This window comes from Paenarthrobacter sp. NPDC091669, assembly GCF_044756725.1.
In the GTDB taxonomy this organism is placed as follows: domain Bacteria; phylum Actinomycetota; class Actinomycetes; order Actinomycetales; family Micrococcaceae; genus Arthrobacter; species Arthrobacter bambusae_C.
In genome coordinates this window covers 55224-110532 of sequence record NZ_JBIVTK010000011.1, presented here as the reverse complement: position 1 = coordinate 110532, position 55309 = coordinate 55224, and the positions used below count along the sequence as shown (strand labels likewise).

The window sequence follows — 55309 nt, the reverse complement described above, 5'->3', positions numbered from 1 at the left end:
CGTCGCGGATGAGGTACTCAACCCGGGCGGCGTCATCCACCTTGCGGCGTTTCCCGCGTTCCTCGGCGTCGGCGGCCTCGAGCTCCGCGTCTTCCTCCGCGTTGCCGCCCCACGACCGGACGGCCCGCAGTTCGGCGCCGCGCTCAAGTCGCCGCCTGAAGGCGTTATTCTCGGCGTTCACGTCCTGCCACCTCCTCGCCCTGCAGCCCTCGCCTGCCGGACATCGTGATTCCAGTATTCCGCACGTCGGCCTGGTTATTGGAGGTACCCCCACCACCTGCTTTGAAACCGAGACGACCCCCGACGCGCCGCCAACAGGGCGTGTCGGGGGCCGTTCGGAGCCCAAAGTGGGTGGTTGCGGTCCGGCTGGAAGCTAGGAGCGGACAGCCATGCTCGGATCCAGCTGTTCAATACCCTCGGGCGTCACCAGCACCACCCGGGCAGTGCAGATGTCGTAGAACAACCCCGTGGCCTGCACGCGACCCGAGCCAAGGGCTGGTCCAGTGACGGGGTGGTCCTCCAGCTTCCGGAGCTGCAGGGCAATGTTCACCATGCTCAGCTGGTCCAGCCGGCTGTAGCCCTCGGCCTCGGCGGCGCGGGCAACAGGGTGGCCGGCGAGCAACGCCGAGTAGCTGGGACGCGCGTGCTCCAGCCAGGAATCGAATCCCGCGCCCAGGGCAGGTGCAGAACCCTCAGCATCAGCAATGACGGCCTTCATGGCACCGCAATTGGAGTGGCCGCAAATGACAATCGAATCCACGGACAATGCTTTGACTGCGAAGGAGAGCGTTGAATCGATGGAGGCGTCCCTGCCATCGCTGCACACCACGTTGCCAATATTGCGGAGCGTGAGGAGGTCACCCGGTCCGCTGCTGGTGATCAGGTTCGGGTTGACCCGGGAGTCGACGCACGCCACGAAGAGGGTGTCCGGGTTCTGGCTTTCGGTGAGGTCCTGAACCAGGGGGCGGACTTTGTCTGCGTGCCGGCGATGGTATTTGTCGATGCCCAGGAGGATGGACCGCAGCGGTGGCTGCCCGCCGTCGTCGTCCGCTGTTGGGCCGTCACCGGACGGCAGCCAGGACGTGCGCGGCGGCAGCGGGAATTCACGCGGGTCCTGCCGCTGGGGAGTGTTGTCCTCTGCATCGGTGAAGGCGGTGGTTCCGTGTTCCTCCAGCACCACGGAGGCGCCGGTGTTGCGGTGCTGCTTCTGCCAGGCCACCAGCGCTTCGCGGAAGGCGTGGTCCAGGTAGTCGGCGTTGAGTTCCACCACGGCGTCCTGGCCTTCGGGCACGGAGTGGAGGACGCGGTTGAGCCGGGGCAGCGCGAAAAAGCTGCACGATCCGGCGATGACAACGCGCCACGGCAGGTCCGGGCCGGCGGGGGCATGGGCGTTGATCTGCGCCCGGAGGACCCTCCACAGCACGCAGAGGGCGGCGAGGGCCAGGCCGATCATCACGCCTTCGAGCAGGTTCAGGACCACGACGCACACCAAGGTGACGCTGTACACCAGGAGCTCGCCGGTGCGGAGGCTGGTCCGGATGTCCGCGACCTTGATGAGCTTCGCGCCGATGACCAACAGCAGGCCGGCCAGCACGGACAGCGGAATGAGCTGGATGAGCCCGGCGAACAGGGCTGAGAAGACGAGGACCCAAACGCCGTGCAGGATGGCGGAGGTGCGGCTCGCGGCGCCCGCTTCAACGTTGGTGGCGCTGCGGACAATCACACCGGTCACCGGGAGTCCTCCGAGCATTCCGGAGACGACGTTGGCAGAGCCTTGGCCCACCAGTTCGCGGTTGAGGTTGGTGCGGGAACCGCCGTGCATTTTGTCGACGGCCACGGCTGAGAGGAGCGATTCGATGCTCGCGATCAGGGCCACCGTAATGACAGCCATGCCCGCTGCGCGCCAGTTGCCGTCGGGCAGGCTTGGGAGGGCGATGGCGTCGAAAATGGATCCGCTGAAACTGATGCGCTCAACGTTTGGAGCCACCGCTACGGACAGGGCGGTGACGGCGACGACGGCGGCCAGCGGGCCAGGCACTTTTCGCACCGCTGCCGGCAGGTACTTCCAGGCCATCAGGATGGCAACAACGGCAAGACCCAGCAACGCCGAGTGCAATTCCACGTTGGTGATGGCCGCCGGCAAAGCGGCCAGGTTTTCGACGGCGGATCCAGCAGCTTGACCGCCGAGCAGTACGTGGGCTTGCTGCAGGATGATGGTGATGCCGATGCCCGCGAGCATCGCCTTGACCACCACGGGCGACACTCCCAGCGCGGCCCGGCCGATGCGGCTGACACCCATCAGCAGCTGCACGACGCCGGCGCCGACCGTGATGGCGCACGTCACCGCCCAGCCGAATTCGTCCACAAGACCGGCGACGACGACGGTCAGGCCGGCGGCGGGGCCGCTCACCTGCAGTGGGGACCCGCCCAGGCTGCCGGCAACGATTCCACCGACGGCGGCGGCGATGAGCCCGGCCATGACGGGGGCTCCAGAGGCAGCGGCAATGCCCAGCGAAAGTGGGAGTGCGACGAGGAAGACTACGAGGGACGCGGGTAGGTCCGCGCCGAGGTTGCTGAGGAAGCTTGGCTTGGCCGTGCCTTTGCCCGGGTTCTTTCCCGGCGGGCTGTGGGAGTCAGTGGGGACGGTAGCGGAATCGTTGGGCTGCGGCATGGTGATCCTTGAGCTTGGGAATGCTGACCCTTCCAAGCTACGGAACCTGTCACCGTTAATGACAACAAGATGTGACAAGCGTGACAAAAGCTGTGAAGATGCGCTTCATGTTGGGACAAAGGGGAACTTTCGTGGGGGTGGAGCGCGTTGGGGCGTTCGCGGGTGAGAGACCTCGACTCGCAATAATGCGAGGCAGATCACAAACCAACCCGTGTGGACTGTAAGATTCGCTGGTTGAAGCGATAGTCGCGAATTGGATTTTGGGGGTTGGGCCGTTGGCTGCTCTGGGTTTTTCTACGTTGTTTTCACGCTCGGCAGGGAAGCGTCTTTCGGCAGGGCTACTGGCCACCGCCATGGCATCAGCCCTATTGGTGGGGGTGGGTACGCCGTCTGCCAACGCCGACATCCTGACGGATCACATCGTCAAAGCCAGCGCCCCCTACGACGTGGCTGTCAATGCCACGACCGGCAGAACCTACGTAGCGAACTGGCACGGGAAATCCGTTACGGTCATCGACGGCGCTACGGCAGAGACGAGGTCGATCGCGGTGACCGACTATCCCGAGAACATCGCCATCAATGAAAAGACCAACAACATCTATGTCACTCACGCGGCGAGCGACACGATGACCGTTATTGATGGGATGTCCGAAGCAACAACAAGAATCACCGTGGATTCCCGCTTGGGAAAAGTAGTTGTAAACCAAGCCACGAATGAGATTTATGTTGCCAGCGAGGGACCACGGGGCGGCGTCTATGTCATCAACGGCGCCAGCAGGTCGGTCACCCATGTTCCATTTTTTGGAGATGTCAGGGCGCTTGCAGTCAATGAATCCAGCAACAAGCTGTATGCCGCCGCTTGGGAGGGCAACAAAATAGCCGTCATCGACGGGGTCAGCAAAACTGTCACCCAGATTGACCTAGGCACGCCTGCACAGTCCGTGGTGCTGAACCCCACTACAAATATGGTCTATTTCAGCTGCCCGACTGCTCACGCATTTGCAGTCCTCAATGGGGGCACAAACCAAGTTTCCATGGTTCCCACAGGGTCGAACTCCCGCCCGGGTGTTTTAGCCATCAACCGCAAAGCCAACATGGTCTACGCCGCGGACGAAGGCAATCAGTATCTGACAGCACTCGACGCAACAACAATGAGTCTTGTCAACACGCCGACTGAGCGCACCCACTACATGGACATTGCTGTAAATGAAGCCACGAACAAGGTTTACGCTTCCGACTTTTACCAATCGCTGGTGACCGTGTTCGACGCCAAGGCGAAGGTCCTCGGGCACGTACGGGGTTTCAATAATCCCGAGTCTCTGGCGGTTAATCAGAAAACCAACACGATCTACGTCGCCAATCGCGGAGCAGGTCAGGTCCGGGCCATCGACGGAAAAAACGTCGCACCCATCATCACTTCCAGCCTTCCACCGAACACCGGCACCGTGGGAGCCCAATACCGACACACGATGACGGCGAGCGGCTCACTGACACCGCAGTTCAAAGTTGCCAGTGGTGCTCTGCCCCCAGGCCTGAGCCTGGTGTCACAGAATCCAAATGGACTCCTATCCGGCGTTCCCGGCATCCCTGGAACCTTCAGCTTCCGCATCTCTGCCAGCAACGGTTACGGCCCGGATGCACTGACCCCAACCATCACGATCACTATCAAGCCGGCTGATATCAGGCACGACTTCACCGGCGACAAAAAGCCGGACGTCCTGGCCCGGACCAACAGCGGAGACTTGTGGCTCTATCCGGGCAACGGCAGCGGCGGCTGGCAGTCGCCGTCCAAGGTCGGCCAAGGTTGGAACGTCATGACAGTTATCGTCTCTCCCGGGGATTTCACAGGTGACGGTAAAGCGGATGTACTGGCCCGTGACACCAACGGAGTCTTCTGGCTATATCCAGGTAACGGCCAAGGAGGCTGGCAAGCCAGGCTGCAAGTAGGCCAAGGCTGGAATGCCATGACGGCAATTACGGGAATTGGTGATCTTGACCTGGATGGTTATGCCGACGTCGTAGCCCGTGACAGCTCCGGACAGTTGTGGCAGTACCGCGGCAACGGCCGGGGCGGTTGGCTAACCCAAGAGATGGTTGGCAGAGACCTCAATGGCATGAACTTTATCTCCGGCCCCGGAGACATCACGAAGGACGGTACCCAGGATTTATTGACCCGTGACACCAACGGAACACTCTGGAGTTTCAATGGCTATGCCCAATCATCCTTCGGCTGGGGCGTCCAAGTCGGTTGGGGCTGGAACGCCATGACAGCCATAGCAACGCCCGGCGACTTCAACGGCGACGGCACCGTCGACCTCCTGGCCCGCGACTCAGCCGGCACCCTCTGGCTCTACCCCGGCAACGGGAAAAGTGGTTGGCTCCCCCGAGTCCAGGTCGGCTCCGGCTGGAACGTCATGAACGCCATCATCTAAAGGCCCAGGACTCCACAAACACACCCCCAAAGAACGACGGCGGGCACCTCCCGCCGTCGTTCTTTTGCCTTGCGCACGCATAACCTAAGGTCCCTTAGTTTAGGCTTGGGATTATGAGCGACTCCGAAGCCCAGCCAGTACGCATCAGTTCCGAACCCGTCCAGCTCCAAGCCCTCGAGCCCATGCTGGAAAAGGTGCGGGAAGCTGTGGGCGACGTCCCTGCCCTGCTTGCCATCGCCACGGAGATCGGCCACACGGCCCCTAAGCCCGGCGAAGGCAACACCGCCAAGCTCTGGGAACTCCTGGCATCCGTCACAGCCGTGGACGTGGCCGCCGGGCGGGCGCTTGAACCACACCTGGATGCCGTGGCCATCCTCGCCCAAGCCGCCGACCCCACCACGCCGGAGGGTGCTTGGGGAGTCTTCGCCGCGGAGGGCCCCGGCCTGAAGCTGGAGGCCAAGCGCGACGACGCCGGCAACTACGTCCTCAACGGGTCCAAACCCTGGTGCTCGCTCGCGGCGCAACTGGATGGCGCAGTGATCACGGCCCACAGCGAGGACAACAGCCGGGCCGCATTCGCCGTGAATCTGAAGCATCCCGGGGTTACCTGCGAAACACCCCAATGGACCAGCCGTGGGCTCCAGGAAATCCCGAGCGGCACCGTCCACTTCGACCAAGTCCCTGCAACCCCGGTCGGCGGCGAAGGCTGGTACTTCTCACGTGCCGGTTTCGCCTGGGGCGGCATGGGCGTTGCCGCGTGCTGGCTTGGCGGAGCAGTTGCCGTGGCGCGGGACTATGCAACGGCACTGGCCAAGGGCGCGGACAACGGCAGGAAACCGGACCAAATCGCCCTCGCCTCCTTGGGCGAGGTGGACAGGATCATCACGTCCGTCACCGGCTACCTTGCCCAGGCTGCAGAGAGAATCGACGCCGGCGAACTGGACAGCCGAGGCGCTGACGACACTGCAGACACCAACGGTCCCAGTGCCTGGAGCGAAGCCCTGCGCCTCCGCGGAACGGTAGCCGCCGCCGTCGAGCGTGTCCAAACAGTGGTGACGCAGAACCTCGGTCCCGCGCCGCTGGCGTTCAACGAAGCGTACGGCAAGCGCATGGCCGATCTCTCGCTCTACATCCGGCAGCACCACGCCATGCGGGACGACGCCCAACTTGGCGCGCTGACGCTGAAGGGAGAACGCCAGTGGTGACCTTTTCCCACACCGACACCGGAACGTCGGAACAGGATTGGGCGGCATCGGGAGTGGCCGCGCTCCCCGAACTGCCGCTGGACACAGCAGAACTTGCGGCCAGGAAGTTCGTGGTTTTGGCCGCACACCCGGACGATGAATCGCTTGGCGCCGGTGGCTTCCTGGCCAGACTGCACGGTGCCGGCGCAGAAGTTGACATGATCCTGTGCACCGCAGGCGAAGCATCACATCCCGACTCGCCAACCACGACGCCGGAACAGCTTGCCGCTGTCAGGCTCACAGAGTTCGACACGGCGTTGTCAGGGCTGGCGCCCAGCGCGACGTGGCGGTTCCTGGAACTCCCCGACGGACAGTTGGCTGCCAACGCTGATCATATTGCTGCGGCCATTCGCGAGAGTGTCGCTGGGCGAACGGCGGAGGAAATAGTGATCGTGGCTCCCTACCGTTCGGATGGCCATACGGATCACGACACCCTTGGCACCGTTGCCGCGGACGTCGCGACCAAAGGCGGCTATGGACTCCTGGAATATCCCATTTGGTACTGGTTGTGGGCAGGAACCAACGACGCCACCTGGAATGGTTGGGTGCGCGTGCCCCTGAGCCATGAGGAACAACAAGCCAAAGCCAAAGCAATGCATGCCCACGCCTCGCAAACAGAGCCGCTGTCCGGACAACCGGGCGACGAGACGCTGCTTTCCGGGACATTCCTGGAGCACTTCGAGCGGCCGTGGGAAACGTTCGCCTGGCACCCCTCCACAGCAGGGAACAACAGCGCAGCAGACGCAGAACGCATCTTCGACGAAGTCCATTCAAGGCAAGAGGACCCCTGGAGCTACACCACCAGCTGGTACGAACGGCGCAAGAGGGCGCTGACCCTGGCCGCCCTGCCCAAGGAAAGCTACGAGTCCGGACTGGAACTGGGCTGCTCCATCGGCACGCTCAGCGAGGAGCTGGCCCAACGTTGCCGGAGATTCCTGGGAGTGGACGCCAGCAGCGCAGCCTTGGCCCAGGCAGCGGAGCGCCTCGCGAATTACCCGTCAGCGGAGGTCAAGCACCTCACCATGCCGCATGAATGGCCTGACGGCAGGTTCGATCTGGTGGTGCTGTCCGAGACTGGCTACTACCTGTCGCCGGAAGAGCTCACCGAACTGCTAACAAGAATCCAGGCCTCAACTACGCCGGGCGGAACACTGCTTCTGTGCCACTGGCGGCACCCGATCTCCGGCTGGGAACTGGACGCGGAATCAGTTCACTCCATGGCACGCACCCACCTCGGCTGGCCAACACACGGGCTCTATCAGGAGAAGGACTTCACGCTCGAAGTCCTGGTGGCACCGGATGGTTCACCATGACCCATCCACAGCAGCCAAGCATCAGAAATGTGGCAGTAGTAATACCTGCCCACAACGAGGAACAGCGCCTTGGCGGGGCGCTGGCCGGACTGCGCACCGCACTGGATGCCCTTGGACGCGAACACCCCGGGGTGGGCGCCTCAGTCACCGTGGTCCTGGACAACTGCACGGACGGTTCGGCAGCGATCTCCGCTGCGTTTGGAGCCAACGATCCCCGCTTTCACAACGTCACGGTGAAGCTCCGCAGCACAGGAGCCAGCCGCGATTGTGGTGTCAAGGAAGCCCTGAACCGCCTGCAACTGCAGAACGGTGAACGCGCGGAGGCAACCGTATGGCTCGCCAACACCGACGCCGATTCCACCGTCCCAGGGCACTGGTTGGTGCGGCAGGTCGATCTGGCCAACGCCGGAGCCGACGCCGTCCTCGGTTCGGTGGAGCCGGACCCCACCGATGTGGATCCGGTAGTGCTGGGGCGCTGGCTGGAGCTGCACCCCTTCCGCGAGGACCACTCGCATATCTACGGTGCCAATTTAGGCATCAGGGCCTCGGCCTACCTCGCGGCGGGCGGCTTTCCCTTGCTGCGTTCCCACGAAGACCGGGGTTTGGTGGAGCGGCTTCGTCGGCAAGGTTTCATGGTGACATCTACGGACACCATCCGTGTGGTCACCTCGGGCAGGACACACTCCCGCGCCCCCGAAGGATTCGGTTCCTACCTCCGGGCTCTCGGCGCTGAGCTCCCTGCCCCCGCCAGCGGCTAACCCGCCAGAGCGCCCTCCACGGCAGCTATGGCAGATGCTGTGATCGCTTCCCGATCGCCGGATCCGTCCACGGACAACAGAATCCCGCGCTTCGAATATGCCGTCAGAACGGGCTCGGTCTCGTCCCGGTACAGCGCCAACCGACGCTGGATCACGGCTTCTGTGTCATCGCTGCGACCTTGCTCCTGAGCACGGCGGAGCATCCGGGCCAGCAACTCGCTGTCCGAGGCCGTGAGCGCCAGGACAACGTCCAAGGGCTGTCCCCGAACCGCGAGCATCTCGTCCAAGGCCCCGATCTGGATCACCGTTCGCGGGTAGCCGTCCAACAGAAACCCCTCTGCAGCATCCGCATCTTCCATGCGCTGCTTGAGCATGTCCGTGGTGACGTGGTCGGGCACAAACTCACCCCGATCCATGAACCCGCCGGCTTCAAGGCCGAGGTCCGTCTTGTTCCGGACATGGGCGCGGAAAAGATCACCCGTGGATATGGCGGGGATCCCGAAATGCCGCGCAAGGTGCTCCGCCTGCGTGCCTTTGCCGGAACCGGGAGGGCCCATGATGATCAATCGCGCCATGTCACTGGTCCGTTTCGAAAGGCGGCCGGGACTTAAACAATACGCCGACGACGGCGGGAGGCACCCGTCGTCGTCGGCTTCTTTTAGCGTCCGGTTCAGTTCTTAGGCGTTGGCAAGCACGCCATCGATCTGTTCGATCGCTTCCCGCATTCCTTCTTCCATGCCCATCTCGGCCATCTTCTGCATTTGCTCTTCGGATTCGAAGCTGGAAGTGATGGTCATTCGCGTGCGGTTGTCCACGGGTTCAAGCTTCACTGTGGCGTGGGTGATGCCCAAGTCGTCTACGGGCTCACCGTGCTCGTCGGCGAAACCGTCGTCGAATTCCAGATGGTCCGGGGCGTTGATGGCGGTGAACTTCCACCAACCGCGGGCTTTGGTACCGTCCGGGCCAGTCATGTAATAGGCGGCCTTGCCCCCGGCGGTGAACTCGTGGGTCTCGAAAGTGGCCGGCCAGGTGGGCGGACCCCACCAGCGTTCGAGCTGCCTGGGGTCTTCCCAGATCCTCCACACGCGCTTTACGTCGGCATCGAACTCGGCCACGATGGTGAAGCTCAGGGCCTCAACATCCTTGTTTACGCTGACAACAGTCATGGCAGTTCCCTTTCGTCATCTTCAGCGAGTATGTCCGCAATCCGGCTGGCACGTTGCCGCCAGATCATTTCGAAGTGGTCCAACAGGTGCCGGGCTTTTTGCAGTCCTTCATGGTTTCCCCGCACAATCTGCTCCCTCCCACGTTTCTCCTTGGTCACCAGGGAGGCCCGTTCCAAGACCGCAACATGCTTTTGCACGGCCGCGAAACTCATGGCGTAGAGGGCAGCCAACCCGGAGACCGAGTACTCCCCCGCCGTCACCCGGGCCACGATGTCCCGGCGGGTGGCGTCGGCCAGGGCCTGGAACAGGCGGTCGAGTTCTGCGTCGCCGGAGGGTTTTTTACTGAGCTGATCTACAACCATTTGGTTGTACGATACGCCCGGACACATCCGGTGTCAACGGGTTTGGCGACCAGAACCCGACCACCCCTTGCGACTCCCGTGTCGCGCGGGTAAATTGTTGAAACGTCTCAAAGAAAGCGTTTTCCCAGACTCTTAGGTGGAATTGACCATGACTCAGCACGCCCCGATCACGTGGATCGATGGCGAACCGCCCGCCGGACTCAGCGGTGGCACGACGTGGGGAATGCCGTTCCAACGCGGCACGGTACAGGACGCGGCCGCACTCAAGGTTCTCGACTCCAGCGGCAGCACCGTCCACGCCCAAACCTGGCCCTTGGCCACCTGGCCCGACGGCTCCCTGAAGTGGGCCGGCATTGCCCTCGGCGCAACGGATCAGCCAGCGGCCGCATATCAGGTTACCCACTCAACCGAAACGCTCGACGGCGGCGCGGCAGCCGCCGTCGAAAGCTCACCCGAGGTGACGGTCATCGAAGATGACAAGACCATCACCGTATCCACGGGCACACTGGGCATGGTCCTGCACAGGAGTGGCGACACCCTGTTCAGCGAGCTCCGCCGCGCCAATGAAGTGGTGGCCAGAGACGGCCGTCTCGTGAGCCTGCTGCAGTCAGGACAGGCAGAGGGAACGGGTACCACCACCCGCACAGGCTTCACCGGCCACACCACCAGCGTCACCGTGGAGCAAGCCGGTCCTGTCCGCGCCGTGGTCAAGGTGGAGGGCGCGCACCGTGCCGATGACGGCTCCAAGGAATGGCTCCCGTTCACCGTCCGCTTCTACTTCTACGCGGGCGCCCGCAGCGTCAGAATGATGCACTCGTTCATCTGGGACGGCGACGCTGAGCAGGATTTCCTCGCCGGCCTGGGCGTCGAGTTCACCGTGCCACTGGAAAGCGAACTGCATGATCGCCATGTCCGGATGGCCGGGGCCGACGGCGGATTCCTGGTGGAGGCCATCCGTGGGCTGACTGGACTACGGCGGGATCCGGGCGAGCAAGTCCGCGCCGCGCAGATCGCCGGCCGGCCCACCCCGCCCCTGAATGAGTGGAGCCCGCTGGTTTCCGAACGACTCCACCTCATCCCGGACTGGAACGACTACACCCTGACACAACTGACCGCCGATGGCTTTGAGCTGCGCAAACGGACCGCTCCCGGCCACGGCTGGGTGGGGATTTCGGGCGGCACCAGGGCGGCAGGCTTCTGCTCGTTGAGCGATGTCCGTGGCGGCTTCGGTGTTGGCATCCGGGACTTCTGGCAGTCGCATCCGGGACAGCTGGACATCCGCGGGGCAGCCACCGATCAGGCGAAAGTCGCTGCCTGGCTCTACTCCCCCGAAGCCCAGCCGATGGACCTCCGTTTCTACCACGACGGCCTGGGCCAGGAGACGTTCGAGGACCAGCTTGAGGGCCTCGAAATCACCTACGAGGACTATGAGCCGGGCTTCGGCAATCCCACGGGCATTGCCCGCACGCACGAGCTGACACTGTTCGCCTACGACTCGACCCCCAGCACGGAAAACCTCGCCGCCGACGCCAAGACCGCGTCCACTCCCCCGCTGCTGCAACCCTCCCCCGGCTACCTGCACGCGGCAGGCGTCTTTGGTGACTGGGCTCCGGTGAATCGCAGCACCCCGGCCCGGGCGGAGCTGGAAGACAAGCTGGATTTCCTGTTCGACTTCTACCAGGGCCAGACCGAACAGCGCCGCTGGTACGGATTCTGGAACTACGGCGACGTCATGCACACCTACGACACCGATCGGCACGTGTGGCGCTACGACGTGGGCGGCTACGCGTGGGACAACTCCGAGCTTTCGCCCGACCTCTGGCTTTGGTACATGTACCTCCGGACTGGCCGCGCGGACGTCTTCCGTTACGCCGAGGCCATGACCCGCCATACCGGCGAGGTGGATGTCTACCACCTCGGTCCGTGGCGCGGACTGGGTTCACGGCACAACGTCCAGCACTGGGGCTGCAGCGCCAAACAGCTGCGCATCAGCACGCCGGCCTACCGGCGCTTCTACTACTACCTGACCGCCGACGAACGCACCGGCGATCTCCTCACCGAACTGGTGGACAGCGACCAGAACTTCCTCGGCTTGGACCCCGTCCGCAAAGTGAGGCCCGACGCCGATACGTACCGCCCGGACCGAGGCGCCTTGGGCGTCGGGCTGGGCACGGACTGGGGCTCCCTCGCCGCCACCTGGCTCACCGATTGGGAGCGTACCGGCAACCCGCGCTCACGGGATCGACTCCTGGGAACCATGGCTGACATCGGCGCCCTGAAGTACGGTTTCCTCACCGGCGAAGCGCTGTACGACCTGGATGCGGGAAGGTTCGACGCCGGCAGGGAAGTCATCAGTGTCTCGCACCTGAGTGCCGTGTTCGGTTTGGTGGAAATCTGCAGCGAACTGATCAGCCTGGTGCCGGACAAGGACTTCGAGGAAGCCTGGATGCAGTATTGCCGGCTGTTCCTGGCCACCCCGGAGGAGCAGATCGCAGAGGTAGGGCAACCCTTGGCCGGCATCTACCTCACCCAGGCACACAGCCGGCTCACGGCCTATGCGGCGGCCCGGTTGGGATCCCCGGAACTGGCTGCACTGGCATGGGAGAGCTTCGCCGAGGGCGGGGAGAACCTCAACCATGCCGAGGCCTTCACGTTGAAGAAGATCCTGCCGCCTTATGTACTCCACCCCGTCGACGAAGCTCCTACCGTCTCCACCAACGACACCGCCCAGTTCGGCTTGGCCGTCATCCAGAACCTGGCCCTGGTCGGTCAGCACCTGCCGGCGGCGGCCGATGCACCGCAGGAGGTCCCGGCGTCGTAATTTCCGTTGCTGCCTCGGGAAGCCGGCCTAGGAACTAGTGCGCGGATGCATGATCCGCATTTGGTCCCAGGTCCGCTCCGAGGCGGCGATGTTCTGGTTGGAACGCTCGCGGTCCAGGGAGGCAAGCTCGACGGCGATCGCCTGGACCGCGGCCACGGCACCTGTCAGGGACGGGAAGAAACCGGCGCCTTCAGTGGGCACCACAATCCTGTGGTCGGCGTGCACTGCTACAGGCGATCCTGCGCTGTCGGTGATGGAAACGATGGGCGTGCCCAGGTTGTGCGCGATGTCCACCGCGCGCATGGTGCTGTCGTAGACCCGCCACAGACTGATGGCGATGACCAGGTCCTCTGCACCGAGCCGTGCAATGGCGTTGGTGAGGGCTGCGACATCGGCATCGAGGAGCCGGACGTTATATCCGGCAATGATCGCGTTGTGCTCCAGCGCCTTGCCGGGGATGGCGTAACTGCCCGCGGCGACGATGAAAGTCTGCCGTGCACCGGCAATGGCCTTGGCTATTTCATGAATTGCGTCGGCGTCCAGGGTGCGCTCAAAATGGGCCAGATTGGCACGATCCGTGGAGACCGCAGCCTGTGCAGGACTGCTGATGTGGCCGTTGTGTTCGGCAGCAACTTCTACCGCACTCAGTGATGCAAGGAAGCGCGAACGCAGCTCAAATTGGAAGTCCGCCCACCCCTTGAATCCCAGTGTTTGTGCGGTTCTGGTCACGGTCGAGGCATTGGAGGCGGCCACCGCGGCGATGTCGCTGACAGAGCCGTAGGACGCGAGCCGGGGCTGGGAGCGGAGGATGCCGATGACCTGCATTTGGCGTGCCGCGAGCTTCCGCCCCTGGACACGACTGTCCAGCCACTCGGTCAACGTTGACGAGTCGAAATCTTCTTCCACCTATTGACCTACCTCACACTTTGGCCGTAACTTCGATACATCACTTCTGCACAGACTTGTGCATATTCCTAAAAATGTACAACTTGGCCCACTTTGGCAGGAATCACCATGTCACTCACAGCACGCCTGGATCGCCTGGCTCTCAGTCGACCACACTACAAGCTTCTCCTCATCGGAGGCCTCGGCTACTCCTTCGACGGCATGGACGGTGCCGTGGTGGCTTTCCTCCTCCCACGCATCCAGGAACTATGGGGCCTCAGCACGGCCAGCCTCGGCCTGGTGGGCTCAGCAGCCCCGTTCGGCTTCTTCTTCGGCGCGATCCTGGCTGGCTGGATGGGGGATCGCTTCGGTCGCAAGAAGGTCATGCTCTGGGCGCTGGCCTTCTACTGCGTCATGTCAGTAGTTGCAGCCATGGCCCCCAACTTTGAAATCTTCCTGATTGCACGGATCTTTGCAGGACTGGGCGCCGGCGCTGAAAGTGTGATCATTGCGCCGTTCCTATCCGAGTTCATTCCTCCGAAGCGCCGTGGCTGGTTCATTGGAACCCTGGCCGGCTTCTTCTCCTTTGGCTTCGTGGCTGCAGCACTGATCGGCCGCTTCGTTGTTCCCCTGGGCGAGGACGGCTGGCGCTGGGCGCAGGTCATCACCGCTGTTCCCATCCTGCTCCTGCTCTGGTGGCGTCGCAGCCTGCCCGAATCGCCGCGCTACCTCATCAGCCGAGGCCGGATTGCCGAGGCAACGGAAGTAGTGGACCGCTTCGAGCGGAGCGTCATCAAGGCCACCCGAAAACCCTTGGACCCGCTGCCCGCAGCCGAGGAAGAAATCGCCAAGCACGAACAGAAGATCAACATCTGGAACGCCCTGAAGTTCATGTGGTCCAAGGCCATGCGTCGCCGGACTGCCGTGATCTGGCTGATCTGGTTCGTGATCACCTTCTCCTACTACGGCTTCTTCTCCTGGATTCCCACCCTGCTGGTTGGACGCGGAATCACCATTACCAAGAGCTTTGAGTTCTCCATCCTCATCTACCTGGCACAGATCCCCGGCTACTTCTCCGCCGCCTGGTTGTGTGACCGGATTGACCGCAAGAACACCATCGCCCTTTACTTGTCGGGATCGGCCATCAGCGCATTCTGGCTCAGCCAGTCCAACGATTCCGGGATGATCCTGCTGGCTGCCGCAACGTTGTCCTTCTTCCTCAACGGCACCTACGCCGGCGTCTACGCCTACACTCCGGAACTCTTCCCCACATGGATGCGTGCCACGGGTGTTGGCCTGGCCAGCGCAGTAGGCCGCATCGGAAGCATCCTGGCACCGTCCATCATCGGCATCTTCGCCGCGTCCCTCGGCTTCGGCGGCGTGTTCACCATGACCACCGTGGTGCTGACCATCGGCGTCCTGGGCGTGGTGATCTTCGGCGCCTCCACCGCGGGCAAGTCCTTGGAGAACATCAACGCCCGCGCCGAACAGGACCCGGCCGCGGCAGGAAGCAAGTGAACACTGTGAACCCTCTGAACACTGACGGAGTTTTCAAGCAGACTCTTGAAGCATTGCAGCAGGAACCGGGAGTCGTCCTGTTTACTGCACTCCAGTGGATTCCGCAGCGCTCCAGCCTCAAGCGGCTCTACACCAGCCACCCGGCAGAGTATCCCGTGGGCGGCGAGAAGACAGTGGAGATTTCTCCCGGATGGCTGGGCACGGTCATCGAGGACAAGCAGCCTTTCCTGGCCCCGGACCTGACAGCGCTCCGGAACGTCTTCTCCGACTCCGGACTCATCCAGCAGCTCGGCTGCGGCGCCGTGATCAACGTGCCGGTCCTCGACCAGCAGAACAACGTAGTGGGCGTCCTCGCGCTCCTCGACGCCGAAGGAAAGTACTCCCGGGACAGCGTGGAAACCGCCGTCGACGTGGTTAAATCCAACCTTGCCCACCTTGTCCAAGCCTTTGAAGCCCATCCCACAGAAATCCCAGAAGTCCCCGAAGCCCCCGCGAAGGACACCGCCTAAATGAGCACCGCCCCAGAAAGCACTCCCCTGATCATCCGCAACGCCAACGTCCTGGACGTTGCGGCCGGCACCTACTCAACTGCCGACGTCGTCAGCGTTGACGGGAAGTTCAGCAGCGTTGAACCGAACGCCCAGGTACCGTCCGGTGCGCGTGTCATCGATGGCACCGGGAAGTTCGTCATCCCTGGCCTGATCGACGCCCACGTCCACGTGGTCGCCTCCAGTGCCGACTTCCGATCACTGACGTACACGCCGCCGTCTTATGTCTACGCCCAGACCGCCCGCATCATGGGTGCGATGCTGCGCCGCGGCTTCACCACCGTCCGGGACCTGTCCGGCGCGGACTTCGGACTGGCCATGGCCCAGGAGGAAGGGCTGTTGGAGGGGCCGAAAATCCACTTCTGCGGCCACGCCCTGAGCCAGACCGGCGGCCACGGAGACATGCGGCTGCCCGGCGAAGACCACGATCCCAATGGCCGTGGATGCTGCGGCATTGGCAGGGTGGCAGATGGTGTTGATGCTGTCCGCGCCGCCGCCCGCGACGAGATCCGCAAGGGCGCCCACCACATCAAGATCATGGCGTCCGGCGGCGTCTCCTCCCCCACTGACCGCATCGACTCCACCCAATACTCCATGGAAGAAATGCGGGCCGCGGTGGAAGAAGCCCAGGCCGCCAACCGCTACGTCGCCGCGCACGCCTACACGGCCAAGGCCATCAACCGCGCCCTGGAAGCCGGCGTCCGCTCGATCGAACACGGCAACCTCCTGGACGACCAAAGCCTCAACCTGTTCCTGGAAATGGACGCCTTCCTGGTTCCCACCCTGGTCACGTATTGGGCCCTGAAGGAAGAGGGCAAGGAATTCGGGCTCACCGAGGAAATGTGGGCCAAGGTTGATTCCGTGCTCACCAGCGGGCTCGAAGCGATTGAACGCGCCCACGAGGCCGGCGTCAAAATGGCCTTCGGCTCAGACCTCCTGGGCGGGATGCACCGCCACCAGAACGAACAATTCAGGCTGTTGGGCAAGGTTCAGCCCGCGATTGACGCCATCCGCTCGGCAACCACGACGGCGGCAGAGCTGCTTGAGCGCGAAGGGGAGATCGGCGTGATTGCACCGGGAGCCGATGCCGACATGCTGGTCCTCGACGCCGATCCGGTGGCGGACATCGCTGTGCTGGCCGACATCTCCGAGCATCTGGAGTTCCTCGTCCAGAATGGCCGGGTCATCGACTGACCCTGCTTCAAGGTCTGTATTAACGCTTCAAAAGGCCCGATACTGTAAGCATGCTGATCAATATCGATCCGAGGAGGAGGCGTACAGCATGACCACGAAAGTAAACAAGACAATCATGGTCAACGTTCCGATCAGTACGGCTTACTGGCAGTGGACACAGTTCGAGGAGTTTCCGCATTTCATGGGCGGAGTGGAACGAGTGACGCGGCTCAGTGAGGACCGCCTGGAGTGGGTGGCCGAAATCGCCGGCGTCCATCGGCGCTGGGAAGCCAAAATCGTTCAACAGGACCAGAACCGGGCCGTTGCCTGGGCCGCCGTGGAGGGTGCCAAAAACGCCGGATGGGTTGAGTTCAAAGAAGCCGGCCCCAGCCAGACGTCACTGCATCTGTCCCTGGAATACGAACCGCATGGCGTCCTGGAATTCCTGGGGGACAAGCTGCATATCGTTGAAAGGCAGGCTGAGTCAGACTTGAAGAAGTTCAAGGAGTACATCGAAAAGCAGACCCCGGAGACGGGAACCCGCGCGGGGACAGCAGCCGCGGCACCTGCAGCGTCGACCATCCCGATCGTCGACCCCGTCACCCACCCGTTCGACCAAACGAACGGCTTGGCCAACGTTGACGGCGACTCCGATGGGACTGCTGACAGCGACACCCTCAGTGCAGCTGAACGGAAGAGACGGGACGATAACCCTCCGGGGTACATTCCCCCTCCGCCGAGCGCGTTGCCCTAGGGCGAATCAGTCTTAGGCCAACGTCTTAACTGAAGTGCCGCCCGGGTCGAGGTGACCCGGGCGGCACTGTTGTTTCTACGGCCAGCTACTTCCTGGCGCCGGTGTAGACGACGGCGGGAATCGCCGGAGCCTGCATGCCCTCGCCGATGAAGAAGCTGGGGTGCGGCGGCTGGTTGTACGCCACGTTCTCGCGGGCAACAGCTGTCCGGTACACGGTGTCGTGCATCAGGGTCCGCAGCCGGACCTCGGTAGGAGCCGTGGTGGTGTAGATCCGCAGCTCTGTGCTGTCCGTGGACGGCCAGGCGATCTCTTCACGCCAGTCACCCAGGATGTCCGCCTGGATGGACGGGTTTCCCTTGGTGGTGTTGATGCTGCGGGCGCCGTCGGCGGTCAGGAGCCGATCGCTGGTTTCCGTTTCCCAGTTCCACTTGGAGATGGTGGGTACGCCGCGGGACACCGTGGCGTCGTAGTCGTGGTCCACGATTTCGCGGAGCAGGTCACCGTCCCACCAGGCCAGGAAGTTGGCGGCCGGGATCTTCTCAGCGATCAACTCACCGTTGGCGGACATGAGCTGGCCAACGGGTGAATCCCACGCCGCAGAACCGCCGATGGCCCACCCTTCGGCGCCGGCATAGCGGGGATCGATGTCGCCCGCGGCCCCGCGTCCGGTGTCCTTGATGGCCGGAATGCTCCACAGCACCTCGCCGGTGGCGGCGTCACGGAACGTTGCGCCGCGATTGCCGCTCTGGCTCATGCTTTCGTGGACGGCGAAGGTTTCCAGTCCGGGCCGTGACGGGTCCAGGTCACCGGTGTGGATGGCATCACCGTGGCCCAGCTTGGTGTTGTACAGCGGCTGGCCGTCGTCATCGATGGTCATGGAGCCGAAGACGAACTCGTCCTTGCCATCCTGATCGACGTCGGCCACGGACAGGTTGTGGTTGCCCTGCCCCTTGTACTCATCGCCAGCCAGGTTGGAATCGAAGGTCCAGCGCTTCGCGAGCTTGCCGTTGACGAGGTCGTAGGTGACCAGGACCGTCCGGGTGTAGTAGCCGCGGCTGAACATCATGGAGGGGTGCTCGCCATCAAGGTAGGCCACACCTGCCAGGAAACGATCCACGCGGTTGCCGTAGTTGTCGCCCCAGCCGGTCACAGCACCGCGCTCGGGCTCGTAGGTCACGGTGTCCATGATGGTGCCGGTCTCGCCTTTGAATACGGTAAGGAATTCCGGACCGGACAGGACGTACCCGGCGGCATTTCGGAAGTCGGCGTCGGCGTTGCCGATCACGGTACCTGCCGCATCCTTGGTGCCATCGGCGGTCTTGAGGGAAACCTCAGCCTTGCCATCGCCGTCGAAGTCGTAGGCCAGGACCTGCGTGTAGTGCGCGCCGGCACGGATGTTGCGGCCAAGGTCGATGCGCCACAGCTTGGTGCCGTCCAGTTTATAGGCGTCCACGTAGACGTTGCCCGTGTAGCCGGACTGGGAGTTGTCCTTGGCGTTGGACGGAGACCACGTCTGGATGACCTCGTACTTGCCGTCGCCGTCGAGGTCCGCAACGGTGGCGTCGTTGGCAGAGTAGGTATAGGCCTTGCCGTCCGGCGTGACACCATCGGCAGGCTTGTCCAGGGCGATAGCCAGATAGTTCCGGGCCAACGGCTTCACGGCTTCAGCCAGCTTGTCCAGGCCCTGTCCGTTGCCAACGGTCTTGATGACGTAGCTCGACTCCGCTGTGCCGCCCGCGTCCACGAACATGGTGGCATTGCGGAGGGGCTCCGGGGTGATGTTGACGCCGTCGCGCAGGACCTGGAAGCCGACGCTGTCCTTGTCCAGGCCCAGCATGCGCCAGCTCACCGTGACGCCTTGGTCGGTCAGAACGGCGACCGGTGCACGGTCCAGATTTTCCACTTGTCGCTTCAGCGAGGATTGGTCTTTCGCGGCAGGCACGACGCCGGGAAGGTTGGCTTGCGCTGCCTGCGGGACCTGGGCCGGGGCTGCTTGCGCGAGCGGGACACCAGTCAGCGCGATGGCGGCGGCTGCAAGGGAAGCGGTGGCGGCGATGGGGACTGCTTTCCATGCACGGCCACGGGAGGAGCTGTAGGAACATTTCGAGGGGTAAGCCAAAGAACATCTCCTTTGATGCTGGGCAGCAGGCGGTCTGCGAGCCGACATTGGAACGTTTCACTCGCGGAGACAGGGCACCCTGCCTGGTGAGCAAGAGGTTGAAGGCCGCGAGAAAACGCTTTCCGCCAACAAGGTTTACCAGCGCTTCAACCCCCCGGTCAAGGGTTTGACAGGAAATGACTGTGAGACTTCGGTGCTATTTGTTCGGAAATGTCCCTGCCCTTGCCTGTCCGCGGCACCCTCCTGGTACGTCTTTCGCGGCTCGCTTGTGACGGTCCGTTTCGCAGGATTTCGTAGGATTTAGCCCGGTTGAGCGGGGTGACTGATGGGCTTTGGCCTGTGCGGGTGCGTCCGTAGTGTCGTCCCATGCCGAAGCATTCCGTCACTCCCCTGTCCGTTCTTGACCTGACTCCGGTTTCCGCCGGGCAGACCCCCGGCGACGCCCTGCGCAGCACACTCGCCCTCGCCGGCGTTGCTGAGGCTGCAGGGTACTCGCGGTACTGGCTGGCCGAGCACCACCTCAACATCGGCGTTGCTGGTTCTGCCCCGCACATCCTCGCCGGGTTGGTTGCGTCGGCCACCAAAACCATCCGTGTCGGCACGGCAGCCACCTTGTTGGGAAATTACAGGCCGCTCCAGATTGCGGAGAGCATCGGCACTCTTGCTGCGGTGTTCCCGAACCGTGTGGACCTTGGCTTTGGGCGTTCCGGGCCGCCGAAGTCGCCCAGCGAACCGGCTCCCGGAGTAGTGCCCCCGACGGACACACCAGACGATCGCGTGGTTGACGGTCTGCTGATCCCAGCGCCGCGGCCCATCTTCGGTGCCGTCCTCCCCAGGAAGTTCCGTTTGCAAGGTGAACTGCTGGGCCGCTTCCCGGGAGATACCGACAACTTCGAGAACGACGTCCAGGACATCATCGGGTTCTTCACCGGCGGGTACCGCACCAGGCATGGCGAGGAAGTCACCGCGACGCCGGCCCTCGGGCAGTCGCCACAGTTCTGGATCCACGGTTCAACAGCGGGTCCCAGCGCCCGCCTCGCCGGCAAGTTGGGCCTTCCCTTCGGCGCGAATTATCACGTAGCCCCGGCCGGCGTACTGGACTCCATTGCCGAATATCGGGCCCACTTTGAACCGTCTGCTTCCCTGCAGGAACCACAGGTGATCGTCTCGGCGGACGTGCTGGTGGCCCCGGACGAACACCAAGCACAGCGCCTCGCCCGCGGCTATGCCCAGTGGGTTCACGGTATTCGCAGCGGACAGGGTGCCATCCCCTACCCCTCCCCGGAGGATGCCTTGGATCTGCCCTTGGACGCTGACGCCAAAGACCTTGTCAAAGACCGTGTGGACACCCGGCTGGTGGGCGACCCGCACCAGGTCAGGGACAAGCTGCGCACGCTGCAGCGGGCCACAGGCGCCCAGGAACTGCTCATCACCACCATTGCCCATGACCCCGCCGATCGGCAGAGCTCGTACCAGTTGCTCGCCGAGGCCTGGGGTCTCTAGCTATCCGATTTTCCACCCACCACCAACAAAGGGAGCACCATGTCCATCGAAACCGCCGTACCGGAAAACGACGTGCAGGATACCCAGCTGATCACCGCCCAGGAAGCGGCCAACCTCATCGAAGAAGGCGCGCTGCTGATCGATGTCCGCAGCGAAGGCGGCCGCGCCAGCACCGGAGCCGTCCCCGGTGCCGTGGTGGTCAACCGCGAGCATGTGGAGGAGGACTTCAGCCCGGAGTCCGCCCACCGTCTGGCCCAGCTCAGCGGTACGGACCAGAAGATCGTGGTGTTCTGCGGCTCCGTCAACGGTTCACGTCCCGTCGCGCAGAAGCTTCAGGTCCTCGGCTACGCCAACGCCGTCCACGTGGACGGCGGCTTCCCGGCCCTGCGCGACGCCGGCGTCCCCAGCACCGGGCCGCTCGCCCCGCCCGTCGGATCGGCGCCGCCCGTCGGATCGGCTCAGGCATCCACCGAATCGGTGGCCTCCGAACGCTGAGTACCTCCCGCCGTCGGACGTTCCGGCGGTTGCACTCCCGCCGTCGTCGCGGCTTCCTTTCCGGAGGTCACGACGACGGCACGTGCGTTTCGGCGGTTCCTTGCCTCGCGCTGCCAGTCGAGTCCGCCGGCGAGCAGTGCGACCCCCAGCAAAACGCAGCACATCACGATGCCTTGGTGGAAGGCGTCCTTGGAGGCTTGGCCGGTGGCCGCTCCGTGCGCCTGAAGGAACATGCCTGCGGCCGCAGCTGAGCACAGGGCCGCCGCGAAACGTTGGCTGAGCTGGTAGAAGCCTGCAGCCACCCCTGCGGCACCTGCGGGCGCATGGGCAAGCGTGAGTGTCTGGTTTGGCGCCACCACAAGGCCTGTTGCCACACCTTGTATAAGTCCGACCGCGGCCACCGCCAGAGCCGCCGTACCGCCGTCGAGCCCTTGCACGAAGAGGTCCTTGGCAATCAGGCAGGCCAGGCTGCCCACCAGCGCGTAGACGATCCCGGGGCGACCGTATCGGGCCAGGAAGCGCCAACTGAAGCTGGACGCCAACAGCATTCCTGCTGCTTGCGGCGCGAGGACCGCTGCGGCCGCCAACGGCGCCATCCCCGCCCCGGAGAGGAAGAAGAAGGCAGTCACGGCGGCCATTCCGGCACCGACGCCGAACTGGCAGAGCGCCACCACCGTACCCAAGGCGTAGCCCCTGGATTTCACCAAGGAGGCACTGAGCAATGGGGTTCGGCCGCGCCGGTGATAGAGGAGTTCCCAGAAGGCGAAGGCCAGAAGCGTCCCCGCACCGACCGCCAGCGATGTCACTGCAATGATGCCCGCACCGTAGATCGTGGGAATGAGCGAGGCGATCACGACTCCGCCGAGCAGCAAGGCGCCCAGAACGTCGATGGAGGGTTTCGCGGTTCCGTCGTCGGGGTGTTTGATGGCAGGCCTCGGGAGGAGCCGGAAGGCAAGGGGAACCAGGATCAGCACCAAGGGAACGTTGGCGAGGAACAGGATCCGCCAGCCGATGGATGGGTCGCCCAAGGAAAGAACTACTCCGCCGAGCAGCGGTCCGCAGACCGCAGCCGAACCCCCGGCGGCAGCGTACGCGCCGAGCGCTTTCGCGCGGTCGTGTCCGGAATAGATGTCCTGCAGGAGGCCCAGCACCTGCGGGTTCAGGGTGCCGGCGCCGAGTCCTTGGAGGAGCCTGGCGATGATGACCAGCGATGGGTCCGTGGCCAGACCACCCACCAGGCTGGAGGCCCCGAAAACAGCGATACCCGCAATGAAGAGCGTGCGCCGTCCCACGATGTCGCCCAGCCTGCCCGCGGGAACCAGCGCGACGCCGAACGCCAGGGAGTAGCTAGCCAGGATCCACTGCACGGACCCGGAATCGGCGTGCAGGGACGCAGACATAGCCGGTACCGCCAGCACGAACATTGCCTGGTCCAACAGCGTGATGAATCCTGCGCCCAGGCAAAGCCACAGGGCGGAACGTTTAGCGTGATTTCCGTGGCTTCTCATAGCGTTCCTTCCTGACCTGCTTTGCCGCCTTGGATGCTGAGAAACAACCAAAAAGATTTGATATTTCTGGTTGTGGCGCTGAAAGTGGGTCAGGAAGGTACGCCCACGACGCGCGCCCGGGCAGCGGCATGGCCGGCCCGCAGCTCCTCTGCACTTCTCCCCCGCTCCCGATGCGCCACTTCCTGCTTCAGCTGTGGAATGACGTGCCGCCCGAACTCAAGGGCATCAGGAACGAAGTCGTAGCCACGGAGACCGAAGATCTCGAATCCGAGGTCGTGGTAGTCCAGGATCGCCTGGGTGACAGTGTCGTAGGAGCCAACCAACGCCGTCGCGCTTCCTCCCCCGCCACCTGCCGCTTTGGCGAGGGCCGTCCATAGCGCGCGGTCGTGGAGGTCCCCGCGCTCGGCCGCGGCGAGGAGTCGCTGGGTGCCGGCGGCCTCGGGCTTCTGGTTGTAGTGCCGGACAGGATCAATCACCTCGCCGGCCGACCGTCGCGCCTCGAAGGTACTCAGAATGGCGTGCGCTTTCTCCCAAGCCAACTTGTCCGTTGCCGCCACGATGGGTCGGAAGGCAATTTGCCAGCGCAATGGTTCAACCCGTCCCAAGGCAGCGGCCCGCGCAAGGATCTGCTCCTGTTGCGATGCGGCATCGGCAAGGGGTTCGCCGAACAGTGCGTAGATGTCAGCCTCTGCAGCGCCCACCTCCCACGCCGCCTCGGAGGACCCGCCGAAGGAAATGCCTGGCCTTTTCCCGGCAAAAGGCCCCACACCAGAGGCAAAGTCGTCGAACCGGTAATGCTCGCTGTCCCAGCTGAACGAATCTCCCGACCACGCCCGGCGCACGATCTGCATGTACTCCTGCGTCCGGCCATAGCGCGCATCCTTGGCAAGGAAGTCGCCTTCGCGGGCCTGATCCGCCTGGCTGCCGCCGGTGATGAAGTGCACGGTCAACCGGCCTTGCGCAATGTGGTCCAACGTCAGGAAGGATCGCGCTGCGAACGTCGGGTGGGAAACGTTGGGGCGGTGCGCCAACCTCAACTGGATCCGTTCAGTATTTGCTGCAACCCATGCCGCGTGGACTGAGGGATCCTGTGTGGTGGAGTTGTAGGCGAACAGGACGTGGTCCCAATTGTTGTCCTCGTGGATCCTGGCGATACGGGCCGCGTATTGGGGGTCGAAGAAGGACGTCGTGGCTGGAGACGTCTCGGTGGAGTCGTTGCCGGCACCCATGCCGAGGAATTCGATAGGCATTGTTGTTCTCCTGGGGGAAGAGTCAGCGGCGGAGGATGCGCTGGGCGAGGAAGTTGCCCAGTAACTGCGCGGCCTGGACCATGACGATGATGATCAGGACGGTCACGAGCGTGACCTCCCAGTTGAACTGCTGGTAGCCGTACATGATGGCGAAGTTGCCCAAGCCACCGCCGCCGATGTACCCGGCCATGGCGGACATATCCACGATGGCGATGATCATGAACGTGTAGCCCAGGATCAGCGGCGCCAGCGACTCGGGAATCACCACGGACCACAGGATGTGCAAGCGGCTGTCACCCATGGCCCGGGCGGCTTCCACAACACCGGGATCGGATGCGACCAGATTTTGTTCCACCACACGCCCAATCACGACGCCGGCCATGAGCGCCATGGGCAGGATTGCCGCCGTTGTGCCGATGGTCGTTCCCATGACGATCAGCGTCAGCGGGGCGATGGCCGTGATGAAGATGATGAACGGGATGGGCCGGATGATGTTGACTAGGAAGTTCAGGACCGAGAACACCGCCTTGTTGGCGAACAGGTTTCCCGGCCTGGTGGCGTAGAGCGTGACACCCAGAGCGAGCCCGGCGGCGCCGCTCAGCAGCACGGTGATGACCACCATGTAGATGGTCTGTTGGAATGATTCGCCCAGGACGGGCAGGAGGGTTGTCCAGTCGGTCATGGCTATTCTCCGGCGTTCACGGGGACAGGGGCCGGAAGGTTCGGTACGGCACTGTCTGCGGAGGCCGTCTGTTCCTCGACGGCGGCCGTTTGGCGTTCGACGGCGGTGATCTCGCCTAAGTCGGCGAGCGCGGCGTCAATCGATGCGTCGCTGCCGGTGAGTTCGTACGTCAGTGTCCCGAGGATCTTGTTCTGGATCTCGGTGACTCCGCCGAAGACGACGCTGGACGCAACTCCGTGCCGTTCGAAGGTGGCCGCCACCAAAGGTGTGGGTGCGGCTTCGGAGATGCCGATGGACACAAGCTGGCCGGGATGCGCCGCAGAGAGGCGGGTGACGGTATCCGGTTCCGGTGTGCCGTGCACAGCCGTGGAGACGAAGCGCTGGGTGGAGTCGCTCTGGGGATCGGCGAACACGGAGTACGTCGGCCCGGCTTCCACCACGCGGCCAGATTCCATCATCACCACCGTGTCGCAGATTTCGCGCACGACGTGCATTTCGTGGGTGATCACCACAACGGTGGTTCCGAGTTCTTTGTTGATGCGCCGGAGCAGGCGCAGGACGTCGCGGGTGGTCTCCGGGTCCAGGGCGCTGGTGGCTTCATCGGCGAGCAAAATGTCCGGGGCGTTCGCCAGCGCACGGGCGATGCCCACGCGTTGCTGCTGCCCGCCGGAGAGCCGCCGCGGGTAGGAACCGGCTTTGTCTGCGATGCCCACGAACTCCAAGAGTTCGTCCACGCGCGGCTTGATCTTCTCTTTGGGCCAACCAGCCACTTTGAGCGGGTAGGCCACGTTTCCGGAGACAGTGCGGGACTTCAGGAGGTTGAACTGCTGGAAGATCATGCCGATGCCGGCGCGGACCTTGCGCAGCTGGCCTTCGGGAAGCGAGGAAATGTCCTGTTCCTTGACGAACACCTGGCCTTCAGTGGGTCGCTCCAGGCCGTTGAGCAGGCGCACCAGCGTGGATTTCCCGGCACCGGAGTAGCCAACAATTCCAACCACGGTTCCTTCTTCGATGTCCAGGCTGACGTTGTCGACGGCGCGCACTGGCTCCGTGCGCTGGCCGCGGTTGCTTCCTTGGACCGGGAACAGTTTGCTGACGCTGCGCAGCGAAACGATCGCGCTCACCGGAGCCTCCTTTTGGGGTTGATTGGATGCCCATTCCAACAGCGCCACAGCGCTCGCATCGAACCCAATGACCCCCTGTGACCTGCGGTTTCTTTCCTTGACGATGCGCGTCGGAGTGTTGCGAAGGCGTTCGATTCCCACGGGGCCAACTGCCTAGCGTGAGGCAGGGGGAACACCCCGTACCTTCCATTCGCATCAAGACCCTTTGTACGGAGAAGCATCATGAAGAACCGCTTGTTAATTGCCGCCGTCGGCCTGGTTGCCGCCCTATCGCTCTCGGCTTGCGGGGGTGCGTCAAGTGGTTCGTCAACCAGCGCCAACACCAAGGTGGTCATCGGCGTGGACGACGGTGCCGAGGAGCACTGGACCCTCCTGAAGAACAAGCTGAAGGATCAGGGCATCGACCTTGAGGTCAAGAACTTCACCGATGGTGCCCAGATCAACACCGCCACCCAGCAGGGCCAGGTGGACATCAACCTGTTCCAGCACCTGAAGTACCTGTCCCAGTTCAACGTCAACAGCAACGGCACCCTGGTTCCTGTTGGCGCGACGGCCGTGTACCCGCTGGCGTTGTACTCGGAGAAGTTCAAATCCGTGGAGGAACTGCCGGCCGACGCCGAGGTTGCCATCCCCAACAACCCCACCAACCAGGCGCGCGCCCTGCTGAACCTGCAGACCGCAGGACTTCTCCAGCTCAAGGATGGCGGCAACTCGCTGTCCACACCCGCTGAGATCACCTCAAGCAAGATCAAGGTTGTCCCGGTGGACAGCAACCAGACGGTGAACGCGCTCAAGGGAACCACGGATGCCGCAGTCGTGAACAACACGCAGGCCCAGAAAGGCGGACTGGGCGACGAGAAGATCATCTTCAAGGAAGACCTGAATTCGGAATCCCTGGCCCCGTATATCAACGGCTTCGTGGTGAAGGCGGACCGCAAGGACGATCCCACGTGGAAGAAGATCGTGGACGTCTATCACACGCCCGAAGTTGAGGCTTCGGTGACCAAGCTCAACGACGGCAACCTTCAGTTCAAGGCTGACTGGACAGCGGCCAAGCTGCAGGAAGTCCTGACCGCTGAAGAAGAGGCCATCAAGAAGACCAAGTAGCACGCGAGGGGCGGCGGCCCTGCGCCACAGAGCCCCGCCGTCCCTCAACCTTTTCCTGACTCCGAACAGCACTGAACAGGCCCATGAACCAGATACTCACCCGTGAACGCCAGCAGATCCACTTCTTCGCCTACCTGGTGGGCACCGGCATCCATTTGGCTTCATGGCGCCACGAAACAGCGTTCCCGAAGGCCAGCATTGACTTTGAACACCAGGTGCGGCTGGCAAGGATCGCTGAGGACGCCAAGTTCGATGCGATCTTCCTGGGCGACTCCCTGGCGATCGACGAGACGTCCAACCCGGGTATCCTCAACAGGTTCGACCCCATCGGCCTGGTCACGGCCCTTGGCGCGGTCACCAACAGGATCGGCCTCATCGCCACGTCCTCCACCTCTTATGACGAGCCCTACAACTTTGCCCGAGCAGCTCTCACCGCGGACCACATCAGTGGTGGCCGCGTCGGTTGGAACATCGTCACCACCCGGGACCTGACCAACAGCACGGCAGGTAATTTCAGCGCCGACCAGCACTTCGACCACAGCCTGCGGTACCGCCGCGCCGAAGAGTTCGTTGAGGTGACCCAGGGCCTGTGGAATTCGTGGGACCAGGACGCTTTCCTTTACGACAAGGATTCCGGACGTTTCTTCGACCGCCACAAACTCAGCCGGCTGGACTACAAGGGCGAGTTCTTCACAGTCGCCGGTCCGCTCAACATCGGGCCCTCCCCACAGCACTCCCCCTTGTTGGCGCAGGCGGGCACCTCGGTTCCGGGGCAGCAGCTGGGGGCACGATTCGCCAACGCCTTGTTTGCCAGCCACGCGGACATTCCCCAGGCGAGAAAATACAGGGACTCGGTCCGTGCCCAGGCAGAGGCATTCGGACGGAATCCAGACGAACTCTACGTCTACCAAGCCATCTCGCCCGTTGTTGCGGACACCCGCGAGGAAGCCGTGGAACGCATCCGCGAGCTGGACAGCCTCATCACCGATCAGCAGGTCCTGGACTTCCTGCAGGAATACTTCGCGGGCCAACTCGACTTCACCGGGCTGGGAGCGGACGCCACGGTAGCCCAGTCCGGCATTCCCACCATCGCGCGGCCGCGGACCGATTTCCGCTCCGCCGGGGAACAGATCCATGGACGTGAGGACGAGGTCACGCTCAAGGACCTCTACTCAATACTCACCGGCGACAAACGAAACCACGACTTCATCGGCACCCCGCAGCACGTGGCCGATTCCTTGGAGCGCTGGCACGCCGAAGGCGCCGCCGACGGGTTCAACCTGATGTTCTCCCTCCTCCCCCAGGACTTGGAGCGCTTCACCTCCGGCGTCATCCCGTTGCTGCAGGAGCGCGGACTGGCCCGCACTGAGTACACGGGGACCACGCTGAAATCGCACCTCGGACTCGATCCACAGCCGAAAGGACAATCATGACCACCACGCAGACCGTCGCCGCCGACACGTATGTGATCCGCGAGGCGCTTCCGGAAGAGTACGACGCCGTGGGGCGGCTGACGTACGAAGGGTTCGGTCATCATCTCCCAGGCGCGCATCAGCCCGACGAAGAGCGCCTCGGCCTTTTGCTGGATGCTGCGGCAAGGGCCCGCGAAGGTGTGCTGCTGGTTGCGGCAGACGACGAAACCGGGCGCCTGGTGGGTACTGCCAGCCTCCTGCCCTTTGGCTCATACCTCAGCCGGCAGGCAGAAGAAGGTGAGGTGGAACTCAGGTTGCTGGCTGTGCTCCCTGAGGCCCGCCGTACGGGTCTTGGCCAAAGACTCCTCGACGAATCCGCCCGCCTCGCCGCATCACGTGGTGCCGGGCGCGTAGTGCTGGACACCGCCGTCGACAATGAGACGTCTCAGCGCCTCTACCGGCGCCTGGGCTACGTCCGCCGGCCGGAACGTGAGAAGGAGCGGCCTGCGCCGAAGGTGCAGCTGGTGGTCTACACCCTGGATTTGCCGCCAGCCTAAGGGATCAGTGGAGCCTCCAGTGAAGGGGGTACCAGTGGGGACTCCCTCTGCGGCGGTAGCCGGAATAGCGTTGTCTGTATGACCAGGGACGATGCACGCCAGTTCCTGCTGTCCCGGACTGGCGGTCCCAGGACACCGTCGCTTGGCGGGCTTCCGCCACTCAAGGACACGTTCACCACGAAGGACTGATCATGCACACCAGAACACTCGGCCAGGGCCTGAAGGTCTCCGCACTGGGACTAGGGGCCATGGGAATGTCCCAGAGCTATGGTCCCAACCCCGGCAGCAGGGACGAGATGGTCGCCGTGCTGCGCTCGGCCGTCGACGAAGGGGTCACCTTCTTCGACACCGCAGAGGCCTACGGGCCCTACGTCAACGAGGAACTGGTTGGTGAGGCTCTGGAGCCGATCCGCGACCAAGTCGTCATCGCCACCAAGTTCGGTTGGGACATTCGCGACGGCAAGAGCGTCGGCCTCGACAGCCGGCCAGACCAGATTCGCCGCGTCGCAGAGGAATCTCTAAAGCGGCTGCGTACCGATGTGATCGACCTGTTCTACCAGCACCGGGTTGACCCCGCCGTGCCGATCGAGGACGTCGCCGGCACGATCAGCGAACTCATCGCCGAGGGCAAGGTCAAGCACTTCGGCCTCTCGGAGGCCTCCGCGGACACCATCCGTCGTGCTCACGCAGTGCACCCAGTCACTGCTGTCCAGAGCGAATATTCGCTCTGGACGCGCGACCCCGAGGCCGAGGTGCTGCCTGTCCTTGCCGAGCTCGGCATCGGGTTCGTACCGTTCAGCCCGCTGGGCAAGGGGTTCCTCACCGGCACCGTGGACACCTCCACCAGCTTCACCGAGGGGGACATCCGCTCCCGGGTCCCGCGTTTCGAGGCAGGGAATCTCGCGGCCAACCAGGCACTCGTTGACCACGTGAAGACGCTCGCAGCGGCGAAGAGGGCGACGCCCGGGCAGATTGCCCTGGCCTGGCTGCTTATGCAGCAGCCGTGGATCGTGCCGATCCCGGGCACCCGCCGCACCGAGCGCATCCAGGAAAACGTGGCCGCAACGCAGATCGCGCTTTCCGCCGATGAGCGCGCCGACCTCGACGCGATCGTCCGGAGCATAGGCGTCCACGGTGATCGGTACAACGCCCAGCACATGGGCTACGTCAACGGCTGACCAGGGGCGGCAGCGGGTTGGACCGCTGGTGGGAGCTCACTGTCAGCACCGGTTACACAGGGTAATCAAAAACGTGTAATCGGTCACACTTCGCCTGATTCGCTTGTCAACCATGGCGGGCACCATGAACCATGAATGAGGGAATTCGTTCCCATACAAGCTGAATCAGCAATCCTCACCGACGAGGATGCGGCCCCGGGCGAAGAGGCTTGGGGCTGATAACGGCCTGAGTGAAAGTACTGACAATGACGACACATACTGACTCCATCACGCTGAAAATCTGGGACAAGTCGGCCATCGACCACACCATCGATGCCGCCGTCCAGTCCCTCTCACACCGGGCAGCTGCAGAGAACTGCGGAATCGCAGTCACCCTCAGCGGACCCAAAACCTTCACCGTGAGCCTGAGCCGCTAAGCAGCTCACACACAACGCAAGAGGACGACGCCGGAACCCACCGGCGTCGTCCTCTTGCGTTTAAGGCTCGTCCCGGAAGCGTCCAAAAACGTACAAGTGGCTCTCGAATCCTCTTCGTGACGCCGTTCCTCAAGTCCTGAGCAAACCTTGATATTTCCTTGACGCTTTGCCTGCGCGTTTCTTGCGTTGGCGTTGGAACTCTTAGTGAGTCAACGCTTCAACGCTCGAACGGAGGGATCACAATGCTCGCGGAAATCACGGAACACACGGCCGGCACAGGCTCACTGGCCACGGCCGCCTCACCCCGCGGATCCCACCGTGCAGCCGGTGGCGTGGTCACCGTCCTGGTGCCGGCACACAACGAATCCGCCGGCATCACCGAGACCCTTACCTCGCTGAACAACCAGACCCACCGCCCGGACCGCATCATTGTGGTGGCGGACAACTGCACCGACGACACCGAGTCGCTCGCGCTTGCCCAGGGCGTCGAGGTCCTGCGCACCGTCGGCAACAAGGACAAGAAGGCCGGAGCCCTGAACTTCGCCCTTAGCGAGCTGCTTCCGGATGCCGACCCCGAGGACTTGATCCTGGTTCAGGATGCGGACTCCCAGCTCGCCCTCGATTTCATCGAAAACGCCACCAAGAACCTGTTGGCCGACGAACTGCTCGGCGCAGTGGGCGGAGTGTTCAGCGGCGGCCCCGGCGGCGGTTTCGTCGGACACCTGCAGCGCAACGAGTACGCCCGCTATGCCCGCGACGTGAAGCGCCTCCACGGCAAGTGCCTGGTGGTCACCGGAACGGCAGCCCTGTTCCGGGTCAAGACACTCCGTGACGTGGTTTCAGCCCGGCTGCAGGGCACCCTTCCTCCGGGCAACGGCAGGGGCGGCGTCTACGACACCTCGGTCCTGACCGAAGACAACGAACTTTCCTTCGCCCTGCTGACCCTCGGCTACCGCATCGCATCTCCTTCCAACTGCACCCTGGTCACCGAGGTCATGCCCACCTGGCGTGAACTTTGGGCACAGCGGCTTCGGTGGAAGCGCGGCGCTGTTGAGAACTGCGTGCAGTACGGGTGGACCAAAATCACCAGGCCGTACTGGGGACGCCAATTCCTGTCCATGATCGGCGTCATGGTGACACTGGCCTACTTCGGCTCCATCATCTTCGCTTTCACCACCGGAGCGGGCCTGAACCTCCACCCCTTCTGGATAGCAGTTACCGCAATCTTCGTCCTGGAGCGCATCGTAACCCTGCGCTTCCGGGGCTGGAGGTACATGTTGCTGGCCGCAACCATGTACGAAACCGTCATAGATATGTTCCTGCAGGCCGTTCACGCCAAGGCGTACCTGGATGCAGCACTCAACAGAAAGAAAGTTTGGTAATCGACTCATGTACAACAACCCAGCAGCCCCCCTCGCAGGAGCCACCGCAGCCGGAATGGGCTCAGGAGCACTCGCAATGACCGGAGCAGGAGATCTCTTCTGGTTCGCACTGGCTGCTTTCGCCATGCTGGCACTCGGCCTCGCCGTCAAGAGGATCGTCCCCGTCAGGGCGCAGAAGAACTAACCCAGGCCTGGCAGTCCCGCAGTTGTGTCGCTTACCCCCCAGCGCGACACAACTGCGGGTTTGTCATTTAATCGCCGTTTCTTGCGTGGCCCGGAGATCAGGTGACCGGAGCCGAAACCGCAGAGAACTTGGCCACCGTGGTGTAGCCGGCCTTGGTCCCGGTGACCCTGACCCTCATGGTGTCCGCCTGGTCAGCGCTTACCAGCGTGTAGGTCTTGGCAGTGGCACCGGTGATCGCAACACCGGAGCGGTACCACTGGTACGACAGGGTGGTTCCGGATGTCCACGTACCTGGGTTTGCTGTCAGGGTGGAGCCCACGACCAGCGTTCCGGTGATGGTTGGAGTGGGTGCCACCAGAGTCCCCGCAACCACAGTGGCTGTGGGCGCTGATTCCTTGGTGATGGTCGCATGACCGGTTTTGGTTCCCGTCACCCTCACCGTCAGTTTGGTTCCCTGGTCCGCTGCAGCGAGCACCCTCGTAGCAGCGGTGGCGCCGGAGATCGCTGCCCCGTTCCTGTACCACTGGTACGTCAGGGCAGTTCCGGTTGTCCAGGTTCCGGGGTTGGCTGTCAGCGTTGAACCCACAGCTGCCGTGCCGGTCACCGTAGGAGTGGGAGCCGTCAGCGGAATCCCCGGTACGAAGGAGAAATCACGGATAGTGACCGTTTCAGGACCGACATGGGCCGCATCCCCGCCGCCGCCACCGGTGACCCACAGGTTGAAGTGGATTTGTTCTTTGGCCGGAAGCGGAACCGTGGATCCTTGCAGGATGGTCTTTTTCAGCAGCGTTCCGCTGTAGCCCTCCCCAGCGAAGGTCTCAAAGGTCAGCTTGCCTGGTTCCCAGACCATCCGGTGGGTGAGGATGGGTGCGTTCGTGACATCGAAGGTGACGGTGTTGTTGCCCTGGCCCGGAGGCTTCGTTGCATCGAACCAGTACCCGTGGCCTTGAGTGACCGGCCAATCCTCACCGTAGGCAGCCCCACCGCCCCAGGCTGATGCCTCGCAGAGGTCGATCTCCGTGTATCCCGGTTCGGCTGCGGGATCGTAGGTGAAGAGGCAGCCCCACACCACTTCCTTCTGCAGGGAACTGACGTCCTTCTCCACTGTGGTGCTGTACGTGCCGTAGCCGAAGCCTTCGCGTGTGGACTGGAATTCTGCGCCCTTCGGGGCGGATCCTGTGGGGTTGGTGATGGAGAGTTTCACGTACCCGTCAGCATCAGGATTGCTGACATTGTTGGCATCCCAGCTTGCGTTGTACATGGGTGCCCCGCCCCAGAAACGCTTCTGCCAGTTGAACCCTTTCCAAGCAAAGCTGCCCACCGGTCCAGGATCCTCAGCCATGGGCGTGGTGTCCGCGGCGTGTGAGGGGCTGATGCCCGTAAACAGTGATAAACCAACCGCCATGACGACGGCCAAACCCATTACTTTTCTTCCCCCGGTTGGAAGGAGCCTCATTGACGATGCCATAGCTGTGTCCTCCTGCTGATGCGCCCAGAAACGCCTCCGGCAATTGCCGGAAGCCGCAGTCACGTTCCACCCCCGAGGAACGTGCAACTCCTCGATTATCAATGAGCAAGGACGCTGCCGGAAGCGAAATAGGCATGGAAGATGACTGTTTCAACATCAATTGGATAACGGTGGTAAACCCCGCAGTACTCTGGACAGATCGGTACCTCATAAGACAGCCCGTCACGCAGCACGTCCTTCAGGAAGACACATGCCCATACGCAGTGCCGGAATACTCCTCCACCGAACCGTGAGCAGCGGCGAATTACAGCTCTGGATCGCCCACATGGGTGGCCCTTTTTGGGCGCGGAAGGATCACCACGCCTGGTCCATTCCCAAAGGTGAATTCCCTGAAGATGAAGACCCTTTGGCAGCTGCGAAACGCGAATTCACAGAGGAGATAGGCTCACCCCCGCCGGTGGCCACCTATGAGCTGTTGGGCGTTTTCCGACAGCCCTCAGGAAAGCTCATCACTGCCTTCACAGCAGAAGCCAATGACTTCCAGCCGGAGCAGATCATCAGCAACACCTTTCCCATGGAGTGGCCCAAAGGTTCGGGCGTCATGAAGGATTTTCCGGAGATCGACGACGCCCGCTGGTTCGAAGAATCCGAGGCCCGGACCAAGCTCGTCAAAGGGCAACTGCCTATTGTGGATGCGCTGGTGCGGCACCTTGGCGGGACAACCCTATAGAGCCGACCACCCGCCGTCGGACGCCAAAATGGCGCCATTGATGTTGGTGCCGTCGTCACTGAGCAGGAACGTGATGGAGGCAGCCAGTTGAGCTGCGGTGGCGGGGGTCGGAACCGTGGCCTGCATTAAAGGGCCAAGCCGTTCGGCTGCGAGTTGCGAGCCCCAATTGGCCACAATGTTGGTGATGGTGGGTCCGGGAGCCACGGCGTTAAAGCGCAGTCCCTTGGGGCCGTACATCACTGCCGAGTTCTTGGTGAGGCCAACCACCGCGTGCTTGGAGGCCGTGTAGGCAGCGCCGGCAGCAGACCCACGCAGGCCTGCCTCGGACGCCACGTTCACTACCGATCCGGTTCCCGCCTCCAGCATGAGTGGCACCACCGCACGGGTCAGGCGCATGAGGGAGGTGACGTTGATGCGGAAGACCCGCTCCCAAAGATCGTCATCCACCTCATGGATGGGGGCGAAGTTGTCCATGATGCCGGCAACGTTGGCCAAGGCATCCACCCGTCCGCCAGCTGCCGCCAGGACCGCGGCTACGGTTTCCTCCGTGGAGATGTCGCCGGCCACGGGGACCAGGTCCAAACCGCTGTTTTCCTCCACCAAAGCGTCCAGGCGGTCCTTGCTGATATCGGCCGCAATGACCTTGCCGCCTTCTTTGGCGATGCGCAGGCCCGTGGCTTGGCCAATACCCGAAGCCGCGCCAGTGACGATGATGGTCTTGCCGGCAAAACGGCCAGTGGTGATGGCCTCCTGCCATGAAGCGTCGTTGCCCATGATGTCCTTCCGATGGTTGCCGGGTGGTTCACCCCACCTTATGACACTCTGTGTCATTATGTAAGAGTGAATACTGGAGGGATGACTTCGGAAGATGCCAAGCCGGCGCGCACCAGCGGCCGCCCCGCCACCATCGACGCCGACGCCGTGGCCGGACTCGCCTTGGACCTGTTCGCCCAGCACGGGTATGAGAACACCTCCATGGAAGACATCGCCCGCGCTGCCGGCATCGGCCGCAAGAGCCTCTACCGCTACTTCGCCAGCAAAGCGGACCTGGTCTGGGGTGGCACCGAACCCGTGGTCGAAGCGTCAACGCTCGCCTTCGGTTCGTTCCACAGGCAGGGAAAGTCCGACGGCGATGTGCTGGCCGGGTTGCGTGAGGCAGCCGCCGCAGGGGTCGCCGCTATTCCAGACCTCTCGGTGACGCGCGGACGGCTCCGATTAATCGCCGAGCACGCCGAACTGACCAGCCGCAGCTACGAGTCCTTGGCGCCGCAGCGCGAACGGACCCTCGCCTTCCTTGTGGAGAACGGTCTTTCCGGCTCCGCGGCACGGTACTTGAGCGCCGCCTATCTTGCCACCACCTTCGAGGCCTGGATGCAGTGGGCCGCCGGGTCAGACCCGGATCCAGTCCCGTACCTTGTGGCCGCACTCGAGGTACTGCGGGTTCCTGCGCGTTAGCTGCTCTTTCGGGCGATGAACTGCCGAATCCACCCGACGGTCTCCGGGTGATCCAGATGAAGGCCGTGGCCGGCTCCGGGTACGCGCACCAGCACCGAGGCGCGAATGTGCTCGCGGAGGAGGAGTGCGTTGGGCAAGGGCGTCAGCGCATCCCCGGTACCTTGGAGGATCAGCGTGGGCGCTTGAATGGAGCCCAGTTCACCCCAGGCATCATGGTCACGGCTGGCTTTGAAGTGCCGGGCTTTGGCCCACGCCGAGGCGCTGGAATTGAAGAACGTGTGTGTCGCTTCGGGATGTGCACGGACCCAGTCAGCGTCAAAGAAGAGCTCCTCCAGCCGCGACATGTCACCGCTGACCAAGGCTTCCAAGGCTGCCTTGTCCGGCTGCGTTCCGACTTGCGGACATTTCCCACCGCTCGTTGCGGCGAGGATCAGGGTACGGACCTTCCGGGGGTGATCCACAGCCAGCCACTGGGCAACCCGTCCACCCATCGAGTGGCCGTACACGTGTGCTAAATCCGCTCCGGCGGCTGTGAGGACCGCGGCAGCATCTTCCGCGAAGAGTCGCGTAGTGTAGCGGCCTGCTTCGCCCTTCCCACTCTGCCCAATCCCCCGGTGATCAAAGCGGATGACGCGGTAGTAGCGGGACAGAAGCTCCGCCGTCGGGCCCCAACCGTCCATGGATGTTGCCTGTCCGGCGATCAGCAGCATTGGTTGGCCTTCGCCTTCCGACGTCCAGGCGATTTCTGTGCCGTCGGCAGCCTCAGCAGAGTTCACCGTGCCACAGTAACCGGGAGGCGGCCAAAGCGCTGCGGCGTGGGCCACAGCGCTTTAATCGGCGGTGAAGATGTCCTCGATGGCGCAGTCGAAGGTCCTGGCAATGAGGAAGGCCAGAGGCAGCGAGGGGTCAAACTTTTCCCGCTCAATCGAGATGACAGTCTGCCGGGAAACCCCCAATGCCGCCGCCAGGTCCGCCTGTGTCCAACGGCGCTCGGCACGGCGCTCGGCGAGGTTGTTCTTCACTTCAACGCTCGGTGGCGAATGGCCACGTATCGCAGTCCAGCGTCAACCGCGCTCAACCCAATGAGACCGACAAGGACCGGAAGCGCGTCGATCTCAAACCGGCCAACCGCCAGCACCAAGGCAGCAACGATGATGGCGACCAGCACGTCGAGGAACGCCCCGGCACCAGCCTGGCGCATCCACTGGAGCTCCACACTCTGCTCGCCATGCTGATCACGGGTGACGGTGTGGCGTGAAACGAAGACCTTGATGCCGAGCGACATCGCGGGGTAGGCAGCACAGAGGGCACCGATCCCGGCGGCGAGCCAGAAATCGCCAGAGTTTGATGCACCCACCAACAGTGCGACCGTGATGGTCAGGATGGCGCCGAGGATGACGGCAAGGACGTAATGATGGATCGGCGCACGCTTAGATGTAAAGGAAACTTTACTCATGATCGAAGTAAAGCACCCTTTACCTTCAGGGGCAATGCTTGCATCCTGGCGCTAGCGTTGAAGGATGACCACTGAGTACAGGTACGACGTCGAGCTGCTGCACCTTTTGGTGTCGCCGGCGCACGCCTACTTTGGCCGCGCCCGCGAAGGGGCGGCAGATGTCCCCACCATTGACGCCGAGCAGGCCGAGCTGGTGGCAGGCAAAGGAATTGTTGGCGACAGGTTCTTCGGCAAGGCCGCGCACATGGATGCCGCCGTGACGCTTTTTGCCGCAGAGGCGTTGGAAGCGATCGCTGCTGAACTCGGGGCGGGGCCCTTCGATCCGCTGCTGACCCGGCGGAACGTGGTGATCAGGGGTGCAGAGTTGGCTCCACTGCTTGGCTACGAGTTCACGCTTGAATCCGGTGGAGACGTGGTGCGGCTGAAGGCCGGGCGGCCTGCCCATCCCTGCGCGTGGATGGATCAAATGCTCGCTCCGGGAGCCCACAAAGCAATGCGTGGGCGTGGCGGCGTCCGATGCCAGGTGATTGCAGGCGGGCTGCTGCACCGAGGGCCGGCTGTCCTGGTCAGTCCGGTGCCGCTCGACCCCGCCAAGGCAGGGGACGCCAACGTGCTCCGGGCCTCCAGATTGCCGTGATGCTCGTAGCTTCCTGACCCTCTTTGCCGCACCAGGAGCGGATATACAACCTTCCCCGGTTGGAAACCAGCGTTTTGGCCGGCAAACAAGGTCAGGAAGCCTCGCGCGCCACACCTCAACCCTCACACCTCAGCCCTCACACCTCGGCAGCCGGAGCCGCGAACTGCGCCTCGTACAGCCGGGAGTAAGCCCCACCCGTAGCCAGCAGCTCCGAGTGGGTCCCCTGCTCCACGATCTGCCCGGCTTCCATCACCAGGATGAGGTCGGCGTCGCGGATGGTGGAGAGCCGGTGGGCGATCACGAAGCTGGTCCGGTCCGAGCGCAGGGCATTCATGGCTTTCTGGACCAGAACCTCGGTGCGGGTATCCACGGAGCTGGTGGCCTCGTCCAGAATCAATACTGACGGGTGGGACAGGAACGCCCGGGCGATGGTCAGCAGTTGCTTCTCACCGGCCGAGACGTTGCCGCCTTCGTCGTCCAGCAAAGTGTCGTATCCCTCGGGCAAGGACCGCACAAAGCGGTCCACGTAGGTGGCTTGGGCAGCCTCCATGATCTCGGACTCCGAAGCCAACGGCCGTCCGTACGCAATGTTGTCGCGGATGGTCCCGCCAAAAAGCCAGGTGTCCTGGAGGACCATGCCCATCCGCGAGCGCAGCTCGTGCCGCGGGATCGAGGCGACGTCCACGCCGTCGAGCGTTATCCGTCCGGCGTCCAGCTCGTAGAAGCGCATCATCAGGTTCACCAGCGTGGTCTTGCCTGCACCAGTAGGCCCAACAATGGCGATGCTCTGCCCCGGTTCGGCAACCAGACTGAGGTCTGTGATCAGCGGCTTGTCCGGCGAATACCGGAAGGACACGTTCTCGAAGACCAAACGTCCGCGGGTGGGACCGGACCGCGGAACAGGAGCAGGCTCAGCCGACTCCTCTTCCTCATCCAGCAAGGAAAACACCCGCTCGGCCGAGGCAACGCCGGATTGCAGCATGTTGGCCATGGACCCCAGCTGCGCCAAGGGCATGGTGAACTGCCGCGAGTACTGGATGAAGGCTTGGACGTCGCCCAGCTGCATGGACCCGGAGGCCACTTGCAGGCCCCCCACCACGGCGATCCCCACATAGACAAGGTTTCCTATGAACGTCATGGCCGGCATGATCAGGCCGCTCACGAACTGCGCTCCGAAGCTCGCCTGGTACAGCTCACCGTTCTTGGCCCGGAACTTCTCCTGCACCTCGTTCTGCCGTCCGAAGACCTTCACCAGAGCATGGCCGGTGTAGCTTTCCTCGATCTGGCCGTTGAGTTCGCCGGTGTTCTTCCACTGCGCCACGAACAGTTTTTGGGACCTCTTGGCGATCAGCAGCGTTGTGCCGAGGGTCAGCGGAATGGTCACCAGGGCAATCAGTGCAAGCAGCGGCGAGAGCAGGAACATCATCACCAACACACCCAGCACCGTCAGCAGGGAGGACACCACCTGACTGATGGATTGTTGGAGGCTTTGGGAGATGTTGTCCACGTCATTGGTCACCCGGCTCAACAGCTCACCGCGCTGGATGGAGTCGAAATAGCGCAGGGGCAGCCGGTGGATTTTCGCTTCAATCCGCTCCCGGAGGCGGTACACGGTCCGTTGAACGACGCCGTTGAGCACGTACGCCTGCATCCACCCGAACGCTGAGGCCAGGACGTACAGCGCCAGCGCCCACAGCAGCACCGAGGCCAAAGCACCGAAGTCGATTCCGACGCCGGGAGTGAGGGTCATGGCGCCCAGCATGTCGGCCTTGCTGTCATCGCCTGAGGCACGCAATTCTGCGATGACATCGGCTTTGGAAACGCCTGCGGGCAGCTGCTGGGAGACGACGCCGGCGAAGATCAGGTTGGTGCCTTCGCCCAGCAGCCTCGGCCCGATCACAGACAGCGCAACGCTGACCACGGCAAACACCAGCACCAGGATCAGCCAGAACCGCTCCGGCCTCAGCGTCCCCAGCAAACGCCGGGCTGAGCCAGAGAAGTTGGAGGCCTTCTCCGCTGGAATGTTCATCCCGGCAAACGGACCACCACGGCCCGGCCCCATCGCGGGCCTCTGGGGACCGCGCGGCCCGGTTGATACAGCGCTCATGCCGTCTCCTCCGCCGCGAGCTGGGAGGACACGATTTCCCTGTACGTTTCGGACGTCTCCAACAATTCTTCGTGCGTTCCGCGCCCAACGATCCTGCCGTCGTCGAGCACCAGGATCTGGTCCGCGTCGGCGATGCTGGAGACCCGCTGGGCGACGATCACCAGCGTTGCGCCGTTGGTGTGCCGCTTGAGGGCCTGCCGGAGCCGGGCGTCGGTGGCGGTGTCCAGGGAGGAGAAGGAATCGTCAAAGATGTAGAGCTCCGGCTGCTTCACCAGGGCACGGGCGATCGCGAGCCTTTGCCGCTGTCCGCCGGAGACGTTGGTGCCGCCCTGCGAGATGGCAGCATCCAGGCCACCTTCCATGTCCTCCACAAAGTCCCGGGCCTGGGCCACGGCGAGCGCCTGCCACAGCTCCTCCTCAGTGGCATCGGGCTTGCCGTACTGAAGGTTGCTGCGGACCGTCCCGGAGAACAAGTAGGGCCGCTGCGGCACCAGACCTATGTGGCCCCACAGCAGGTCCGGGTGCAGCTCGCGGACGTCCACGCCGTCCATCCGCACGGACCCGGACGTGGCGTCGAACAGCCGCGGCATGAGGTTCACGAGTGTGGTTTTCCCGGCACCCGTACTGCCGATGATCGCGGTGGTCTCCCCCGCACGGGCGGTAAAAGAAAGCCCGCCCAGCACCGGCTGCTCGGCACCCGGGTAAGCGAATCCGACGTCGCGCATTTCCAGTTCGCCGCGGCGGATGCCGCCCGTGACAGGGTTCGACGGCGGCTGGACACTTGACTCGGTCTCCAGCACCTCGCCGATCCGGTCGGCAGAAACGGACGCGCGCGGGATCATCACAGCCATGAAGGTGGCCATCATGACGGACATGAGGATCTGCATCAGGTAGCTCAGGAACGCGATCAAGGTCCCCACTTGCATGGAGCCTTCCTGGATCCGGAAGGACCCGAACCAGATCACCGCCACGGACGAAACATTCATGACCAACATGACCACAGGGAACATGAGTGCCATCAAACGTCCGGCCCGGAGCGCAACGTCCGTGACGTCGTCGTTCGCTTTACCGAACCGGGCTGCCTCCAAGTCCTCGCGAACGAACGCACGGACCACACGAATGCCGGTCAGCTGCTCGCGGAGAACCCGGTTGACGGCGTCGATCCGGACCTGCATCTTGCGGAACAATGGCACCATCCGGGTCACAATCAGCCCAACACCCACCAGCAGCACCGGTACGCACACCGCGATCAGCCACGACAACTGGGCGTCTTGCCGCACGGCCATGATCACGCCGCCGATGCTCAACATGGGAGCGGCGACCATGAGCGTGCAGGACATGAGCACCAGTTGCTGCACCTGTTGGACATCGTTGGTGGAACGGGTAATCAGCGATGGCGCCCCGAATCTGGTGACCTCCTGCTCAGAGAACTCCCCCACCCGGCTGAAAACCGCGTCGCGGAGGTCCCGGCCCATCCCCATGGCAGCCTTCGCACCGAAGTAGACCGCAACCACGGCACATGCGATCTGCAGCAAAGTAATGAGCAGCATCAGCCCGCCCATACGCAGGATGTAGTCGGTGTCCCCGGTGGCGACCCCGTTGTCGATGATGTCGGCGTTCAGGGTCGGCAGGTACAGGGAGGCGATGGACTGGGCCAGTTGGAAGACGACGACGGCGATCAGCAACCGCTGATGCGGCCGCAGGAAGCGAACAAGTATCTTCCACAGCATGGGATCTCCGAGCCAGGCGAAGTGAACCGAAGGCCAGTTTACGTCTGGTTGCTGCGGGCAACTAGAGAAATAGCGCTAAAGTTACCGCTGGTATTGCACCACGTGGGGTTGGCAAACTATGAGCCGGCCAACAGACTATTTTGGGGGTATGGCATATGAAGAAGACCGCAGCATTGGCGCTGGCATTGGTGATCGGCGCAGCGCTGGCAGGATGCTCCGGCGGTTCGTCGGAAGCCACGCAGGCCAAACCCTCTGAAACCGCGGCCTCCAGCCCTGCAACGAACCTCACCACCGTTCCGGACATCGCAGGGAAGCCATTCGCCGATGCCAAAGCTGCTTTGGCATCGGCCGGGCTGACCATCTCGATCGTGGGACCTGATGGAACTCCTTGGACCACGCTCGAGCCGGGTCAGCAAGTAGCAGCCGTATCGTCGGACCCTTCAGCGGGCTCCGAGACGGACGCCAAGACGGTCAAAATGGTTGTCGATACGACTGAAGTGGATCAGCAGATCATGAACGACGCCATCGCTGCAGCTGAGGGTGCCGTGGACTCCGCCAATACTGCGGCCTCGGAAGCAGCCGCTGCGGCTGAAGCGGCTGCCGCTGCGGCCGCTTCAGCCGCAGCGAACTCGGGGAAGTAACCTGCCTGACGGGGTCGTCGTCGTTTCTTAGTCGTTCGCCAGCTGCAGCTTTGCCGCAGCACCGAGCTTGCCCGCGAACAGGAGCGCGGCGTCGCTGAGTTCATTCTCGGCAACACGGCGTGTGCCCTCTACGTCTGCGTTGAGGACGGTGGGTGCGAAGCGAACGTGCGTGGCATCCTCAATGCCCACAAAGCCCAGCCAATCGGCAAAGTAGGTGCTGCCAAAATCGGAGCCGAAAGCCGGCGAAACCCCGGGGGAATAGACCCCGCTGGTGTGGATGGCCAGCGCTTGCTTGCCCTCCATGAGGCCGGTGTAGCCCGTTTCGGCGTCGAACCCGAAGCTCCACCCGGGCTGGGTGACGATGTCGATCCATTGCTTCAAGGCGTAGGGCACACCGGAGTTCCACAACGGAATATTGAAGACGTACGCATCTGCGGCCGCGAATTGCTCAAAAACGGCGCGGGCGGATTCCCACGCCGCAATCTGGTCCGGAGTCTGATCCTGTCCGGTGAAGACAGCCATCTTGGCGGCCGCAGCTGTCCGTCCGAAAGCCGGCAACGCGCCGTCGTCGAACAGGTTCAGGGTTTCCAGCTCGAACGTCTCCGAAGCCGCAGCCTGAACCGAGTCAATGAAATGGCGGGCCAACCGCAGCGAATCGCTGGTGGCGTACCGGGGTGAGGCGTTGATGTGGAGGATGGAGGGCATGCTTTTCCTTTCAGGCAGGGGACCGTTTGGCCCCTCATCGATCCTCGCCCGGGGGTGTCACGCAGCGTAAGAACGCACTTTATTGTGCCCAGGGCACCCCCACGTTCCTGCAATGATGAGGTCATGACACTCACGGCTGAACAGACCCGGCGGAAAGCGCAACACCACTACAACGCTTCCCTGGAACTCTGTCCGGCCCGCCAATTGCTTGAGGCGATCAGCAGCAAATGGGTGACACTTGTCCTGCTCGCCCTGGAAGAAGGGCCGCAGCGCCACAGTGAGCTGCGCCGACTGATCCCGGGGGCGAGCCAGAAAATGCTCACGTCCACACTCCGTTCCCTGGAGCGTGACGGCCTGATCTACCGGGAGGTCACTGCGTCGGTTCCGGTCCGGACTGATTATGAGCTCACGGCACGCGGCCGGTCGCTCCTGCCGATCATCTTCGACATGAAGGAGTGGGCGGAGGACAACATGGACGCCGTGGCGGCGTCCCGTCAACACCACGACAGGGCCCGCGCCGGCGGCCCGACAGAACAGTAGGCTGGAAACGTTCGTGTTGAACCGCATCGAAGGGACTTGAGTTTTGGCTTACATCACCGTCGGAAACGAAAACAGCACTGAGATTGAGCTCTACTACGAGGACCACGGGACCGGCCAGGCAGTGGTCCTGATCCACGGCTACCCGTTGGATGGTTCGTCCTGGGAGAAGCAGACCGCAGCCCTGCTCGACGCCGGCTATCGCGTCATTACGTACGATCGCCGCGGTTTCGGGAAATCCAGCCAGCCCACTGTTGGCTATGACTACGACACCTTTGCCGCAGACCTCAAGACCGTCCTGGACACCTTGGATCTGAACGACGCCGTCCTGGTGGGCTTCTCCATGGGCACCGGCGAGGTGGCGCGCTACATCAGCACGTATGGCTCCGCCCGTGTTGCCAAGGCGGTCTTCCTCGGTTCGCTGGAACCCTTCCTCTTGAAGACCGATGACAACCCCGACGGCGTACCGCAGGACGTGTTCGACGGCCTTGCCTCCGCCGTCACAGCAGACCGCTACGCGTTCTTCACCGACTTCTTCAAGAACTTCTACAACAGCGATACCTTCCTGGGCACGGACCGCCTCAGCCAGGAAGCCGTGGACGCCAGCTGGAACCTGGCCAGCAAGTCCGGAGCCTTCGCCTCGGTTGCCGCGCAGCCAACGTGGCTCACAGACTTCCGGGCCGACATCCCCAAGATCGATGTCCCGGCCTTGATCGTCCACGGCACGGCTGACAACATCCTGCCCATCGACGTCACCGGACGGCGCTTCAAGGACGCGCTGCCCAGCGCTGACTACCTGGAAATCGAGGGCGCTCCGCACGGCCTGCTCTGGACACACGGCTCCGAGATCAACGACGCGTTGCTGACGTTCCTCAAGAAGTAACCCTGGGAGTTTGTGTACAGCAGATGACCTAAAGGAGCACTCTTAAGGGCGTTAGCTGTACACAAACTCCTATTTCTTGAGCCGGAGTTTCAGCGCCTTCTTGCTGTGACGAAGATATTCCTCTTCCGTGGCGTCGGCGGCACTGCGTTCCATGGCGTGCAGCACGCCGTAGGTAAACGCAGCGCTGCTGACCCCTGGCGCTGAGCCCAGTTTGAGCAGCTCCGTGCGGGCCACCACGCTGTCCTGGTGGTCACCGAGGATCGATTGGATGGTGTGGGCTGCATCCCCCAGCTTCACGGCCCGCTTGCCGTGGACACTCGCAACGGCCGCGGCGGCAAACCGCAGCTTCTTGGCGGCCTTCCGGACTTCGTGAAACGCTTTGTCGCGTTGGGGCCCGACGGCGGCAGCCACCGCTGCGTCATGGCGTTTGCCGAGGCGTTTGGCGGCTTTGTTGACGAGCTTCGCTGTGGTGTTCCGCGCCGTCGCCTCCCCTTGCGGCGTTACCGGTGGGGCGTCGATGAAGGCCTCGAGTGCGTCCAACAGCCGGAAGTACCGGGGGCTGTTCAGCCGGTTCTTGACGGCTCCCATTGCGGTGTCCGCCCTGACAGTCATGCGCTGGTCCAGCTCAACCTGCAGCGGGCCCAGGACGAGGTTGGACGGCAGCTCATCAAGGTGCTTCCTCAATCGTGCGTGCAAGACCTCCGCGTCACGGTACCGGCCCAAGGTCTTTGCCAACGATTTCAGCTCGCGCTCAAGCTCCTTTACCGGGGCCGCCTCAAAGAGCTTGCGGTATGAGTGCAATACCGATCGGATACGGCGGATCACGGACCGCATTTGATGGACTGAGTCATCCCGCCCCAACCTCACATGGGCGTCCTGAAGCAAGAGATCGGCCCCTTGGTCCTGGAGATAGGTGAGTACCGGAGCAACTGCTGCGCCCTTATCGAAGGAATCCGTGTGGGTGTTTCCTTTGAGATCCGGCCATGAATCACCGAAAGCGGTGGCCAGTTTGGAGGTTCGCGCGCTGGGCTTCGCTCCTGCGCCTGAGAGCTGTCCGGCGAGGCTCTCCAGAAGGGCGTCATCGGTGCCGTCCTGTGCGGCCAACTCGACTTCCCATTCCCGCCACTCCGACTCTCGGGGATCGCCAAGTGATACCTGGGCCCGCACGTAGTCGTCAACGAAGTCGGCCAAGCGTTCGCCGCCATGTCCGTACAGCGCGTAGCTGGTGCGTTCTGTGGTGAGTGTGGCCACTGCGGCCACTGCATGGCCTCGCGTGTAAGCGAGCACGCGGTCCATGAGTTCCACCGGAACCGTTTCTGCGGTGCCCAGCGGCGCGTGGATCTCCGTCCGCTTCCCGGGACCAAGGGGCAGTTTGAGGTGCCAGCCGGCGTCGGGCCCACCGGTGCGGCGCCGCAAGGTTATTCCGCGGGCAGCCAGGGCAAGGTGGCGGGTATCGAAGTAGATGGCCTCCAAGCTGTAACTTGCCGGTTTACCCACTGACCCCACTCCATCGATGGTGTGCAGCTCGGGCAGCGGAGTGGACGCATCGGCATCGAACTTCCGCTCGGCCTCCACGGTGCTGGACGTTGCCATGCTGTCAGGACTCCCTCTGCCGTTGATCTTGCGTACGCCGAAGGGCCGGCCCGTAACGGTGGCCGGCCCTCGTTGGAGCTATCTATTGGTGCTGTATCCAGTGTGAGCCAGTCCCGGGCATCGCGCTAGGGACGGGCTCCGAACGTCTGCCCCGTGTCATCTACGTCGCCGCCGGATACCGTGCCGCGCCAGGCCCCTGTTTCATGCCCCTGCGCCTCAATGAACTTCTTGAACTTGTCCAAGTCGGCACCCACGCGCAGTTCATCGACGTGCAGCGCCGATCCCGCCTTTTCGGCGAGGCTTTCGGGCTCCCAATCGATCGCCACGGTCACGCGGGTGCGGGCTTCCGCGAGTGGTTCGAAGCTGACCGTGCCTGCATTGCGGGGTCCATCGACGCTTGCCCAACTGACAAGCGCGTCCGGGACCTGCTCAATGATCTGGGCGTTGTACTCGCGTTTGACGCCGCCCACGTTCGTAGCGAAGTGCAGTGCTGTGTCATCGATCTGTTGCACCGACTCCACCCCGTTCATGAACTCGGGGAAGGTCTCGAACTGCGTCCACTGGTTGTAGGCGACAGATACGGGGACATCTACATCGATTGATTTGTTGACCGTAGCCATAGGGTTGCTCCTTCGATCGCGTCTCGGGTGCTCGTGCTCTACTGCTGTGGCGCGCCAGCCAGCTGGCTGCTTAACCAGTGGCGCGCCTGTCTAAAGCGCGCCAGCCAAAGCTCTTAGCCGGCGTCGAAACTTTCTTCGTCATCGTCGTTGGGCGACTCGTCCTCGGGAAGGTCGTTGCCGCTGCCATCCGGCAAGCTGTCATCGTTGCCGTCCGGCACGGTGGACTGCTCGGCGTGGGCCTGCTCTTCGGTTCCTCCGAAGCGGCCGGCCCCGGGCTCGCCTGCACTGTCCGAATCCTCCGGATCCAGGTGGCTGAGGTTGGGCGCGCCGGTACCTTCTCCGAGGCCGGCCTCCTCGATGTCCTCTTCCACGCGGGGCTGAGCCTGGCCTCCGCCGGCTTCCTGCTCTGCCGTAGGAGTGCCGTAGCCTCCCACTTCCTCTTCCGGTGTGGCATTCTGCTTGTCCATGTGACCTGTCCTTTCCCTGAGCGGTGGAACGTGTTGATGGAACACTTCGAATCTATAAGGGTACTTAGTGCCATGTCCATGCCGACGCCAAAATAGTCAGTAATCTTAGCAATTCGATGGTAAACGTTGTATGGTGCGGCCTCGCGTCACGTCAGGATGGCTGCGGAACCTCACACCCGCCCTGAGGGTCCAGACCTGTGTAATTCAGGGGGCCGGCGACGATATTCAGAGCTATGGTTGCAAACTGCGAGCACTGCGCTGGCGGGGCGCTGAAATAACCCCGCTGGCCGGCCGCAATTGCGCCGATGACGAGCCAAACTACAACGATCAGCCCGATGATTGAACCGATGCGCATTTTCTTCCCCAACCGTGAAACTTTCGGGAATTAGTGGGCGAACCACAGAGGAAGGTTCGCTAAAAGAAAGCGGCCACGGGCTGGATACTTCCAGCTCGTGGCCGCTCTGATCCGATCAATCCGTGGGATTGGTTTCGGTGGTCAAACCACGGTTGTCCGCGGTCGCTTCGTCCTTTTCTTCTGCCGGCCCGGGCGGGTTGGCTGACTCGCTGGGGCCAGCGTCGCCGGCGTCGTCCGGACTTTCCGACGAGGCGTCACCCACAGGTACCTGCCCGCTGGAATCAGGCATCCCCGGATCCCTGGGAATGGGATTCCCGGGGGTGGTGGTTCCATCGCGAACCTGGGCAAAGCCGGCAACTTCGTTTGGATCAGTTGTCATACGCGCGACCGGCCACGGCCAAGAACCCAACCCAGAAGGGCCAGCACCAGGAGGATAATTCCTACCCACAGCAGGAAGCTGAGGGCTTGGTTGAATCCGCCCACAAGGAGCAGGATGATCGCGATTACGCCGGCGATTATTAAAAGTGTGTTCATTGAGCTACGCATCCCTTCAATAAATTTTGTCTATTCAGGAAGGCGTCCGCTGGTACCCCGGTAAGGGGCGCCACCCATGCCAACGGGCACCGATCGAAGAAATAGTTCTCCATATCGCTTTAGTACCCCTTGGAATCGGGTTCAAACGGAACCAATACTCCAAGGAAGCACGTCCACAGCATCATGATAGGCGCGCTTTGAGTTACGGCGAAGTATTTTGACAGGAAACTTAGTAGCCCTTGGCGGAGAACGCTCCAAGAGCCCTGCTGATCTCACGGGCCGTGCCGGTGGCCGCTTCACCATATTCCTGGTATTTGGCGGGGACTATCCTGCTGGAAGGCCCCGAGATGGAGATGGATCCGGCGGCCACACCGCCGGGCCCCAGCAGCGGCACGCCGATGGACGTGATGCCGGTACTGAGGCCTTGTTCGTTGATGGAGTACCCACGGGCACGCGTGTCCACAATCATCGCGCGAAGCTGCGCGGGATCCACCACGGTTTGCGGCGTCAGCGCTTCCAATGGGCCGGCCAGGTATTCGTCAACGAAGGTCTCGTCAGCAGCGGACAAGTAAGCCATTCCCGTGGAGGAGGCGTGCATCGGCAGTCGCGACCCCAGCGGCAGGAAGGCCCGCAGGACGTGCGGGGTGTCGAGCCGCTCGATGATGAGCATGTAGCCGCGGTCCGGGACCGCCAAGTGAACCGTTTCGGTCGTGTCCAGCTGCAGCGCGTTCAAGGGGCCCATTGCGGCGTCGCGGATCACTGATCCGCTGCTGCCGCGGCTTGCCACAGCGAAGGCATGGTTGGTCAGAACCCACTTGCTGGCCTGGACCTCGGACTGCGCCACCCAGCCCAGTTCGGCCAGTGTCCTGAGCATGCGGAGCACGGTGGCCTTGGGCACGTCCACCTCGCGGCTGAGCTCGGACAAACCTGCGGGCTGGTTGTCTGAGACTGCTTCCAGCACCCTGATGGCCGTGACGACGCTCTGCGTGCTCATGCAACCCTCCCGCTTGACCGACTAACTCCAGTGCCCTACATTACAGGCGACTTCCCAAAATGAACCGATGGTTCATCCAGTGAACCGACGTAGTTTGATTGGAGAACGGGCTTATGGAATTACAGATACTGGCCCTCGCCATCTTTGTAGGCGTCTTCGTCCTGGCCACCCTGCGCAAAGTGCACATTGGAGTGCTCATGTTCGCAGCGGCCGCCGGAGTGGGCGTATGGATGGCCGGGATGACCATCGAGAAGGTGGTGGCAGGCTTCCCCATCGGAATCCTCGTCCTGCTGGTTGGCGTGACCTACTTCTTTGCGATCGCGCAGGCCAACGGGACCATCGACCGCATCATTGAAATGGCCATCGCCAAAGTGGGTGACCGCGCCTTATTCCTGCCCTTGGCCTTCTTTGCCCTCACCATCGGCATTTCCGCCATGGGTTCACCCCTGGCCGGACTGGTCATGGCCCCCATCGGAATGCCTCTCGCCAAGCGATATGGCATCGACCGCATGCTCATGGGGTTGGCCATCGGATCGGGCCTCAGCGCGGGCGGGTTCGCGCCCACCAGCCTGTTCGGCATCGTCACTTACGGCACCGCAAGGGCGGCCGGAATCGACCTGGATCCCCTGGTCCTTTTCAGCGTGGCCCTGGGCACCAACATCCTGCTGCTGGGGGCCGCCTATGTGCTCTTCGGCGGATTCAAGCTACTCAACACCCGCACCGCTAACGGTTTCGGCACCACCGTGCCGCGCTTCAGCGCAAGCCGCCCGACGCCGTCGCACCCTTTTGAGCGCGAAGGCACCATTGCGCGGGGCAAGCAGGCCGCCGAACAGGCCGTCCAGGTCCTGGACGAACCGGCCTCCACGCCGCAGCCTTCACGGCTGGACCGCAACCAGATCATCACCGCGCTCTGCATGGCCGGACTGGTGGTCACCGTCATCCTCATGTCCGTCCTCGGCGCCAACCCGGACATCGGCGTCTTGTGCTTCGCCTTCGCCTCGGTCCTCACGTTGTGCGATCCACAGTCCGGGAAATCGGCCGTAGCCAAAATCGATTGGTCCACCGTCCTGCTGGTCGGCGGGATCATCACGTTCGTCGGAGTGCTTCAGACCATGGGAGCCGTCGCGTTGCTCGGCGAAGCAGCCGGCGCCGTCGGGACGCCATTGCTGGCCGCGCTGGTGATCTGCGCTATCGGCGCCCTCATTTCCGCTTTCGCCTCCACCACCGGGATGCTCGCTGCACTGGTTCCGCTGGCACTTCCGCTGGTGGCCTCCGGGGACGTCGCCGGATGGGCGGTCATCGCCGCACTTGGCGTGTGCTCGTCGATTGTTGACGTCTCGCCGTTCTCCACCGTCGGCGCCACGTTCGTGGCCACCGTCGACGCCGATGAGCGCCCCCGCATCACCCGGTTCCTCACCCGTTGGGGCTTGTCCATGGTGGTGGCCGGGCCGCTCTTGCTGGTGGGCGCCCTAGTGCTGCCATCCAGCCTCTAAAACCGTCTCAAAGTTAGGACAGCAATCATGCTCAAACCACTCCGCGGAATCACCGTGATCGACCTCAGCCGGGCCCTCGCCGGCCCCTATTGCACCGCCCTTCTTGCCGATATGGGTGCCCGGATCATCAAAGTCGAAAGCGTCAACGGTGGTGACACAGCCCGCCAGTGGCCGCCATTTCAGGACGGTCACAGCCTGTACTTTGACTCCGTCAACCGCAACAAGGCCTCCGTGTGCCTGGACTTCTATTCAGCCGAGGGACGTGAAATCCTCTCCGGATTGATCGCCGACGCGGATGTCCTGGTGGAAAACTTCAAGCCCGGCACCCTGGAGAAAATGGGCTTCACAGCAGCCCGGCTTGAAGAACTGAACCCGGGACTGGTGGTTGGATCCGTCACCGGCTTTGGCAACACCGGTCCGCTCAAGGACGACGCCGGACTGGACCAGGTCATCCAGGGAATGTCCGGGCTGATGTCCGTCACGGGGCCCGGCCCCGGTTCCGGCCCCGGCGAGGCGTACCGTGTGGGCGTACCGATCGTGGACATCACGTCCGGAATGATCTGCGCGTTCGGGATCGTGTCGGCGCTCCTGGGATCACGGAATGGCGAGCGCCCCGGCCGCGTGTCCACCTCCCTGCTGGAGACGGCCCTGAACCTGTCCGCATTCCAAGGACAGAAGGCGCTGAGTCTCGGCGAAGCACCCATGCCGCAGGGCAACAACCACCCGGTCATCGCCCCCTACGGCATGTTCGCCACGGCCACGGAATCCATCAACATCGCCGTGGGCAGCGACAAACAATGGCGCGCCTTCTGCGGGTTGCTCGGCATGCCCGCCGCCGTGGAGGATCCCCGTCTCATCACCGGAGCGGACCGTTCGGCCAACAGGGACCAGCTGACGGAGCTCATTGAAACCGCACTTTCTGGAAAGTCCGCTGCCGAGTGGGTGGCACTGATCAGTGAGGCAGGGATCCCCTGCGGCCCTATCTATAACTACATCCAGGCACTGGCCTCGGAGCAGGTTGCCGCCCTGGGACTCGTCCAGCACAACAGGCGACGTGATGGGTCCGCACTCCCCCTGCTCCGAGGCCCGCTCAGCCTGGACGGCGAGGCCAGCGAAATCATGGCTCCACCGCCGCTGCTGGGCGAGCACACCGCCCAAATACTGATGGAGCGTGGAATGACGCACGACGACGTCACCCGGCTTGAGCGCGAAGGCCGCCTCCTCTGCGCGCCGGCTTCCGCGCAGGTACCGGAAACGATGGGAGCACAGCGATGACGGTAGTATCCCCGGCCAACACTGCCCGTCCCGAGGTTTCCCGCGCAGGCCGCATCTCCGTGGCTATCTCCGACGGCGTGGCAACGGTGGAAATCTGCAACCCTGCCCAGCGGAATGCCCTGACCCGGGCCATGTGCCTGGAGATCCAGGAACTCATGCCTCAGCTGGACGCCGATCCTGACGTTGCAGTAGTGGTGCTGCGCGGCGCCGGGAACACGTTCTGCGCCGGGGCAGCCATCAGCGAACTCGCGTCCGTCCTGATCGATCGCCAAGCTGACAGCTCCACCGTGGACCACCTCAGCGCCGCCGATGCTGCCATCGCTGCAGTTTCCAAGCCCACGGTGGCGCTGGTAGACGGTGCCTGCATGGGCGGCGGCTGGCAGATTGCGTCCGCCTGCGATTTCATCATCGCCAACGAACGGGCCATCATCGGGCTGACCCCGGCCAAGATCGGCATCATCTACCCGAGACCCGGTATCGAACGGCTTATCCGGCAGGTGGGTCATGCCAAGGCAAAGTACATCCTCCTCACCGGAGAGACGTTCAGCGCCACTGAAGCCCGCGCGCTCGGCCTGGTGGCCGACGTCGTGCCTTCCGAATCCTTTGAGGAGAAGTGCGCAGCGCTGGTGAGTTCGCTTCGGAGCCGTTCGCAGTTCTCCATGTATTCGATGAAGCGGCTGATGGACCTGACGGATGCCTCTGGTTCCGGTCTTGCCGTCATCGACCAGGAGTGGGCGGAGGCGTGGTCCGCTATGCCGGACAGCCCGGACATGGAGATCGGCGTCAACGCCTTCCTGAACCGCGAGCAGCCCCGGTTCACGTGGCGGCCTGTGGGCTGACTCACGCCGCATCACGGCACAAGTTGGCACCTCCCTTCGTTGGAAAGGAAACGAGGGGAGGCCTCATGCTCATTGTTCTGACTGGAATTGACGGTTCAGGAAAAACGACGGCGGCCCGCGCCTTGGTTGAATCGGCCCGAGCTGACGGGAAGAACGCCCTGCTGCTCGCCAACCACGCTGCCCGTCGGCGGTTGTCGCTGTTGTCCGAGCGGTTTGGCTGGACCTTGCCGCCACGCGTGGCCGACTTTATCGAGACCACAGTCCGGCTGTTCAACGTGCTGGTCAATCATGCGCGCGCCCACAAGTTCGACGGCCTGGTGGTGATGGACCGTCACCTGCACTGCCAGCTCGCACTGCGTCAGGCCAACGGTTTAGGCCGCGGCCGGCTGCTTCCGTGGCTGCTGGGAAAGCTCCCAGCGCCGGACCTTGCGGTCCATTTCGACGTCGATCCCCGCCTTGCCCACCAACGGGTCACGGCACGCGGGACTGACAACGAAACCCTGGCTGACCTTGAGGCTTTCCGCGCCGCCTACCGTTCGCTGCCCGAGTTTGACGACTTTGTGGTGGTGGATGCTGGAGGGAGTCCGGAGCAGGTGTTTGCCCAGCTGAACCGGGTGATCGCCGGGAGCGAAGCCATGACCATTCCATGGAACTAGGTTCCATGGAATCTAAGTGTTAGGCTTCCCGCTATGAGCAAGGGCATCGAAACCGGTTCGCTATACCCCCTATTCAGCGAGCTGACCCGATTGGAAACTGAGCTCTGGGACGGACTCGATAGCCTTCTGCGCAAAGAGCACGGCCTCCCGATGAGCAGATTTGAACCGATGGCTGTCATTGACCGATTGGGGGCATGCCGGGTTTTGGACGTGGCCACGGCTCTTGCGATTTCAGTCGGAGGAACCAGCAAGCTCATTGACCGGATCGAAAAGTCCGGTTATTGCCGTCGGAGAAACAATCCGGATGATCGCAGGTCCTCCCTCATCGAGCTCACGACCGAAGGGGGCACCATCCTGGAACGTGCCCGGAAGACGGTTGACGCCGAACTGGAACTGCGGTTCGCTCCGGCGCTGAGCCAGCAGAGCGCTGAGGAACTGATGGAACTGCTGAGACGTCTCCGACATGTCAGTCCGATGGCTGCAGCCGAGCGTTCCAGCTGACCCGCTAAGTGAAGGAAGCAAGCAAATGACTGAAGAACTTCGTGAACGCATGAACCGTTTTGTTGAATTCATCAATACAGCCGACGAGCAGATTGGTGATGAAATTATTTCACCATCGGCCACGTTCCATGTGCCCTTCCTGCCCGAGCCGGTCCAGGGCCCAAGCGGCTACCTCCAAATCATCGGGATCATGCGGCAAGCTTTTCCCGACGTCCAGTGGTCACTGGAGGAGACCGTTATTGAAGGAAACACCGTCGCCGCGCGATTTACCCTACGGGGCACCCACCAAGGAGAATTCCTGGGCATAGCGGCAACCGGTAAAGCCATACAAGCGCAGGCAATGAACATCTATCGCTTCGTAGACGGCCAAATCAGTGAAGAACACGGCCTCCCGGACCTCTTTGGGCTCATGATGCAGATCCAGCCTGCCGACAGGTAGGCTCGCGCGCCCCTGCTGAGGTCCGCTCCTTTGCGGGAGCCTCCTCGGACCTGTTCCTCTGGCATTTCGACTGTTTGACTTGCTCCCTCCCGCCCGCCGGGTAGGCTCGCCCCATGCCAACAACGGCGTTTTTTTGGGGGATTTCATGAGTGCCAAAACCAGACGCAGCCTGCTGGTCTTCGTGTTCGGATTCGGGACGTACGTCGCTTTGCTGCGGCCTCTGGGCTTTATTTATGCCCTGCTGATCGGTTTCGTTGTAGTTGCGGCCGTTCTATATGTTGATCGGCTGGTGCAATCGAAACGCGCGCAGAGGAATTCACTGAGCGAAACGCACGATTTTGAGCGGCAGTAGAACGCCAACAATGATTTCGGAGGCCGGGATTAGCCGCGGCTCTCAGAAAGTCATTGCAACTGTGGTGGGCCTGCTGTGCGTCTTTATCATCGTGACCGCCATTCCCAGCGGTGTCCTTCTGCTGAGCGCAGGGCTGGTTGCGGTCATTGCCCTCCTGACAGTTTCGGTACTCCGCATCAGGGTGACCGTTGAAGCGACAGGCCAGAACCTGGTGGTCAGATGCCGGCCGTTCTACTCCAAGACGATCCCGCTGGAGGACATCGTCGACGCCTCTCCGGCG

The 55309-nt window shown here is 63.0% G+C and carries 56 protein-coding genes (2 of these 56 only partly in view); 31 read left to right on the top strand and 25 right to left on the bottom strand.

Features of this window, described 5'->3' with window-relative positions; all coding sequences use genetic code 11:
* Window positions 1–181, bottom strand: partial view of a DUF1992 domain-containing protein gene (locus tag ACIQLI_RS18115; protein ID WP_400390879.1) — the 5' portion only. It extends 425 nt beyond the left edge of the window; the window shows 181 of its 606 coding nt (coding positions 1–181); it begins with the start codon at window positions 179–181; the stop codon falls past the left edge of the window.
* A 192-nt stretch (window positions 182–373) separates the two neighbouring features.
* Window positions 374–2671 (bottom strand): SulP family inorganic anion transporter, encoded by a 2298-nt coding sequence (locus ACIQLI_RS18110; RefSeq protein ID WP_400390878.1) that lies wholly within the window; start codon window positions 2669–2671, stop codon window positions 374–376.
* 353 nt (window positions 2672–3024) lie between these two features.
* On the opposite strand from ACIQLI_RS18110, the gene ACIQLI_RS18105 reads away from it, so the two are divergent.
* The 4 genes from ACIQLI_RS18105 (at window position 3025) to ACIQLI_RS18090 (ending at window position 8418) form a co-directional block, all read left to right on the top strand.
* The gene (locus tag ACIQLI_RS18105) at window positions 3025–5103 is read left to right on the top strand and encodes an FG-GAP-like repeat-containing protein (RefSeq protein WP_400390876.1); all 2079 of its coding nucleotides are present in this window, start codon (window positions 3025–3027) and stop codon (window positions 5101–5103) included.
* 113 nt (window positions 5104–5216) lie between these two features.
* Window positions 5217–6308 carry an acyl-CoA dehydrogenase family protein gene (locus ACIQLI_RS18100; RefSeq protein WP_400390874.1) on the top strand — a complete coding sequence of 364 codons (1092 nt, stop codon included), beginning with the start codon at window positions 5217–5219 and terminating at the stop codon, window positions 6306–6308.
* Window positions 6302–7660, top strand: a complete 1359-nt coding sequence (locus ACIQLI_RS18095; RefSeq protein WP_400390872.1) for a PIG-L family deacetylase — start codon at window positions 6302–6304, stop codon at window positions 7658–7660. The genes ACIQLI_RS18100 and ACIQLI_RS18095 overlap by 7 nt, the downstream gene beginning before the upstream one ends.
* Window positions 7657–8418 (top strand): glycosyltransferase, encoded by a 762-nt coding sequence (locus ACIQLI_RS18090; RefSeq protein ID WP_400390870.1) that lies wholly within the window; start codon window positions 7657–7659, stop codon window positions 8416–8418. The genes ACIQLI_RS18095 and ACIQLI_RS18090 overlap by 4 nt, the downstream gene beginning before the upstream one ends.
* Here ACIQLI_RS18090 and ACIQLI_RS18085 read toward each other — a convergent pair.
* From ACIQLI_RS18085 to ACIQLI_RS18075, 3 genes are all read right to left on the bottom strand, one after another.
* The gene (locus ACIQLI_RS18085; RefSeq protein WP_400390868.1) at window positions 8415–8993 is read right to left on the bottom strand and encodes an adenylate kinase; all 579 of its coding nucleotides are present in this window, start codon (window positions 8991–8993) and stop codon (window positions 8415–8417) included. The two genes, ACIQLI_RS18090 and ACIQLI_RS18085, sit on opposite strands and share 4 nt — an antisense overlap.
* Window positions 8994–9095: 102 nt before the next feature.
* Window positions 9096–9584: an SRPBCC domain-containing protein gene (locus ACIQLI_RS18080; protein WP_207594776.1), complete on the bottom strand. Its 489-nt coding sequence runs from the start codon at window positions 9582–9584 to the stop codon at window positions 9096–9098.
* Window positions 9581–9946: a metalloregulator ArsR/SmtB family transcription factor gene (locus ACIQLI_RS18075; RefSeq protein WP_354227894.1), complete on the bottom strand. Its 366-nt coding sequence runs from the start codon at window positions 9944–9946 to the stop codon at window positions 9581–9583. Before ACIQLI_RS18075 ends, ACIQLI_RS18080 begins: the two co-directional genes overlap by 4 nt.
* A gap of 148 nt (window positions 9947–10094) precedes the next feature.
* Between ACIQLI_RS18075 and ACIQLI_RS18070 the strand changes: the two genes are divergently transcribed.
* Window positions 10095–12767 (top strand): Tat pathway signal sequence domain protein, encoded by a 2673-nt coding sequence (locus ACIQLI_RS18070; RefSeq protein ID WP_400390866.1) that lies wholly within the window; start codon window positions 10095–10097, stop codon window positions 12765–12767.
* A gap of 27 nt (window positions 12768–12794) precedes the next feature.
* Here ACIQLI_RS18070 and ACIQLI_RS18065 read toward each other — a convergent pair whose 3' ends face one another.
* Window positions 12795–13673 carry a MurR/RpiR family transcriptional regulator gene (locus tag ACIQLI_RS18065; protein ID WP_354227890.1) on the bottom strand — a complete coding sequence of 293 codons (879 nt, stop codon included), beginning with the start codon at window positions 13671–13673 and terminating at the stop codon, window positions 12795–12797.
* Window positions 13674–13781: 108 nt separating this feature from the next.
* On the opposite strand from ACIQLI_RS18065, the gene ACIQLI_RS18060 reads away from it, so the two are divergent.
* From ACIQLI_RS18060 to ACIQLI_RS18045, 4 genes are all read left to right on the top strand, one after another.
* A complete protein-coding gene (locus ACIQLI_RS18060; RefSeq protein ID WP_400390864.1) occupies window positions 13782–15170 on the top strand; it encodes an MFS transporter in 1389 nt (462 codons plus the stop codon).
* Complete coding sequence (locus ACIQLI_RS18055) at window positions 15167–15679, top strand: GAF domain-containing protein (RefSeq protein WP_400390862.1); 513 nt, start codon at window positions 15167–15169, stop codon at window positions 15677–15679. The genes ACIQLI_RS18060 and ACIQLI_RS18055 overlap by 4 nt, the downstream gene beginning before the upstream one ends.
* On the top strand, window positions 15680–16912 hold the full coding sequence (locus tag ACIQLI_RS18050) for an amidohydrolase family protein (RefSeq protein ID WP_400390860.1): 1233 nt from the start codon (window positions 15680–15682) through the stop codon (window positions 16910–16912).
* Window positions 16913–17000: 88 nt separating this feature from the next.
* Window positions 17001–17645, top strand: coding sequence for an SRPBCC family protein (locus tag ACIQLI_RS18045; protein WP_400390858.1), 645 nt, complete (start codon window positions 17001–17003; stop codon window positions 17643–17645).
* An 85-nt stretch (window positions 17646–17730) separates the two neighbouring features.
* Here ACIQLI_RS18045 and ACIQLI_RS18040 read toward each other — a convergent pair whose 3' ends face one another.
* A complete protein-coding gene (locus ACIQLI_RS18040; RefSeq protein ID WP_400390856.1) occupies window positions 17731–19764 on the bottom strand; it encodes a rhamnogalacturonan lyase in 2034 nt (677 codons plus the stop codon).
* Window positions 19765–20130: 366 nt separating this feature from the next.
* Here ACIQLI_RS18040 and ACIQLI_RS18035 point away from each other — a divergent pair, with 366 nt between their 5' ends.
* Both ACIQLI_RS18035 and ACIQLI_RS18030 read left to right on the top strand, forming a co-directional pair.
* Window positions 20131–21267: an LLM class flavin-dependent oxidoreductase gene (locus ACIQLI_RS18035; protein ID WP_400390854.1), complete on the top strand. Its 1137-nt coding sequence runs from the start codon at window positions 20131–20133 to the stop codon at window positions 21265–21267.
* Window positions 21268–21306: 39 nt separating this feature from the next.
* On the top strand, window positions 21307–21762 hold the full coding sequence (locus tag ACIQLI_RS18030; protein ID WP_400390853.1) for a rhodanese-like domain-containing protein: 456 nt from the start codon (window positions 21307–21309) through the stop codon (window positions 21760–21762).
* Here the strand turns inward: ACIQLI_RS18030 and ACIQLI_RS18025 are convergent.
* From ACIQLI_RS18025 to ACIQLI_RS18010, 4 genes are all read right to left on the bottom strand, one after another.
* A complete protein-coding gene (locus ACIQLI_RS18025) occupies window positions 21726–23270 on the bottom strand; it encodes an MFS transporter (RefSeq protein ID WP_400390851.1) in 1545 nt (514 codons plus the stop codon). The two genes, ACIQLI_RS18030 and ACIQLI_RS18025, sit on opposite strands and share 37 nt — an antisense overlap.
* Window positions 23271–23359: 89 nt before the next feature.
* Window positions 23360–24520: an LLM class flavin-dependent oxidoreductase gene (locus ACIQLI_RS18020; protein ID WP_400390849.1), complete on the bottom strand. Its 1161-nt coding sequence runs from the start codon at window positions 24518–24520 to the stop codon at window positions 23360–23362.
* A 22-nt stretch (window positions 24521–24542) separates the two neighbouring features.
* Window positions 24543–25202 (bottom strand): methionine ABC transporter permease, encoded by a 660-nt coding sequence (locus ACIQLI_RS18015; protein ID WP_311213624.1) that lies wholly within the window; start codon window positions 25200–25202, stop codon window positions 24543–24545.
* Window positions 25203–25204: 2 nt separating this feature from the next.
* Window positions 25205–26326 carry a methionine ABC transporter ATP-binding protein gene (locus ACIQLI_RS18010; RefSeq protein WP_400390846.1) on the bottom strand — a complete coding sequence of 374 codons (1122 nt, stop codon included), beginning with the start codon at window positions 26324–26326 and terminating at the stop codon, window positions 25205–25207.
* A gap of 222 nt (window positions 26327–26548) precedes the next feature.
* Here ACIQLI_RS18010 and ACIQLI_RS18005 point away from each other — a divergent pair, with 222 nt between their 5' ends.
* The 6 genes from ACIQLI_RS18005 (at window position 26549) to ACIQLI_RS17980 (ending at window position 32378) form a co-directional block, all read left to right on the top strand.
* The gene (locus ACIQLI_RS18005; RefSeq protein ID WP_400390844.1) at window positions 26549–27433 is read left to right on the top strand and encodes a MetQ/NlpA family ABC transporter substrate-binding protein; all 885 of its coding nucleotides are present in this window, start codon (window positions 26549–26551) and stop codon (window positions 27431–27433) included.
* An 83-nt stretch (window positions 27434–27516) separates the two neighbouring features.
* A complete protein-coding gene (locus tag ACIQLI_RS18000) occupies window positions 27517–28866 on the top strand; it encodes an LLM class flavin-dependent oxidoreductase (protein WP_400390842.1) in 1350 nt (449 codons plus the stop codon).
* Complete coding sequence (locus tag ACIQLI_RS17995) at window positions 28863–29402, top strand: GNAT family N-acetyltransferase (protein WP_400390840.1); 540 nt, start codon at window positions 28863–28865, stop codon at window positions 29400–29402. The genes ACIQLI_RS18000 and ACIQLI_RS17995 overlap by 4 nt, the downstream gene beginning before the upstream one ends.
* A 191-nt stretch (window positions 29403–29593) precedes the next feature.
* Entirely contained in the window at window positions 29594–30580 is a 987-nt protein-coding gene (locus ACIQLI_RS17990) for an aldo/keto reductase (RefSeq protein ID WP_400390838.1), read from the top strand.
* Between the two features lie 245 nt (window positions 30581–30825).
* Window positions 30826–30996 carry a hypothetical protein gene (locus tag ACIQLI_RS17985; RefSeq protein WP_198318270.1) on the top strand — a complete coding sequence of 57 codons (171 nt, stop codon included), beginning with the start codon at window positions 30826–30828 and terminating at the stop codon, window positions 30994–30996.
* 242 nt (window positions 30997–31238) lie between these two features.
* A complete protein-coding gene (locus ACIQLI_RS17980; protein ID WP_400390837.1) occupies window positions 31239–32378 on the top strand; it encodes a glycosyltransferase family 2 protein in 1140 nt (379 codons plus the stop codon).
* 281 nt (window positions 32379–32659) lie between these two features.
* Here the strand turns inward: ACIQLI_RS17980 and ACIQLI_RS17975 are convergent, their stop codons facing one another.
* Window positions 32660–33985 carry a hypothetical protein gene (locus ACIQLI_RS17975; protein WP_400390835.1) on the bottom strand — a complete coding sequence of 442 codons (1326 nt, stop codon included), beginning with the start codon at window positions 33983–33985 and terminating at the stop codon, window positions 32660–32662.
* A gap of 295 nt (window positions 33986–34280) precedes the next feature.
* On the opposite strand from ACIQLI_RS17975, the gene ACIQLI_RS17970 reads away from it, so the two are divergent.
* Window positions 34281–34760: an NUDIX domain-containing protein gene (locus ACIQLI_RS17970; protein WP_400390833.1), complete on the top strand. Its 480-nt coding sequence runs from the start codon at window positions 34281–34283 to the stop codon at window positions 34758–34760.
* Here ACIQLI_RS17970 and ACIQLI_RS17965 read toward each other — a convergent pair.
* Window positions 34755–35534, bottom strand: coding sequence for an SDR family NAD(P)-dependent oxidoreductase (locus tag ACIQLI_RS17965; RefSeq protein ID WP_400390942.1), 780 nt, complete (start codon window positions 35532–35534; stop codon window positions 34755–34757). The genes ACIQLI_RS17970 and ACIQLI_RS17965 overlap by 6 nt on opposite strands.
* Before the next feature lie 81 nt (window positions 35535–35615).
* Here ACIQLI_RS17965 and ACIQLI_RS17960 point away from each other — a divergent pair, with 81 nt between their 5' ends.
* Window positions 35616–36215 carry a TetR family transcriptional regulator gene (locus ACIQLI_RS17960; protein ID WP_400390831.1) on the top strand — a complete coding sequence of 200 codons (600 nt, stop codon included), beginning with the start codon at window positions 35616–35618 and terminating at the stop codon, window positions 36213–36215.
* On the opposite strand, the gene ACIQLI_RS17955 is transcribed toward ACIQLI_RS17960, so the two are convergent.
* Genes ACIQLI_RS17955 through ACIQLI_RS17945 form a run of 3 tightly spaced genes read right to left on the bottom strand, consistent with a single transcriptional unit; the run spans window position 36212 to window position 37671 of the window.
* Complete coding sequence (locus ACIQLI_RS17955) at window positions 36212–36991, bottom strand: alpha/beta fold hydrolase (RefSeq protein ID WP_400390829.1); 780 nt, start codon at window positions 36989–36991, stop codon at window positions 36212–36214. The genes ACIQLI_RS17960 and ACIQLI_RS17955 overlap by 4 nt on opposite strands.
* A gap of 54 nt (window positions 36992–37045) precedes the next feature.
* Window positions 37046–37237, bottom strand: coding sequence for a helix-turn-helix transcriptional regulator (locus ACIQLI_RS17950; protein ID WP_400390828.1), 192 nt, complete (start codon window positions 37235–37237; stop codon window positions 37046–37048).
* Window positions 37234–37671: an ATP synthase subunit I gene (locus ACIQLI_RS17945; protein WP_400390826.1), complete on the bottom strand. Its 438-nt coding sequence runs from the start codon at window positions 37669–37671 to the stop codon at window positions 37234–37236. Before ACIQLI_RS17945 ends, ACIQLI_RS17950 begins: the two co-directional genes overlap by 4 nt.
* Before the next feature lie 64 nt (window positions 37672–37735).
* Here ACIQLI_RS17945 and ACIQLI_RS17940 point away from each other — a divergent pair, with 64 nt between their 5' ends.
* Complete coding sequence (locus ACIQLI_RS17940) at window positions 37736–38308, top strand: MOSC domain-containing protein (protein ID WP_400390824.1); 573 nt, start codon at window positions 37736–37738, stop codon at window positions 38306–38308.
* Window positions 38309–38444: 136 nt separating this feature from the next.
* Here ACIQLI_RS17940 and ACIQLI_RS17935 read toward each other — a convergent pair whose 3' ends face one another.
* Both ACIQLI_RS17935 and ACIQLI_RS17930 read right to left on the bottom strand, forming a co-directional pair.
* Complete coding sequence (locus tag ACIQLI_RS17935) at window positions 38445–40415, bottom strand: ABC transporter ATP-binding protein (protein ID WP_400390822.1); 1971 nt, start codon at window positions 40413–40415, stop codon at window positions 38445–38447.
* On the bottom strand, window positions 40412–42145 hold the full coding sequence (locus ACIQLI_RS17930) for an ABC transporter ATP-binding protein (protein ID WP_400390820.1): 1734 nt from the start codon (window positions 42143–42145) through the stop codon (window positions 40412–40414). The genes ACIQLI_RS17935 and ACIQLI_RS17930 overlap by 4 nt, the downstream gene beginning before the upstream one ends.
* 155 nt (window positions 42146–42300) lie before the next feature.
* Here ACIQLI_RS17930 and ACIQLI_RS17925 point away from each other — a divergent pair, with 155 nt between their 5' ends.
* The gene (locus ACIQLI_RS17925) at window positions 42301–42786 is read left to right on the top strand and encodes a PASTA domain-containing protein (RefSeq protein ID WP_400390818.1); all 486 of its coding nucleotides are present in this window, start codon (window positions 42301–42303) and stop codon (window positions 42784–42786) included.
* Between the two features lie 27 nt (window positions 42787–42813).
* Here ACIQLI_RS17925 and ACIQLI_RS17920 read toward each other — a convergent pair whose 3' ends face one another.
* On the bottom strand, window positions 42814–43491 hold the full coding sequence (locus ACIQLI_RS17920) for an FMN-dependent NADH-azoreductase (RefSeq protein WP_400390817.1): 678 nt from the start codon (window positions 43489–43491) through the stop codon (window positions 42814–42816).
* Window positions 43492–43614: 123 nt separating this feature from the next.
* Between ACIQLI_RS17920 and ACIQLI_RS17915 the strand changes: the two genes are divergently transcribed.
* The gene (locus tag ACIQLI_RS17915) at window positions 43615–44031 is read left to right on the top strand and encodes a winged helix-turn-helix transcriptional regulator (protein ID WP_400390815.1); all 417 of its coding nucleotides are present in this window, start codon (window positions 43615–43617) and stop codon (window positions 44029–44031) included.
* Window positions 44032–44074: 43 nt separating this feature from the next.
* Window positions 44075–44911 carry an alpha/beta fold hydrolase gene (locus ACIQLI_RS17910; RefSeq protein ID WP_400390813.1) on the top strand — a complete coding sequence of 279 codons (837 nt, stop codon included), beginning with the start codon at window positions 44075–44077 and terminating at the stop codon, window positions 44909–44911.
* Between the two features lie 69 nt (window positions 44912–44980).
* Here ACIQLI_RS17910 and ACIQLI_RS17905 read toward each other — a convergent pair whose 3' ends face one another.
* From ACIQLI_RS17905 to ACIQLI_RS17880, 6 genes are all read right to left on the bottom strand, one after another.
* On the bottom strand, window positions 44981–46504 hold the full coding sequence (locus tag ACIQLI_RS17905; protein ID WP_400390811.1) for a CHAD domain-containing protein: 1524 nt from the start codon (window positions 46502–46504) through the stop codon (window positions 44981–44983).
* 125 nt (window positions 46505–46629) lie between these two features.
* On the bottom strand, window positions 46630–47124 hold the full coding sequence (locus tag ACIQLI_RS17900; protein WP_400390809.1) for an SRPBCC family protein: 495 nt from the start codon (window positions 47122–47124) through the stop codon (window positions 46630–46632).
* A gap of 113 nt (window positions 47125–47237) precedes the next feature.
* Window positions 47238–47591, bottom strand: a complete 354-nt coding sequence (locus tag ACIQLI_RS17895; RefSeq protein WP_280623638.1) for a hypothetical protein — start codon at window positions 47589–47591, stop codon at window positions 47238–47240.
* 470 nt (window positions 47592–48061) lie between these two features.
* Window positions 48062–48325, bottom strand: coding sequence for a hypothetical protein (locus tag ACIQLI_RS17890; protein WP_354227849.1), 264 nt, complete (start codon window positions 48323–48325; stop codon window positions 48062–48064).
* Entirely contained in the window at window positions 48322–48480 is a 159-nt protein-coding gene (locus ACIQLI_RS17885; RefSeq protein WP_198318272.1) for a hypothetical protein, read from the bottom strand. The genes ACIQLI_RS17890 and ACIQLI_RS17885 overlap by 4 nt, the downstream gene beginning before the upstream one ends.
* Window positions 48481–48709: 229 nt before the next feature.
* A complete protein-coding gene (locus ACIQLI_RS17880; protein WP_400390807.1) occupies window positions 48710–49474 on the bottom strand; it encodes an IclR family transcriptional regulator in 765 nt (254 codons plus the stop codon).
* 113 nt (window positions 49475–49587) lie between these two features.
* On the opposite strand from ACIQLI_RS17880, the gene ACIQLI_RS17875 reads away from it, so the two are divergent.
* The 8 genes from ACIQLI_RS17875 to ACIQLI_RS17840 all read left to right on the top strand — a co-directional run.
* A complete protein-coding gene (locus ACIQLI_RS17875; RefSeq protein ID WP_400390805.1) occupies window positions 49588–50967 on the top strand; it encodes an SLC13 family permease in 1380 nt (459 codons plus the stop codon).
* Between the two features lie 27 nt (window positions 50968–50994).
* Window positions 50995–52242, top strand: a complete 1248-nt coding sequence (locus ACIQLI_RS17870) for a CaiB/BaiF CoA transferase family protein (RefSeq protein ID WP_400390803.1) — start codon at window positions 50995–50997, stop codon at window positions 52240–52242.
* Window positions 52239–53081, top strand: a complete 843-nt coding sequence (locus ACIQLI_RS17865; protein ID WP_400390801.1) for an enoyl-CoA hydratase/isomerase family protein — start codon at window positions 52239–52241, stop codon at window positions 53079–53081. Before ACIQLI_RS17870 ends, ACIQLI_RS17865 begins: the two co-directional genes overlap by 4 nt.
* 65 nt (window positions 53082–53146) lie before the next feature.
* The gene (locus ACIQLI_RS17860) at window positions 53147–53737 is read left to right on the top strand and encodes a dTMP kinase (protein WP_400390799.1); all 591 of its coding nucleotides are present in this window, start codon (window positions 53147–53149) and stop codon (window positions 53735–53737) included.
* 33 nt (window positions 53738–53770) lie between these two features.
* A complete protein-coding gene (locus tag ACIQLI_RS17855; RefSeq protein WP_400390797.1) occupies window positions 53771–54238 on the top strand; it encodes a MarR family winged helix-turn-helix transcriptional regulator in 468 nt (155 codons plus the stop codon).
* 25 nt (window positions 54239–54263) lie between these two features.
* Complete coding sequence (locus tag ACIQLI_RS17850) at window positions 54264–54677, top strand: ester cyclase (protein WP_261611796.1); 414 nt, start codon at window positions 54264–54266, stop codon at window positions 54675–54677.
* 145 nt (window positions 54678–54822) lie between these two features.
* Entirely contained in the window at window positions 54823–55029 is a 207-nt protein-coding gene (locus ACIQLI_RS17845; RefSeq protein ID WP_400390795.1) for a hypothetical protein, read from the top strand.
* A 10-nt stretch (window positions 55030–55039) separates the two neighbouring features.
* On the top strand, window positions 55040–55309 hold the 5' portion of the coding sequence (locus ACIQLI_RS17840) for a hypothetical protein (RefSeq protein ID WP_400390793.1). 186 nt of this gene lie beyond the right edge of the window; the window shows 270 of its 456 coding nt (coding positions 1–270); it begins with the start codon at window positions 55040–55042; its stop codon lies beyond the right edge, outside the window.

What these genes read in the sequence shown, in the direction of transcription:
- ACIQLI_RS18075 (WP_354227894.1), bottom strand. Translation starts at nt 9,946, where the DNA reads ATGGTTGTAGATCAGCTCAGTAAAAAACCCTCCGGCGACGCAGAACTC.
- ACIQLI_RS17885 (WP_198318272.1), bottom strand. Translation starts at nt 48,480, where the DNA reads ATGAACACACTTTTAATAATCGCCGGCGTAATCGCGATCATCCTGCTC.
- ACIQLI_RS18080 (WP_207594776.1), bottom strand. Translation starts at nt 9,584, where the DNA reads ATGACTGTTGTCAGCGTAAACAAGGATGTTGAGGCCCTGAGCTTCACC.
- ACIQLI_RS17925 (WP_400390818.1), top strand. Translation starts at nt 42,301, where the DNA reads ATGAAGAAGACCGCAGCATTGGCGCTGGCATTGGTGATCGGCGCAGCG.
- ACIQLI_RS17920 (WP_400390817.1), bottom strand. Translation starts at nt 43,491, where the DNA reads ATGCCCTCCATCCTCCACATCAACGCCTCACCCCGGTACGCCACCAGC.
- ACIQLI_RS17905 (WP_400390811.1), bottom strand. Translation starts at nt 46,504, where the DNA reads ATGGCAACGTCCAGCACCGTGGAGGCCGAGCGGAAGTTCGATGCCGAT.
- ACIQLI_RS18035 (WP_400390854.1), top strand. Translation starts at nt 20,131, where the DNA reads ATGCCGAAGCATTCCGTCACTCCCCTGTCCGTTCTTGACCTGACTCCG.
- ACIQLI_RS17975 (WP_400390835.1), bottom strand. Translation starts at nt 33,985, where the DNA reads ATGGGTTTGGCCGTCGTCATGGCGGTTGGTTTATCACTGTTTACGGGC.
- ACIQLI_RS18105 (WP_400390876.1), top strand. Translation starts at nt 3,025, where the DNA reads ATGGCATCAGCCCTATTGGTGGGGGTGGGTACGCCGTCTGCCAACGCC.
- ACIQLI_RS18050 (WP_400390860.1), top strand. Translation starts at nt 15,680, where the DNA reads ATGAGCACCGCCCCAGAAAGCACTCCCCTGATCATCCGCAACGCCAAC.
- ACIQLI_RS17960 (WP_400390831.1), top strand. Translation starts at nt 35,616, where the DNA reads ATGACTTCGGAAGATGCCAAGCCGGCGCGCACCAGCGGCCGCCCCGCC.
- ACIQLI_RS17935 (WP_400390822.1), bottom strand. Translation starts at nt 40,415, where the DNA reads ATGAGCGCTGTATCAACCGGGCCGCGCGGTCCCCAGAGGCCCGCGATG.
- ACIQLI_RS17985 (WP_198318270.1), top strand. Translation starts at nt 30,826, where the DNA reads ATGACGACACATACTGACTCCATCACGCTGAAAATCTGGGACAAGTCG.
- ACIQLI_RS17875 (WP_400390805.1), top strand. Translation starts at nt 49,588, where the DNA reads ATGGAATTACAGATACTGGCCCTCGCCATCTTTGTAGGCGTCTTCGTC.
- ACIQLI_RS17855 (WP_400390797.1), top strand. Translation starts at nt 53,771, where the DNA reads ATGAGCAAGGGCATCGAAACCGGTTCGCTATACCCCCTATTCAGCGAG.
- ACIQLI_RS17990 (WP_400390838.1), top strand. Translation starts at nt 29,594, where the DNA reads ATGCACACCAGAACACTCGGCCAGGGCCTGAAGGTCTCCGCACTGGGA.
- ACIQLI_RS18110 (WP_400390878.1), bottom strand. Translation starts at nt 2,671, where the DNA reads ATGCCGCAGCCCAACGATTCCGCTACCGTCCCCACTGACTCCCACAGC.
- ACIQLI_RS17980 (WP_400390837.1), top strand. Translation starts at nt 31,239, where the DNA reads ATGCTCGCGGAAATCACGGAACACACGGCCGGCACAGGCTCACTGGCC.
- ACIQLI_RS18045 (WP_400390858.1), top strand. Translation starts at nt 17,001, where the DNA reads ATGACCACGAAAGTAAACAAGACAATCATGGTCAACGTTCCGATCAGT.
- ACIQLI_RS17970 (WP_400390833.1), top strand. Translation starts at nt 34,281, where the DNA reads ATGCCCATACGCAGTGCCGGAATACTCCTCCACCGAACCGTGAGCAGC.
- ACIQLI_RS17965 (WP_400390942.1), bottom strand. Translation starts at nt 35,534, where the DNA reads ATGGGCAACGACGCTTCATGGCAGGAGGCCATCACCACTGGCCGTTTT.
- ACIQLI_RS17880 (WP_400390807.1), bottom strand. Translation starts at nt 49,474, where the DNA reads ATGAGCACGCAGAGCGTCGTCACGGCCATCAGGGTGCTGGAAGCAGTC.
- ACIQLI_RS17850 (WP_261611796.1), top strand. Translation starts at nt 54,264, where the DNA reads ATGACTGAAGAACTTCGTGAACGCATGAACCGTTTTGTTGAATTCATC.
- ACIQLI_RS17930 (WP_400390820.1), bottom strand. Translation starts at nt 42,145, where the DNA reads ATGCTGTGGAAGATACTTGTTCGCTTCCTGCGGCCGCATCAGCGGTTG.
- ACIQLI_RS18015 (WP_311213624.1), bottom strand. Translation starts at nt 25,202, where the DNA reads ATGACCGACTGGACAACCCTCCTGCCCGTCCTGGGCGAATCATTCCAA.
- ACIQLI_RS18060 (WP_400390864.1), top strand. Translation starts at nt 13,782, where the DNA reads ATGTCACTCACAGCACGCCTGGATCGCCTGGCTCTCAGTCGACCACAC.
- ACIQLI_RS18020 (WP_400390849.1), bottom strand. Translation starts at nt 24,520, where the DNA reads ATGCCTATCGAATTCCTCGGCATGGGTGCCGGCAACGACTCCACCGAG.
- ACIQLI_RS17940 (WP_400390824.1), top strand. Translation starts at nt 37,736, where the DNA reads ATGACCACTGAGTACAGGTACGACGTCGAGCTGCTGCACCTTTTGGTG.
- ACIQLI_RS17845 (WP_400390795.1), top strand. Translation starts at nt 54,823, where the DNA reads ATGAGTGCCAAAACCAGACGCAGCCTGCTGGTCTTCGTGTTCGGATTC.
- ACIQLI_RS18100 (WP_400390874.1), top strand. Translation starts at nt 5,217, where the DNA reads ATGAGCGACTCCGAAGCCCAGCCAGTACGCATCAGTTCCGAACCCGTC.
- ACIQLI_RS18000 (WP_400390842.1), top strand. Translation starts at nt 27,517, where the DNA reads ATGAACCAGATACTCACCCGTGAACGCCAGCAGATCCACTTCTTCGCC.
- ACIQLI_RS17995 (WP_400390840.1), top strand. Translation starts at nt 28,863, where the DNA reads ATGACCACCACGCAGACCGTCGCCGCCGACACGTATGTGATCCGCGAG.
- ACIQLI_RS17895 (WP_280623638.1), bottom strand. Translation starts at nt 47,591, where the DNA reads ATGGACAAGCAGAATGCCACACCGGAAGAGGAAGTGGGAGGCTACGGC.
- ACIQLI_RS17870 (WP_400390803.1), top strand. Translation starts at nt 50,995, where the DNA reads ATGCTCAAACCACTCCGCGGAATCACCGTGATCGACCTCAGCCGGGCC.
- ACIQLI_RS18005 (WP_400390844.1), top strand. Translation starts at nt 26,549, where the DNA reads ATGAAGAACCGCTTGTTAATTGCCGCCGTCGGCCTGGTTGCCGCCCTA.
- ACIQLI_RS17915 (WP_400390815.1), top strand. Translation starts at nt 43,615, where the DNA reads ATGACACTCACGGCTGAACAGACCCGGCGGAAAGCGCAACACCACTAC.
- ACIQLI_RS17945 (WP_400390826.1), bottom strand. Translation starts at nt 37,671, where the DNA reads ATGAGTAAAGTTTCCTTTACATCTAAGCGTGCGCCGATCCATCATTAC.
- ACIQLI_RS17900 (WP_400390809.1), bottom strand. Translation starts at nt 47,124, where the DNA reads ATGGCTACGGTCAACAAATCAATCGATGTAGATGTCCCCGTATCTGTC.
- ACIQLI_RS17860 (WP_400390799.1), top strand. Translation starts at nt 53,147, where the DNA reads ATGCTCATTGTTCTGACTGGAATTGACGGTTCAGGAAAAACGACGGCG.
- ACIQLI_RS18025 (WP_400390851.1), bottom strand. Translation starts at nt 23,270, where the DNA reads ATGAGAAGCCACGGAAATCACGCTAAACGTTCCGCCCTGTGGCTTTGC.
- ACIQLI_RS18070 (WP_400390866.1), top strand. Translation starts at nt 10,095, where the DNA reads ATGACTCAGCACGCCCCGATCACGTGGATCGATGGCGAACCGCCCGCC.
- ACIQLI_RS18030 (WP_400390853.1), top strand. Translation starts at nt 21,307, where the DNA reads ATGTCCATCGAAACCGCCGTACCGGAAAACGACGTGCAGGATACCCAG.
- ACIQLI_RS17865 (WP_400390801.1), top strand. Translation starts at nt 52,239, where the DNA reads ATGACGGTAGTATCCCCGGCCAACACTGCCCGTCCCGAGGTTTCCCGC.
- ACIQLI_RS18085 (WP_400390868.1), bottom strand. Translation starts at nt 8,993, where the DNA reads ATGGCGCGATTGATCATCATGGGCCCTCCCGGTTCCGGCAAAGGCACG.
- ACIQLI_RS17890 (WP_354227849.1), bottom strand. Translation starts at nt 48,325, where the DNA reads ATGACAACTGATCCAAACGAAGTTGCCGGCTTTGCCCAGGTTCGCGAT.
- ACIQLI_RS18090 (WP_400390870.1), top strand. Translation starts at nt 7,657, where the DNA reads ATGACCCATCCACAGCAGCCAAGCATCAGAAATGTGGCAGTAGTAATA.